Raw genomic sequence first — 56,643 nt, 5'->3', positions numbered from 1 at the left:
CCAGTTGCAGGTTGGAGACACTCACCCTTTGAGCTTGAAGGCCTCGGAACGCGACGCGTGGCGCGGGCAGCAGGTCGGCTTGGTACCGCAGCGCCTGCATCTGGCTCAGGCGCTCACGGTGCAAGAAAACCTGGCCTTGCCCTTTGTGGCCGCGGGCCTGCCGGTGGACGAGGCGCGGGTCAGCCAATGCCTGCAGCAGCTGGGCCTGTCGGCGCTGGCCCAGCGCCGACCGCATGAGCTGAGCGTGGGCCAGGCTCAGCGCGTGGCGATTGGCCGAGCTGTGATGCGCTCGCCCACGCTGCTGTTGGCTGACGAGCCCACCGCGCACCTGGACGATGCCCATGCTGACGCGGCCCTGCGTCTCTTGGATGAAGCCGCTCAGGCTGTCCAGGCCACGCTGCTCATCGCCACCCATGATCAACGCTTGCTGACACGCTGGCCTCAGGCGCATGTGCTGCGCTTGCCGGCTCTGACTGGCTTGGAGTTGGCATGAGCTTGTGGCACTTGTCATGGCGGTTTTTGTGGGCGCGGCCGCTGCTGGCCTTGCTGAATATCGCGCTCTTGGCGTTGGGGCTAGCGGCCGTTAGCCTGGTGGCCTTGACCAGTGAGCAGGTTGAGCGTGGCCTCAGTCGCGATTTGCGCGGCATCGACTTGGTGGTGGGGGCCAAAGGCAGCCCACTGCAACTCATCTTGGCGGGCGTGTTCCACTTGGATGTACCCAGCGGCAACATCCCCGCCACCACCATCAACACTTTGACCCAAAACCCGTTGGTCGAGACAGTGGTGCCGCTGTCGCTGGGGGACAGCTTGGCGGGCTATCGCATCGTCGGCACCACGCCGGCTTATGCGGGCCTTTATGAGTTGCCTCTGGCCCAGGGCCTGTGGTGGCAAAAGCCGCTGCAAGCGGTGCTGGGGGCCGAGGTGGCGCAGACCCAAGGCTTGGGGCTGGGCCAGTCTTTTGTGGGCGTGCATGGCCTGGGTCAGGGTGGGCCGGCCCACGACGGCGAGGCCTACACCGTGGTGGGCGTGTTGCAACGCTGTGCCTGCGTGCTCGACCGGCTGGTGCTGACGGATGTCGCCTCGGTCTGGGCGGTTCATGAGGCGCATGGTCATGCCGCCCCAGCGGTGGCCAGCGCGGCCTCAGCCGCAGGCTCATCCCGTCTGGCCCATGATCCTCATGAGGACCATGACCATCACCACGATGATCACGATCACGACAAAGACAAGCCGAAGACTGTTGCCGTGGCCAGTGCCAGCGCTGAGCCGGACCTGAGTCATCGCGAAGTCACCGTGCTCTTGGTGCGCTACCGCAGCCCACTGGCGGCTGTGAGCCTGCCACGCTGGGTCAATGCGCAAGACGGCCTGCAAGCAGCCGCCCCCGCCTTGGAGAGCGCGCGTCTGCTGCGCATGGTGGGCGTGGGCATTGAAGTGCTGCGTGGCTTCGGGCTTTTGTTGGTGCTGGTGGCGGGCGCGTCGGTGTTCATTGCGCTCTATCACGCCGTGCGGGAGCGCGAGCCAGATCTGGCCATGATGCGCATGTTGGGCGCGTCGCGTGGGCGCATTGCCAAGGTGGTGTTATTGGAAGCGCTCAATTTAGCCACCTTAGGCTTGATCGTGGGCCTGAGTTTGGGCCACGGTCTGACGGAAGTGCTTGGCCGCCTGCTCGCCGCTCAGCACGCCATGCCGGTCACCGGGTGGTGGTGGAGCACGCAGTCGCTGTGGCTCATCCTAGGCGCTTATGCATTGGCGATAGTGGCGGCTGTGCTCCCGGCTTTACGGGCTGCGCGCTTGGATGTCACCCGCTTGCTGCAAAATCCACACTGATATGACCACACCACACACCCTGACGATCGCACTGCTGCTGTGGGCGGCCTTGCCCAGCTTCGGCCTCGCCCAAGCTGTTTCTGCCGCGCCTGCCGCGCCTGCAGCCTCTGGCACGGCCGTGCTGAGCCCACCGCTGTCGGGCGCGTTGGGCAGTGGCCCGGGCTATCACGACCCGCGCAGCCCCTTCAAGCCTTTGCAAGAGAAAGAAGGGGTGGTGTCTTGGTCGGTGCTGTCGTCAGTCACGACCAAGCCTGAGCGCAACCGTTTGGTGCCGGTGTTTCCCAAGCCTGTACAAGCCTTGAACAACCAAACGGTCAAGGTGCAGGGCTTCATGATGCCGCTGGAGCCGGGCGATAAGCAAAAGCACTTTCTGCTCTCTTCGGTGCCCACCAGTTGCACCTTTTGTGTGCCGGCTGGGCCAGAAGGCTTGGTTGAGGTCAAGACCCTGACGCCGGTCAAGTACACCTTGGAGCCGGTCATGGTCGAAGGCAAGCTCTCGGTGCTGCCCAAAGACCCTTATGGTCTTTATTACCGCATCGTGGGTGCTCAACCCGTGAGCGCTCCCTGAGAGGCTGAAGCGGTTTTCTCATGAGTCCCGGTTCACTTCAGACTTTGCGCCGATCCGTTCGCGGGCGGGCGTCGTCGTGGCTGTGGGCCTTGGTCTTGGCCTTGGTGCTGCCGTCCCTGTGGGGCCATTGGCACCGCGTGGCGCACGCGCCGGGCCTGAACGGTGCGGCGGCGGCACTCAGCGCGACGGTTCATGACGGGCATGCCTCTGGCACGGCCGAGTGCCGTGTGCTGGACCAAGCCGCCTGCGCAGACGGTCTGGCCTTGCTGCTGGCTGCCATGCCGGTGGTGCTGGCCGCGCCTCCCCGAGAGGCCACGGTCATGGGGCCAGGCGCCACGGCGCGCACTTTGGCCCCTTATGCGGCCCGGGCACCCCCACTAGACCCAGTTGTTTGAGTCTTCTTTCAAGCCGCCCGCTCCGACCGTGACCGGGCTGCGTCTACAGGGTGAGTTTTCCTCATCCTGACTCTTCTTTTTGCATGTCAGCAGCGCCCTCGGCGCTGGCCTGCGTGCCTGGGTACCATGAACTTTCAAATGATTCCGACCGCATGGGCCGCTGGCCTGTGCTTGGGTGCAGCCACCTGCGCTGCGCAAACCAACCCTGCCAACAACACCACCGAGCGGGTGGTGGTGATCGGCAACCCCCTTGGCCAAGCCGAACTGGCGCAGCCCACGGCTGTGCTGACGGGCGAGCGTCTGCTGCTCAAAAAATCGAGCACCCTGGGTGAGACGCTGGAAGGCGTGGCCGGCGTGGCTTCGAGCGGCTTCGGCCCCAACAGCCAGCGGCCAGTCATCCGTGGTCTGGACGGGGACCGTGTGCGCCTGTTGGACAACGCTGGCGCAACCATCGACGCCTCCAACCTCAGCTATGACCACGCGGTGGCCATGGACCCGCTGGTGATTGAGCGCGTCGAGGTGCTGCGAGGGCCCGCCTCTTTGCTCTACGGTGGCAATGCCACGGGCGGTGTGGTCAACACCATTGACAACCGCATCCCCAAGCAAGCCCTCACCGATTTGGGTGGCCGACTGGAGCTGCGCGGTGGTGGTGCGGCCAGTGAGCGCAGTGCCTCGGCCGTGGTCGAGGGGCGCTTGGCGCCCGGCTGGAGCTGGCATGTGGACGCCTTTGATCGCAAGACTTCTGACCAGAAGGCGCCGCGATTCACGCCGGTCGAGGACGGCGAGGCCCTCGAGCCGACGGACCGCGTCCGCAACTCGGCCGCCAAGGCGCGCGGGGGCGCTTTGGGGCTCTCGTGGGCCGACGACAAGGGCTATGTGGGCCTGTCCTTTGACCGCTATGACAACCGCTATGGCGTGACGGTGGAGCCCGACGTAACCATCGACATGAATCGGCGGCGCACCACTTTGGCCGGCGAGCGAAGCCTGGGCGGCTTCGTGGACAAGCTCAGCTTCCAGTTATCAGACACGCGCTATCAGCACCAGGAGATTGAAGGCAGTGGTGAGGTGGGCACCACCTTCTCCAGCCGTGGGCAAGCGCTACGTGTCGAGGCGCGACATGCCCCACAAGGTGCTTGGCAGGGCGTCGTCGGCCTGCAAGCGGAGTCCATGCGCTTTGAGGCCTTGGGTGAGGAGGCCTTTGTGCCCGGCACACGGACCCGCTCGCTGGCGCTGTTCGGCATGGAAGAGTGGCGCTCGGGCCCGCTCAGCCTCACGCTGGGTGGCCGCGCAGAGCGGGTGACGGTGCGCTCGGACGGCGATGCCGCAGAGGTGGAGGAGCCACGCTTCGGCGAAGCGCAGTCACGTAGCTTCAGCCCGGGCAGCCTGTCGGTGGCCGGTGCCTGGCGCTTCATGCCGCAATGGAGCCTGACGGGCAGCCTTGGCGCGACCCAACGTGCGCCGGCTTACTATGAGCTGTATGCCGACGGTGTGCATGTGGCGACGGCGGCCTATGAGCGCGGCGACCCCAGCCTGGGGCTGGAGCGCAGCACGCACGCCGACTTGGGGGTGAGCTGGCAGAGCGGCGCGAACCTTTTCAAAGCCAATGTGTTTGCGATGCGATTTGGCCGCTTCATCGCCCTGGACGCCACCGGCGAGACCTTCAGCGAAGTGGGCGAGGACGGTGAGCTGTTCAGCGTACCCGTCTACGCCTTTCAGGGCGTACCCGCCAACTTGTGGGGCCTGGAGCTGGAAGCCAAGCACCGCCATCAATGGGCGCAATGGCGCATTGACGGCACTGCCACCTGGGATTGGACCCGGGGTGAGAACAGCCGTACCGGCGAGCCCCTGCCACGCTTGGCACCCATGCGCATGAACCTGGGCCTGGCGGCCCACCAGGGCGCCTGGTCACTGGGGGCTGGCGTCAAGCACGCCTGGGCACAGCGTCGGGTTTCGCAAGGTGACGCCGCCACCCCGTCCTACACCTTGGTCAATGTGTGGGCCACCTACACCTTGCCGTGGGCCGCAGGGGAATGGCAAGCCTTTCTGAAGGGCGACAACCTGAGCAATGCCTTGGCTTACAACGCGACGGCCGTGCGCACGGTGCGTGAGCTGTCGCCGCAGGCCGGTCGGGCGTGGACACTGGGCCTGCAGGCGCGGTTTTAACGCTCAGGTCAAGGGGCGAGGCGCTCACGCAGCCAAGCCCCTTGCTCGTCCTGCCGGTAGGCCAAGCGGTCGTGCAAACGCGAGGGGCGTCCCTGCCAGAACTCAAAGCGATCGGGTGTCAGGCGATACCCTCCCCAGTGGGGCGGGCGGGGCGGGTTGAGTGCATGACGCAAGGCCGCCTGCGCTGCATTGGCCACCAGCGTGGCGCGAGAGCTGATCACTTGGCTCTGTGGCGACGCCCAAGCGCCCAGGCGCGAGTCCAGCGGGCGTGAATGAAAGTACTCGTCCGATTCCTGCTCGGAGGTTTTCTCGACCCGGCCCTCAATACGCACCACCCGCTCCAATTCGACCCAGTGGAACTGCAGCGCGGCCCATGGGCAATGGGCTAACTCTTGGCCTTTGCGGCTTTGGTAGTTGGTGTACCAGACGATGCCGGCCTCATCGTAGCCTTTGATCAGCACAATGCGGGTGGACGGCCGCCCTTCGGCACTGACCGTGGCGAGGGTCATGGCATTGGGTTCCGGCAACTCTGCCGCCAACGCTTCTTTGAACCAGCGGTCAAACTGCTGCAGGGGCGATGGCTCTGAGGCGGATTCATCCAACTCAGCCCGTTCGTAACTCTTGCGTAATTGGGCAATGTCTTTCATGGGCTCAGTGTACGACTGCGCCCCTCCGACAAATGCCAGCTAGGGCAATGCCTTAGGTGAAGGCACGACTGTTCGCCAAGGGCGAGTGCCTCCATTCTCTGACCTAGCGAACTCGGGATTCGAGGACGAATTTTTGCGGTGCAAGAAAGTAGGGGTATGAAGACGGGCCCAGTGGTGGTGGTGTTGGCAGCGGGGCGTGGCGCGCGCTATGCCGGCGCACGTCATAAGCTGGCTGAGCCCTGGGGTGATCGCACTGTGCTGGGCCATACGCTGCACCATGCGGTCAGCACGGGATTGCCCGTCGTGGTCGTCACCACCCCCGCGTTTGCCGAAGAGGCTGCGCGCCATATCGCCCGCAAAGATGTGGTGGTGATGGGCGGGCCGGATGGGCCGCCCCGTGGTGGCATGGGGGATTCGATCGCGGCGGGTGTGGCTTCGCGGCCGTCGTCGTCTGGCTGGCTGATGGTGCCGGCAGACATGCCCATGCTGTTGCCCGCGACGATCCGGCAGGTGGCTGAGGCCCTGAAGCGCCATCCCCTGGCTTTTGCGCAAGTGCAAGGGCGGCGGGGCCATCCAGTCGGTTTTGGCGGCGAGTTGTACACCGATTTGGTGGCGCTCACGGGCGATGAAGGGGCGCGCCGAATCTTGGCGCGCTATCCGGCCCACGCTGTGGAAGTCAGCGACCCGGGCAGCCTGCAAGACATTGATACGCTGGAAGATCACGCTCGCCTGCATCAGCAATGGCAGGCCCAGATCGGCATTGCTGCCGCTTGATCCGCCGCAGTGCGCCACTCAGACTCCGTCGGCGCGGTGGGGCGTCGGCGCTGTGGCGGGCGCCACCTGCTCAGCCAGGCGCATCAGGCGCTGCACCTCGGCGTCACGGATCCCCATCTGGGCCAATTGCGCAGCAGTCTGCGCCAAGTACTCCAAGGTGCTGCCATAGCGGCCACGGGCCCGCTGGAAGATCTCCAGCAAGGCTGCATCGCTGAGCCGGCCGGTATGGGAGGGGTGGCGGTGTGGCAGGGTGAAGGCCAGCGCCGATACCCGGCCTTCTGGGGTGCGGCAACTCAACCAGCGTGGGTCATACACGCCCGTGGGCATCTCGCGCTCCCACAGGGCTTGCAAGACTTCTCGCTCAGCGCCGGTGCGCACGCGATAAACCCGTCCCACACAGGAGCCACCGGCCATCAATGCAAAGACCAGGCCGGGGCAGTCCACGCTGCCGCGATTGACGCGTGAGCGCATCCGAAAGGCGCGGTGCCAACCTGCAACACAGGCTTCTCTCATGTCCACCGCTTCGAACTCGCGCTTCCACAACAAGGAGGCGTAGCCAAAGATCCACAGCGGCTGCTGGCTGGCTCGCCAATGGCTCAGGGCTGCTGCGAGCAGCGGGGCCGGGTCGCGCCAGCCGGGCAGGGTGTTTGTCGCAGGTGACAGGGACGGTGCAGCCATGAGCCGCAAGCATACCGATTTCGCTGACAGGGGTTTGACCATGTAATCAAGTTACACGATAATGATGGGGTTGGTTACATCATCGTTTCTTCCAAATCACCTCGCTTATGACTGCACTTCACCCTGTTGTAGACAGCGTCACCCGACGCATTCGCGAGCGCAGCGCTGCTACCCGCAGCGCCTATCTCCAAGGTGTGGACGCCTTGCGCCACCGCGCCCCCGGCCCAGACCGCCTGGGCTGTGCCAATGTGGCACACGCATTTGCGGCCTTGCCCAAGGATGAACGCTTCAAGGTGGTGGCGCAGAAAGCGCCCAACTTAGGCATCGTCACGGCCTACAACGACATGCTCTCGGCCCACCACCCTTATGAGGGCTATCCGGCGCTGATTCGTGAAACTGCGCTGAAACTCGGTGCCACCGCCCAGGTCGCTGGCGCCGTGCCCGCCATGTGTGATGGGGTGACTCAAGGCTACCCCGGCATGGAGCTGTCGCTGTTCTCGCGCGACACCATTGCGATGAGCACCGCCATCGCGCTGTCCCACGATGTATTTGACGCGGTGCTGCTGCTGGGCATCTGCGACAAGATCGTCCCGGGCCTCTTGATTGGCGCCTTGCACTTCGGCCATCTGCCTTGTGTGTTCGTGCCGGCAGGCCCCATGGCTTCAGGCTTGTCCAATGGCGATAAGGCCAAGGTGCGCGAGAAGGCCGCCCAAGGCTTGGTCGGCCGGGACGAGCTGATGCAGGCCGAACAGGCGGCCTATCACAGCCCCGGCACCTGCACCTTTTATGGCACAGCCAACTCCAACCAGATGCTGCTGGAGGCCATGGGCTTGCATGTGCCGGGCAGCGCTTTCGTGCACCCGCATGACCCGCTGCGCAAGGCCTTGACCCAAGAGGCTGTCAGCACGGCCTTGAGCCTCACCCGCAGCCAGCGCGACCTGCCCATCGGTCACCTGGTGGACGAGCGCTGCATCGTCAATGCCATGATCGCTTTGCTGGCGACTGGCGGCTCGACCAACCACCTGATCCACTGGGTTGCGGTGGCCCGCTCGGCCGGCATCCTGATCGATTGGGGAGACTTCTCCGAGCTCTCAGGCGTCATCCCGCTGCTCTCTCGCGTCTATCCCAACGGCTCGGCCGACGTGAATCACTTCCAAGCGGCCGGTGGGCCGGCCTTTGTGCTGCGCGAGTTGCGCGAGAACGGCCTGCTGCATGCCGATGTGGGCACCGTCGCGGCCGGTGGCATTGCGGCTTATGGCCGAAAGCCGGCGCTGGTCGATGGCGCGCTGCGCTGGGACGACCTGCCCGCCCACAGCGGCGACGACAGCGTGGTGCGCACGGTGGCAGCTCCCTTCTCGGCCACCGGCGGCCTGAAGCTCTTAACTGGCAATGTGGGCCGCTCGGTCATCAAGGTGTCGGCGGTGCCTGAAGAGCGGCACATCGTCGAAGCGCCAGCCCTTGTGTTTGACAGTCAAGAAGCGCTGCAAGCCGCCTTCAAGGCCGGTGAGCTGGAGCGCGACTTCATCGCGGTGGTGCGCTTCCAAGGCCCGCAGGCCAACGGTATGCCCGAGCTGCACAAGCTCACCCCACCTTTGGCCGTGCTGCAAGGCAAGGGCTTCAAGGTGGCTTTGGTGACGGACGGCCGCATGTCCGGCGCCTCCGGCAAGGTGCCGGCCGCCATCCACGTCAGCCCCGAAGCGCTGGCTGGCGGCCCGCTGGCCAAGGTGCGCACGGGTGACATGGTGCGCCTGGACGCTGTCGCCGGCACGCTGGAAGCGCTGGTGCCGGCGGCTGAGTGGGACGCCCGACCCTTGGCCCAACGCGACGCGGCGTTGGCTGCCAACCACGCGCATGGCCTGGGCCGTGAGCTGTTTGCAGGGCTGCGCCGCAATGTCAGCACCGCCGAGACAGGCGCTTGCTCTTGGCTCTGACGCTCACAATCAAAAAGGCAATCACGATGAACACGCTTGATTTGGTGACCCACGGCCCGGTGATTCCGGTGATCGTGATCGACCGGCTGGAAGATGCCGTCCCTCTGGCACAGGCGCTGGTCGCCGGTGGTGTCAAAGTACTTGAGGTGACACTGCGCACGCCCGTGGCGCTGGACGCGATTCGGGCCATGGCCCAGGTGCCTGGCGCCATCGTGGGTGCGGGCACCATTCGCAGCGCCGCTGATGCGCGAGCCGCCAAGGCGGCTGGGGCGGTGTTTGGCGTCAGCCCCGGCTACACCGCCGAGGTCGGCGCAGCCTGCCGCGAGGTGGGGCTGCCGCTGCTGCCTGGCGTGGCCACGGCCAGCGAGGTCATGGCGGCGCAGGCCGATGGCCTGAACTTTCTGAAGTTCTTCCCCGCCACGGCGGCCGGAGGCATCCCGATGCTCAAGGCCTTGGCCGGGCCGTTCCCGGACGTGGTCTTCTGCCCCACCGGCGGGATCTCCTTGCAAACAGCCCCGGATTTTCTCGGCCTGCCCAATGTGAAGGTCTGTGGCGGCTCCTGGCTGACCCCAGCCGATGCGGTGAATGCCGGCGATTGGGCGCGCATCACGCGCCTGGCTCAAGAGGCGCAAGCGCTGCGAGGCTGATCAGCGCTCGGGGTGGGGCTGGGCTTGGATGGCTGCCAGCCCGGCTTCTACCTCGGGGCCGTAAGCCTCGCGCCAACGGTTCATGATGCCGTCAAAGCCATCCAGCCGCTCGCCCGGCAGTCCGTCTTCGGCGTGCCAGGGTGCGATGCGGCTCTCGACGGCAAAGTGGCTGGCCGGGGTGAAGGCCGCGGGGTCGTCGAGGCTGCCGATCGATAAATCCATACGCTGCGAGTCGAGGAACTCAAACGTTAAGGGCGTGCCGCAATGCCCGCAAAAGCCGCGCTGCGCGAACTTGGAGCTTTGATAGAAGCGCGGTGCCTCCGCGCCTGTCCAGCGCACCTCGTCTTTGCGCAGATTGAGGTAGGCCGCCCGCGTATTGCCAAAGGCCAGTTGGCACATGCGGCAGTGGCAGTAATAGCCTTCGCGGTGCTCAGGGCGGGCTTCATAGCGCACGCGGCCACATAGGCAGCCGCCTTGTACGGGGGGCAGGGCAGGGCTCATGTCGATGCACCTTGTCGCGTTTTCAGCCAGACGGCCATGCCCTGGCTGTTGAGTTGAATGTCCACCGCCAAAGCCTCCAGCAAGCGCTCATCGCTGTCGGTGTGGCCATGGGCTCTGAGGCTTTGCAGATAGATCTGGGCCAAGCCTGCTCGCAGCGCAGCTTCCGGGGCGTCCAGGCCTTGGCAAGCCTCGCCCAGGCGCACCACCTCGGCCAAGAGCTCACTCTGCTGCGCCGCCAATCGGGCGACATCGCCCAGGCGTCCATAGTGGGTCAGGTAGACGCACTGGGGCTGCGGGGCGAGCAGCTTTTGCCAAGACGCTGCCAACGCCACAGGATCAAACTGGACTGGGGTGCTCGACGGCAAGATCCAGGCTTGGCCCTGCACATCCAACTCGCGGTAGGAGATGCCGAAGGTGTCGCCGGTGAACCAGCCTTCAGTCACTGGGTCCCAAATGCAGTGGTGGTGGCGGGCGTGGCCAGGGGTGTCGATCAGCGTCAGGTGCCGCCGCCCCAGCGGCAAAAGCTCGCCATCCTCGCTGGGCTGAATGCGCGTGCGAGGTACGGGCCGCACATGGCCATAGGAGCGTTGCATTTCTGCGTTGCCGTAGATGGCGGTCGCGCCTTGCCACAGCATCTGCGGCTCGACCAAATGCCGCAGGCCTTTGGGGTGCACCACGACTTGGGCTTGGGGCAGGTGGCTCAGCAATTCCCCGACGCCACCGGCATGGTCCAGATGCACATGGGTGGGGATGATCCAGCGCACTTGGCTGCGTGCCAGGCCCAGGTGCTCTAAGGCGGCGAGCAGCCGAGGTACCGAGAGGCTGGTGCCGCTGTCGATGAAGGCTGCCTCGCCCGCATCAAGCACTAGATACGCGGCATCAAAGGCGGGCCGCTGAAAGCCCGTATCGACCGTGTAAACACCACCGCCCTCGGGATGCGGGGGCGGGGTGTTCAGGCCGTTCATCGCATTGACGCTCAGTTGCCCAGCGCTTGGTAGTAACGCGCCAACTCGACAATGCCATCCGTGCCTTGCAAGCCGCGCAAGGTTTGCTGGGCCTTGGCTTTCTGCTTGGCAGCCAGCTGTGCGCGGCCCAGGGCCAGCTTGGCGTCGTCAGGGCGCTTGATTTGGCCCTTGGCAATGCCTTGGCTGATCAGGGTTTCAGCTTGGGCGGCGTCACCTGCGCCAATGCGGCACTGGCCCAGTTGCACCAGGGCATTGCCGTCTTTGGCGGCGGTGGCCTCGGCCAGCTTGGCGGTGAAGCCCGCCTTGTCCTCAGCCTCGCGCTTGTCCACCAGGGCCTTCAGGCGCTTGTGGCGTTCGGCGTCAGCGCCGGTGCCCAAGGCGCCAGCCGCAAAGCCCTTGTCGACGACTTGCTTGGCTTCTGCGCTGCAGCCCGCTTGCAGGGCCAGTTGAGCCATTTCCATGAAGTCGTTGGTGGCTTCCAGATTGCCTGTGGCCAGCTTCAGGCGCATCACGTCGAGCGAGAAGCGGTCAGAGAAGCCGGACTTGCGCGGCAAGCGGCCTAGCGCAGCAGCCCAGTAATCCTTCTTGGGGTAGTAGGTCACCAGCTTGTCCAGGGCTTGAGCCTGACCGGCGCCGTTATTGGTGCGCGAATAGGCGTCTGCCAAGCGCAGCAAGTCGTTTTCTTCGGGGCGGCGGCCGGCTTGTTCGGCGGCGGAGACGGCGGCGGCCGCGTCTTTGGCAATTGCGCCGTAGTCGCCACTGTTAGCCTGCAGATAGGCTTGCAACTGCTTCAAGGTGGCGCTGTTATTGCCCAGCGATTGCGCCTTGCTCACCCACTGCGTGGCTTTGGCGTTGTTGCGCAACTGAGAATAGGCGTAGGCGAGTGACTCGGCGGTCTGCGCCTGCTCGGCCGCGCTGAGCTTGCCCGAGTTCATCAGGTCTTCCATGGCATCGGCCGCTGCACCGTTGTCGCCAGCGCGTTGGGCTGCGGCGGCACGCATGCGGTCGATCATGAACTGCTCGGCCGGCGTCTTGCCACCCACGCCATTGGCGGCGTTGGCCTTGCTCAGCGCTTCCTTGGCCTTGCCCGCCTTCAGCAGGTCACTGGCTTCCTTCAGGGGTTTAGCCACATCAGGGCGCACGGCTTGGGCTTGGGAAAAAGATGTCGCAAGGCTGAACATCGCAAGGGCGATGACGCGCTTTGAAAAATGCATGTGTTGACTCCTGATAGAAATGAGGCAAAAGCGCTAAACGCGAACCATGATCAGTTGGGCATTACGGCTGGCAGACGATCGAGCGAAAAAGTAATGATCAATGATCCGCGGGACCTCATGGGCCTAGACTCGGCGTCCAATGAGGGCTCTGCCGGACAAGTTTTCATTGCTTGCAAAACCACGCGATCAAGCTGCTTGTGTTGTGGCGTCTCCCCACAAGACTCCGTGATAAAAGCTTCTGACGTTCTGCCATTGCTTTCCACAAAAAAGCCGACACCGACGCTGCATTGGATTTTTGCCCTCATAGCGGCAGGTGTGTATTCAATCTCTCGCGAGAGGCAAGCCGTTTGGGGTTTTGCCGCAGGCATCGCTGATTGGGTGTTGGGACCTGCGCCAGCTTCCGGGTTGGGTTGCGCGTAAAGACATGCGCCAGGAAGAAGTGCCAGCATCGCACAGCAAAAAAAAGGCACAAGAAGCTGTGCCTTTTTCGCAAGGGGCCGAACGGCGGCTAATCCTTGAACTCTGTCCATCGCTATCAATTCATGAAGCGTTCGTTACCCACGATACCAATCTTGGTGACGCCCAGGCGCTGAGCCTCGGCCAGCACCATGGCGACGTGCTTGTACTCCACCAGCTTGTTGGGGTTCAGGTGAACCTCGGGCTGGACGGGCGTTTGCGCGACGCGATAGAGCTTGACTTGCAGATCACCACGGCCTTCAACGGGCTGGCCTTGCCAGTACACGGTGCCGTCAAAGTCCACGTCGATCTTGACGATCTCCGGTGGCGTCGGTGGCGGTGGCTGGTTGGTGTTGATCGGCATGTTCATGTTGACTGCATGCGTCTGCACCGGAATGGTGATGATCAGCATGACCAACAGCACCAGCATCACGTCGATGAGGGGCGTGGTGTTCATGTCCACCATCACATCATCGCTGCTGGAATTTCCGACGTTCATTGCCATAAGGGCCTCTCTTTCGTTCCTGCAGCTTACTGACGCGCTGGCGGTTCGGTGATGAACCCCACCTTGGCAATACCAGCACGCTGGACGGCCACCATCAACTTGCCGATCGATTCGTAGCGGACGGATTCGTCACCACGAATATGCACTTCCGGCTGAGGATCCTTGACCGCTTCCTTCTTCAAGTCGGCGACCAGCTTCTCAACATCCGGGTATTTCTTGATGCCCCAGTACACATCGCCATCCTTGCTGACCGCCAACAGAACGTTCTCTGGTTTGGTCTGCGTCGGGATGTTGATTTCCTTGGGCAGTGTCAGATTGACCGACTGCGTCACCACCGGCACGGTGATGAGGAAGATGATCAACAACACCAACATCACGTCCACCAGGGGCGTAGTGTTGATGGTGGAGTTCATCGCTCCATCGTCGTCACCGTCAGGTGAACCCACATTCATTCCCATGGGTGTTTCCTCTCGCTTTGTTGCTGCTGAGGCCTAGAGCGGCCTCAGCGGGAGCCCATGACAATTACTTCTTGCCAGCCAGCAGCACGTTGTGCAGGTCGCCAGCGAAGGAACGCACTTGCTCCATGGCCAGCTTGTTACGACGGATCAGCCAGTTGTAGCCGATCACCGCTGGCACAGCCACAGCCAAGCCGATGGCGGTCATGATCAGCGCTTCACCCACAGGGCCAGCGACCTTGTCGATGGAAGCTTGGCCGGACACGCCGATTTGGGTCAGCGCTTGCAAGATGCCCCACACCGTACCGAACAGACCCACGAACGGAGCGGTCGAGCCCACAGTGGCCAAGAAGGCCAGGCCGTTTTGCTGCGAGGAGTTGATGGTGTCCACGGCGCGCTGAACGCTCATGCCGATCCAGGTGTGGCGGTCGATTTGCTCAACCAGCGTGCCTTCGTGGTGCTCAGCGGCCTTCATGCCTTCTTCAGCCACGTAGCGGAAAGCGCTGCGCTCAGCCAAGGATTCAGCACCCTTCTTGACGGTGCCAGCGGACCAGAAGCCAGCGGCTTCGCGGGCGCTCTTGTAGAGCTTGCTCTGCTCCCACAGGCGCACGATGATGATGTACCAGCTGCCCACCGACATGATGATCATGATGGCCAGGGTAATGGTGGTCACGCTGAACAAGCCGGCGTGCTGCACCATGGCCTTCAGGCCATAGGGGTTCTCGATTTCTTCCTTTTTGACCTCAGGGGTCACCACACCAACTGGGGGCGCTGCGACGGGCTCGGCCGCTGCGGATGCTGCGGCCGGCGCTGCGGCGTCCGCTGCGGAAGCAGCTTGCGCCAAGACGTCGGTGGGAGCCACGCTCAAAGAAGCGATGGCAAGGACGGCCGCCAAGAACGGGGCACGGATGGTGTTCAACAAGGACATGGTTCCTCCGGGATACAAAGGGTCAGTGCGCAGCCACAAAGCTTTCGCGTTTCGACAGAAGATGGATGCGCAGGGATGGGGGGAGTCGGAATGACTTGGGTTTACTCGAGCTTCCAGACGTAAACCACGCGGCCTGACAGGCGCTCTGGTTTTCCGTCCACCGTGCCGGGCTTGCCGCGAACCGCTTTGACAGCGTCCACAGTGGCTCGATCCAGTTGCTTGTGCTCTCGCGACGAACCGCAAGACTTCTCAACGTTGGCTTCGGTAATGGTGCCGTTGGTCTCCATCACATAGGCGACCACGACTTCGCATTCAATCTCAGCGCGGCGAGCCGCTGGCGAGTATTCGGGCTTGTCAGCTTCGCCAAAGCGGATCGACGGCGCCGTGCGCACCGGAGGCGCGGGTGGGGCTGGGGGCGCTGTCGGCGGCCCAGGCGGCGTCGCTGCCGCAGGCTTGAATTCCTGGGCGGGCGGCGGGTTCACGCTTTGGGTCGAGATGGTCGGCTGCTGCTGCACCTGCACATTGACCTCAGGTGGGGGAACCCACGCTGGCGGCGGCGGCAAGTTCTTGGGCGGCGGCGGCGGCAACTTCTCTGGCGGAGGCGGGGGCGGTGGCTTGACCTCCTCGATGATCTTCGTCTCGATCGGGCCCTTGACCACGTCGACCACTTTCTTCGCATTGCCAGTGACAATGGCCCAAGCGAGGACGACATGGAGCCCAACCACGACGCTTAACCCAACACGGTTTTTGTTCGGGTCGCGCTGTGCTTCAGCGTAATTCACTCGTTTTCCTCCAGTCGCTCTCACGGAGCGCTGATGTCATAAAAGCGACTTTTTGGGTCGCGAAGCCTGAACTATATCCAGAATTTTCATTCAGCGAATTCGGGCTTCACCCTAATGTTTAACAGGTGAAACGACGAGGTAACCGAACGGAATGAGCTTCTAGGGGGGGATGGCCGAGTGTTGAACGAGTTCGAAAGACTCGCGTAAGGCTGGGGCCACCACAGAGTTTAGTCTCCGATCAGGGGCGGCGCGAGGAGCGACTTCAAATGGGCTCGATGACGCCAGTTCATTCGCTTTCGCAATCGATTGCAATTCTGACATGCGTCGGCTTGACGCGATAGCGACTCAGGGCTATTCAAATTCATGGAGAACCCTAAGTACCAGCATGTAACCAGTGATCAAAAGTCCTCGGCGCACGATAAGTCGCCTCCCCGGCCCCCAAGCTGCCGGCCACAGGGCTGACGCTGAAGGTGCAGGCGCCTCGATCTTGGCGCAGCCGTCTGGCCTTCATCATCCCGTTCCACATGATGACCGTTAAACCCGTCACGATGGTCCTCATCATGTGTGTCGTCAACGCGCCACCGCACTAAACCGCCTCCGTCCCCACAAGCTCCCTTCATCTTGTCCAACGACGGGCAAACCCTAGGCTGCAGGCCGTGGCGCTGGTGTGGCTGCGCTGCCGGGTGATACCGTCATTGGTACAAACCTGCCAACACCCAAGGAGTCCTCGCCGCTGGCGCGTCCGGGCGACTGGGCTGCCACGCTTCGTCCGTCGCACCAGGGCGCCCCGTGACACCTCGGCGCGCAGGGGTCGCCGCTGGCTGCGCTCACGGACTGAGCTTGCGTTTATCCTTGAGGCCTCCCCGTCAACCCAGGAGGCTTGCATGAGTGCGTTGGATCCCCAGTGGCTTGATGTGCAGTACAACAACCGCGCGCGCATCCCCGACCATGCGGCGCTGTTTGAGCGCTGGCGTGAGGCCTCGGCTGTGGCCCGCCAAGGCAGCCCTGGGGCCCGGCTGAACCTCGCGTATGGGGAGCATCCTGACGAGCGCCTGGACGTGTTCCCCTCGTCGCGGCCTGAGGCGCCGATCTTGGTGTTCATCCACGGTGGCTACTGGCGCTCCCTCAGCAAGGACGACCACTCCTTTGTTGCCCCCGCCTTGGTGCAGGCTGGCGCCACGGTGGTGGTGCCGGAGTACAGCTTGTGCCCTACAGTGAGCATCGAGCAGATCGCCCTGCAAATGGCGCGGGCGCTAGCCTGGGTTTATCGCCACGCTGCCGAGTGGGGCGGGGACGCCAAGCGCATCGTGCTGGCCGGTCATTCCGCCGGAGGGCATTTGACCGCCATGCTGTTGTGCTGCCGCTGGCGTGATGTCGGCCCTGACCTGCCGCCGCAACTGGTGCATGGGGGCCTGTCCATCTCCGGTCTGTTTGACTTGGAGCCGCTGCGCTTGACGCCCTTCTTGAAGGACGACCTGCGCATGACGCCCGCCAGCGTCAAACGGCTGAGCCCGGCTTTCTTCCCGCGCCCTAAGCGGCCCCTGATGGCGGTGGTGGGCGCGGACGAGAGCGAAGAGTTCTTGCGCCAAAACTTGCTGATTCGGCACCAATGGGGTCCCAGCGCCGTGCCCATTTGCGAGACCGTGGCTTATTGCAACCACCTCAACATCGTGAACGGCTTAGCAGATCCCGCTTCACGCTTGCATCATTTGGCCTTGAGGCTGTTGGGCTTGGTCTAGGGCCCTCACTTGAAGGGCGACAGTCCCCCACCTCAGGGACTGTCCCGCCCAGAGATCTCTTCGATAGTGAGGCCACGCGCAGCAAGCCTTGACATGGGGTCGACGCAGCGCGCGGCACCTCAGGGAGATCCACATGAAACGCCTTGTGCAGACTTTTTTCGGTGTCCTGGTGGCACCGTGGCTGGCTTCGGCCGTATGGGCGGCAGACCCACCGGCGCAGAGCTTTACCTTTGAGCCCGCCGTGACGGGGGCGACGGCTGCCGCCTACTGCATGGCCAAGCACCCGTATCAAATTCTCGACTCACAACGTGCGGGCCTCTACACCAAGGACGGTTACGAGCTGGTGGCGTCGCCCGGTGTGGTGGGCGCGGTGCGCCGTAACTTTGTGCTGGACCGCAGCACAGACCAGCAAGATGAAGGCGCGAACCAATCCTGTGCCCGAGCCTGCACGCAGTTTGGCAAGGCGTGGAACATGGTGGGCAAGTCCTTGCGCCAGAAGGTGGGCGACGGCAGCGTGATCATCCCCAGCGGCCTGGGCGACCTGGGCGCCTTGGTCATGAACGACCAAGACTTTTATCTGGGCGGCCAGACGGTGGGGGCGGTGGGCTCACGCGGCAACACCTGGCAAAGCTCAGATGTGGCGCAAGCCGACTACTGCTGCTGCCATGCCGTCAGTCAGTGAGCAGTGGCGAGGCGCTCTCGGGCTCTGAACGTCCGCCAGGAGTCCAGGCTGTAGAGCGCCAGGGCCGCCCAAATCATCACAAAGCCCAGCAGGCGCTGTGGGCTCAGCGGCTCTTGAAACACCATCCAGCCCAGCACAAACTGCAGGCTGGGCGCCAGGTACTGCAGCAGCCCCAACGTGCCCATGCTGACGCGCTGGGCGCCATAGCCAAAGAGCAGCAACGGAATGGCCGTCAGCGGCCCGGCCACCAGCAGCCAGGCCCAGGTGCTGGGGCTGTGGCCGCCGCCAGCGTGGTGCAGCGTCAGCCACATCAGCGCCGGGATGGCCACAGGCGCCAGCAGCAGGGTCTCCAGCGACAGCCCTTCGAGCGAGCCCAGTGGCGCCATCTTTTTGATCAGGCCATAAAAGCCGAAGCTCAAGGCCAAGGCCAGCGCCACCCAGGGCGGCGTGCCCATGGCCACGGCCATCCACAGCACGCCCACCGCCGCCACGCCCAAGGCCAGCCATTGCAGCTTGCGGGGCCGCTCGTGCAGCACCAGCACGCCCAGCAGCACATTCACCAGGGGGTTGATGAAGTAGCCCAGGCTGGCCTCCAGCACATGGCCGTGGTTGACGGCCCAGACATAGATCAGCCAGTTGCTTGACAGCAGCAGGGCTGCCGCCGCATACGTGCCCAAGACCTTGGGCTGGCGCAGCGCTTCGCGCAGCCAGGCCCAGCGGCGCTGCACGGCCAACACGCCGGCCACAAACACCAGGGACCACACCGAGCGGTGGGCCACGATTTCCAGCGCAGGCACATGGCTGAGCTGATGAAAATACAGCGGGAACAAGCCCCAGATGATGTAGGACGCCGCAGCAGCCCAAAGCCCGTGGTGCATGGTGATCAAAAGAGGGGCGTGTCCAGCGCAGGCAGCGGGTCCAGCCAAGGCCCGCTGGCGCACAGGTGCTGCCATTCAGGCCCCGGTGGGGCGGTCAGCTCGATGGCCTGGCCGGTCACGGGGTGGGTGAAACGCAGCCCCCAAGCGTGCAACCACAAGCGCTGGGTGCCAATGTGCCGGGCCACCGCATGGTTGTGCGGCGCTTTGCCATGGGTGGTGTCGCCAACAAGAGGATGGCTGATGGCCTTGGCATGACGGCGGATCTGGTGGCGGCGGCCTTGCAGTGGCCGGGCGCAGACCAGCGCATAGCGGCTGCTGGGGTGGCGCGCATCCACGGCAAAAGGCCACTCCACGCGGGCCAAGCGCTGCAGCTCGGTTTGAGCCTCCAGGTGGGCTTGGCCGGTACTGGGCAGCTCGGGGTCGCGTGCCAAGGGGTAATCAATGCGCTGCTGCTCGGCCGGCCAGCCCCGCACCAGGCCCAGATAAGCCTTGTGCACACCGCCGGCCTCAAACAGCGCACCCATCTGGCGTGCCGCGTCGGGGCTGCGCGCCAGCATCAGCAAGCCCGAGGTGGCTTTGTCCAGGCGATGGACCGGGGCCAGCCATTCGGTGGTCACGGTGCGCAGGCGGTCGAGCACCGAATCTTGCTCACGGCTGTCCAGCTCGCTGCGGTGCACCAGCAGCGCGGCTGGCTTGTGCAGCACACACAGGTGCTCGTCTGCCCAGAGCAGCGGCAGGCCTGCCGCTTGGGCGGCGGCGGCCCAAGTCATGTCCAAAGCGCCATCGTCAATCAACGGTGCTGGCCATCCAGATAGAGCCAACAACCCTGCGCGTTACGCTCAAAGCGGCTGATCTCGTGCAGTCGATGGGCACGGCCGCCCAGCTTGCTCAAGGCGACGAACTCCACTTCCGCATGTTCCGCGTCCAGCACCGTGTGGCGCTTCACCGTCAGGCCCAGCCAGCGCAAACCTGGCTCGGGGGGCTCCAGGGTGGCCGGGCGGTGGCTGGGGTGCCAAGTAGCCAAGAGATAGTCGCGCAAGTCCAGCACAAAAGCGCTGTAACGCGAGCGCATCAGGCTCTCGGCATCGGGTGCTTGCAGGGCCAAAGGGCCCTGGTGCCAGCGCCCACAGCAGTCGACATAAGCCAAGGGCTGGGCTTGACGGCCCGCGCCCTTGCTGCGGCCGCAGGGGCAGAGCAGGGCAGGAGCACTCACAGCGAAGCGGGCTCCCGCAGCGGGCTCGGGCTTTGGGCGGCCGTGAGCGCGTCGTCCAGCACTTCCACCCAGTGGCGCACCGGGCGCTCGCTGCCGGTTTGCAGGTGTTGAATGCAGCCGATATTGGCCGAGACAATGGTCTCGCCGGGCACGCTGGCCAAGGCCTTGAGCTTGCGGTCGCGCAGTTGCAGCGAGATCTCGGGCTGCAGCACCGAATAAGTACCGGCCGAGCCGCAGCACAGATGGCTGTCGCAGGCGGCGGTGCGCACCTCAAAGCCCAGCTTGGACAAGTGTTCTTCTACACCGCCCTTCAGGCGCTGCGCATGTTGCAGGGTGCAGGGCGGGTGATAGGCCAGGGGCACGGGCTCAGCTTGCGCGTCGCCCCGGTGTCGCTTGGCCGCCAGGGCCTTTTGCAGCGGGGCCACCAGCTCGGGGAGCAGCTCGCTCAGGTCTTTGGTCAGCGCGCTGATGCGCTGGGCCTTCTCGGCGTAGTCCGCGTCATGGGCCAGCGCGTGGCCGTATTCCTTGACCGTGGCGCCGCAGCCGCTGGCGTTCATCACAATGGCTTCCACCGCGCCATGCTCGGTCAGGCCCTCGACCAGCGGCCACCAAGCGTCAATGTTGCGGCGCATGTCGTTCAGGCCGCCGATCTGGTCGCCCAGATGGGCGCGGATGGCGCCGCAGCAACCGGCTTCATCGGCCACCACGGTTTGGATGCCTGCGGCGTCCAAGACCCGAGCCGTGGCGGAATTGATGTTGGGCATCATGCCCGGCTGCACGCAGCCCATCAGCATCAGCACTTTGCGCGCGTGTGGGCGCGTGGGCCAGCGGTGGGCCTCTTTGCTGGCCTTGGGCGGCACCTTGGCTTTGAGGGAAGAGGGCAAGAGCGGGCGCACCATCTGGCCCATCTTCATGGCGGGCTCAAACAGCGGCGAAGGCAGGCCTTCTTTCAGCAGCCAACGCACTGCGCGTTCGGTGCGCGGGCGCTCGACCTTGGCGTCCACCAAGCGGCGGCCAATCTCGACCAGCGCGCCGTATTGCACGCCGCTGGGGCAGGTGGTTTCGCAGTTGCGGCAGGTCAGGCAGCGGTCCAGGTGCAACTGCGTGGCCCGCGTCGGCGTGGCGCCTTCCAGCACCTGCTTCATCAGGTAGATGCGGCCACGCGGGCCATCCAATTCGTCGCCCAGCAATTGGTAGGTTGGGCAGGTGGCGGTGCAAAAGCCGCAGTGCACGCATTTGCGCAAAATGGCTTCAGCCGCTTGGCCGTCGGCCGTGTGGGCGTGCTCAGGGGCGAGGTGGGTTTGCATGCGCTGTCAGTCCTGCGGTGCCAGCTCGTAGCTCAGCACCCAGTAATGGTGAAAGTCTGTCCACTGCGCGTTGCGCGCCCGTGGGCCCGCCAAGGCGATGGCTTGTTCGGCGGTCGGAAAGTTCTTCAGCACCTCAAACTGGCGGCCATCGCTCAACTGACGGGTTTGGTAGGTGTTGCCCTCGTCGTCCTGGCGGCTGATGGGGGTGCTGCTGGCCTGCACAAACTGGTTGTCGAGGTGCACCACGCGGGCGCCGTGCTGCAGCTTGCTGTGCAGGGTGGCCAGCCAGTCGGGCAGGCGGCGCAGGGGGATATGGCTCCACCAGCAGCCTATGAACGCCGCGTCAAAGGTGTCGGGCACACCGTCCAGTGTGTAGGCATCGGCCAACTGGACGCTCACGCTCGCCGGCATGGTCTTGGCTTGGGCCACGGCCAGGGTTTCGGGGTTGATGTCGGTGGCCAGCCAGCTGGCGGCCTGCGCAGCGGCGGCGGGGGTCCAGTAGCCGGTACCGGTGGCGACTTCCAGCACATGGCGCCCTGCAAACTGGGCCGGCAGCCAGGCCTTGATGGCAGCCAAGTCGGCTTGGCGCTCGGGCTTGGCGTAGACGGCCTCGTACTCGCGGGCGCGCTCGGCATAGTAGGCCTGCATCGAGGCTTCAGTGGCGTGTTGCATCACAACTCCGGGTGCAAGCGTTGGCGGTTAAAGATGCCCGCCGGGTCAAAGGCGCGTTTCAGCTCGCGGTGGATGCGCAGCAGCGGCGCCGACAGCGGGGCAAAGCCCTCGGCGCCCCCATCGCCACCCCACCAACGCTGGGCATGGCCGCGGGCGTCTTGGGCTGCTTCATGCACGGCCGCGGCGCTGGCCGTGGTCAGCAGCCAGCGCTGGCCGCCGCCCCACTCAATGAGCTGGTCGATCAAATGCTCGCCGCCCAAGGAGATACGCGGCGCACTGGGCGCGACGGAGAGCCGCCACAGGCTGGCGCCTTGGCGTTGCACCGCGTCACGGGCAGTGGCAAAGAAGTCATCGGTCTGCTCGCGCAGGCCATTCCAAAACGGCGCGGCCAAGTCTTCGGCAATGGGCTCACCACCCAAGCGCCGGGCAGCGGCCGTCACGGCGGCCGAGGCACCGCGCAGGCGCAGCACCAAGGTGTCGTCCCACCACACACTGGCGTTCAGCGGCAGCGGGTCGCCCGCCCATTGGTTGAGGTGGCGCAGCGCGCTGGTCTGGTCCATGTCAAAGCGCAGGGTCAGGCTGGCGGTGGGCAGGGGCAGCACCTTGAGCGAGACTTCGCAGATGGCGCCCAACACGCCCATAGACCCCGCCAGCACGCGGGACACGTCATAGCCCGCCACGTTCTTCATCACCTGGCCACCAAAGCTCAGCACCTCACCTCGGCCGTTGAGCAGGGTGGCGCCCAGCACATAGTCGCGCACACTGCCCACGCTAGCGCGGGCCGGGCCGGCCAGCCCCGCAGCCACCATGCCGCCTACGGTGCCGCCGCCAAAGCGGGGGGGCTCAAAAGCGAGGTATTGCTGGCGCTCGGCCAGTGCCGCTTCCAGCTCGGGCAGGGGGGTGCCGGCACGCGCCGTGATCACCAGTTCGGTGGGCTCATAGGACGAGATGCCGCTCAAGGGCCGTACATCCAGCACCTCGCCCACTTGCGGGCCGCCGCGGCCGTCTTTGCTGCCGCTGCCGCGAATGCACAGCGGTCGCTGCTCTGCCGTGGCCGCTTTGACCGTTTCGATGAGTTGATTCAGCACGGCCTCAGACATGCCGACCTCCTGGAAGGGCCGGCACCTGCACGGTGCGGCTTAGGGGATGAGTTGAGCCACGGAGTAGAGCTTGCCTGAGAACTTCAGGGGCTTGTACTCCAGGGTGAAGGGGTTGAAGTAACCGGCTTGGCCTCTGCTGGGCGCTGCGGGGCCAAAGTCGGCCAGCACCGCCCCCTCGCCGCGCCGGCTGCCCGCTGGCGGCACGCCAAAGCCCAGATAGCCGCCGGGCCGCGCCACCAGCAATTGCGTGCCGTCGCTGCTGACCCCATTGGTATTGGGCAGCACGCTGCTGTTGCCGCTTGTGGCCGTGCGCAGATAGGTCACTTCGCTGACTGTTTGCACCTTGAGCCGGTAGTCGGTGATGTTGGCGGCCGAGATCACACCGGTGCCGCCATCGGTGGTGATGGTGCCTGTCAAGGTGGTTCCAGAGGGATACACCACAGGGATCAATCGGAACACCGCACTGCCCGCTGCTGCGGTGGCCACTTGGTGCGACCCGCCACTGGGGTCGCCAAACCATTGCCACTCGAACTGGGCGCCGTTCACATAGCTGGATTGCCCGCCTGACGCCGCCGTGTAGCCCGCATAAGTGGCCACCGTCACATAACGCTCTAGCGGCCACACCGAGCCGAAGCGCAGGGTGCCGCCGTCGGCCACTCCATCGGGTGAACGCCGCACCAACAGGCGCCGCCCGTCGGCCGACACGGCCACCCCCGTCAGCTCCGGCGCACCGGGCTGGCTGGGGTTGTACAGCAGAGCCTCCGTGCTGCGCACGGTGATGGACCAGGCAGTGAAGTTGGCGGCGCTCAGCGGCCCGGTGCTGCCGTCCGTCTGAATCGTTCCGGTGATCTTGGTGCCGCTGGGCAGGCTGATCGGCGTGATCTGAAAGTTGGCTGCGGAGGCGGCGGCCGCCCACAGCGTGAGGCTCAAGGCCAAGGCGCTGGGGACCAAAAGTGGGGCTCGGTGCATGGTGGCGGCTCCGAAGGCTAAAGGCCTCATCCTCACCGCTCTTCCTGAAGCCAGGCTTAGGCGCATGGTGCATCTGCAGCATGCTCAAAACCGCTCCAGCTCAGGGAAGGGCAGCAGCCCCTTTTTGACATGCATGCGGCCGTATTCGGCGCAGCGGTGCAGGGTGGGAATGGCCTTGCCGGGGTTCAGCAGGCCCACCGGGTCAAAAGCACGCTTAACGGCCAGCATTTGCTCGCGCTCTTCGGGGCTGAACTGCACGCACATGGAGTCCAGCTTTTCCACGCCCACGCCGTGCTCACCGGTGACGGTGCCGCCCATGGCCACGCTGGTCTCCAGGATGTCGTTGCCAAAGGCCTCGGCGCGCTTCATTTGGTCGGGGTCATTGGCATCAAACAAGATCAGCGGGTGCAGGTTGCCATCGCCCGCATGAAAGACATTGCAGCAGCGCAGGGCATATTTTTTCTCCATCTCGGCAATGGCGATCAGGATGTCCGCCAGGCGCTTGCGCGGGATGGTGCTGTCCATGCACATGTAGTCGGGGCTGATGCGGCCCGAAGCGGGGAAGGCGTTTTTGCGGCCACTCCAAAAGCGCATGCGCTGGGCTTCGTTTTCGCTCACGGCCAAGCGCGTGGCGCCGGAGCGTTGCAGTACCTCCTGCATGCGGCCAATCTCTTCTTCCACCTCTTCGGGCGTGCCGTCGGATTCGCACAGCAAGATGGCTTCGGCGTCCAGGTCGTAGCCCGCGTGCACAAAGTTTTCCACCGCCGCCGTCATGGGCTTGTCCATCATCTCCAAGCCGGCTGGGATGATGCCCGCCGCAATGATGTTGGCCACCGCGTCGCCCGCGCGGCGCACATCGTTGAAGCTGGCCATGATGCAGCGGGCCAACTGCGGCTTGGGTGTCAGGCGCACCGTGACCTCGGTGATCACTGCGAGCATGCCCTCGGAGCCCACAATCAAACTGAGCAGGTCCAGCCCGGGCGCGTCCAGGGCATCAGCCCCAAATTCAATAGCATCGCCTTCGACCGTGAAGCCGCGCACGCCCAGCACGTTGTGCAGGGTTAAACCATATTTGAGGCAGTGCACCCCGCCCGAGTTTTCGGCCACATTGCCGCCAATGGTGCAGGCGATTTGGCTGGAGGGGTCGGGTGCGTAATACAGCCCATGCGGCGCTGCCGCCTCGCTGATGGCCAGGTTGCGCACACCGCACTGTACGACGGCCGTGCGGCTGACTTTGTCGACCGAGACAATGCGGTTAAAGCGCGCCAAGCCCAAGGTGACGCCCATCGCATGGGGCATGGCACCGCCCGAGAGCCCCGTGCCCGCACCGCGCGCCACCACGGGCACCTGCAGGCGGTGGCAGGCCCGCAGCACCTCAGCCACTTGGCTTTCAGTTTCCGGCAGGGCGACCACCAGGGGGCGCTCGCGATAGGCCGTCAGGCCATCGCACTCATAGGGCGTGGTGTCCTCAGACTGCCACAGCAGCGCATGGGCGGGCAGCAAGGGCTTGAGCGCCGCCACCACCTCAGCCTGTCGCTGCCGCCGCTCTTCAACCGATACCGTCTGCGCTGCCACACTCACAAGACTCTCCAGCCTGGGGGATACGGCGCTGACTGTATCAAGCCAGCGCTGAAATCCGCCTGAAGCGGCCACAAAGCAGCTGTGACTAAGGCGAAGGGAATGCGCGGTGACTCATACGGCCCCCGTTCGCCCTGAGCTTGTCGAAGGGCCTTGTTGAGGCCCAGCCCGCCAGCTCGATCAGCGGGCCGTCTTCTTGGCCGCAGGCTTGCGTGGGGTGGTCTTGCGGGCGGTGGCCGTTTTCTTGGCCGCAGCCGGGGCCTTGGCGCTGGCTGACGCGGCGCGGCTGGCACTGGCCACCGTCTTGGTGGCAGCGGCCGCCATGTCCACCGCCTGTTGGGCCACCGCTGCAGGCATGGCGGCGGCCTTTTTCAGCGTGTCGGCGGCTGCGTCCATGGACTGCTTGGCCATATTGCTGGCCAAGTTGCGGGCCGCATCAGACGCCGTGTCCTTCATGGCCGTGGCCGCAATCTGGGTGAACTGCTTGGTCAGTGCGCCCCACCATTGCATCGGGTCCACCACACCAGCGGGCGTGGCTTCATCGGCGGCATCAGCCTTGCTGCTGGAGGTGGCCTTCTTGGGCGCGGCGGGGGCCGAGGCCTCATCGCTGCCCTTGGCCGCAGGCTTCAAGGTCATCGCGTCACGCAGCTCGCTCACCGAGACATTCATGGTCTTCAGCGTCGAAAGCGTCATGCGCTGCACTTCCATGGCCTGGATGGTGGTGGCCACCATGCGGGCGTTCTGCTCCAGCCAAAACTGCACCGTGCGCAGCTTCTCAATCTCTTTCTCCAGCTCCACCGGGTCCAGTGTGGGCGCCACCCACTGTCCAATGTTGGGCAGCGCTTGGCCCGCGTTTTTCACCAAGCCTTGCAAAAAGTCAAAGCCGGGCACCATCTTGCTGAAAGGGTTGGAATCTGCCATGGGAGTGTCTCCTAGTGCTTGCTTGTAAAGGCCTGCCACGGGGCGGCGTGGCACGGGCAGTGGAGCGCTGATTGTGCGCTGGGCTGGCTCTCATCAGGCTTACTGCGTTTAGAAGTTGCGGCGCACTGCAACACTCATGCTTGCTCTTTGTCCTGCTTGATCACCTCGGTCTGTTCTTGCGCCGACTTGGTGGCCCTGGGGGGCGCAAAGGGTGGGGGGAAGCCGACGAAGCACAGGAAGATCAGAAGCGGGAGCACGATGTAGAACAGTGGCTTCTTCCAGTGGATGTTCATGGCCAAAAGAAACTTGGGGCAGTTCCGTTGCTTTCAACCTTGATAGGCGTGTGAAATCGCTAAGTGACTAAGCAATCCCAGCTCCAAAAAACCTCAGTGTCCTGAGTACAGGGGAATCCTTCCAGGCCCGGCCAACGGCTCAGGCGGTCTACATTCTCTCGGGTAGAGCAAAAGAGAGAAAAATGACTGTCCCAGTGAACCGTCCAGAGGACTGACTTGTCTGGGGTAAAGACACTTGAGCGAATCAGGTCAGTGGTAGCCATGGGTGGCTTCAAGTCCTCGATCCAGTGAAGCTTTCGCTCTGTGCAGTGCTCATCGCCCAGCCAAAGCCATTCATGACCCAGCGACTGAATGAAGGCGAGAACCTGTCCTTGAGTGAGTTCGGGGAAGTTACCCTCTACAGGGGGAAAAATCTGATGACTCTTCAGCGATGTCATGAGCTTTTCCGAGAGGTCCCGGCGCGAGTACTCTCTCAGCATGGCGCCAATTGAGGTCTTCAATGCGACGTCGATCTCGGCCCAAGAAAGCAGGCCAGCGAATTCTTGCACGTCGTTCCAACTCACGGCCTCGCAAGATCGAACAATATCGCTAGGACTCAAATCCACCCCGTCTACATATCTGTCAGCTGAGATAGAAACGGGACGAATGAATGGGTTCAGCAGAACATAAGCTGCTTCAAACACGCCGTCGTAAAACGACAGAATGTTTCCATCCAGTGGGCAGACGGCATAGCGATCTGGCTCTGGAAGAACTCGTTCGGTCATGTGGCGGGAGTAATCAACTGAGTTCATCGAGCAACCCAGAGGCGAAGCCATTCAAATAATCCGGGTGCTACATGCTGTGTTGTGACCCAAACCGCACTTGATGTTCGCAGATGCACAACCATGTTGGTGTCGCCCCGGTCCTGTGCACTCACTGCAAGCTCATCACCCGCCTCACCTCAAACCCCTGCGCCTTCAGCAGTGCGGGCAGCCCCTGAGGCCCCGTCATGTGGAGTGCGCCGACCGCCACAAACACCTGTTTGCCTTGAGCATGCAGTGCGGTGGCTTTGCGGGCCATGTCCAGGTTGCGGTCGTCGATCAGGCGTTTGTGGAACTCTTTTTGCTCGGGCGTGTTGAGGCAGTCGCACCACTGGCCGTAGCTCTCCAGCTCGTCGAGCTTGCCCTGGGCCCAAGCGTCGGTCAGGCGTTTGATCAGGGTGGCGGCTTGGCCGCTTTCCAGGCCCTTGAGGGTTTCGTCCACCATCTTGATGCGGGTGGCCTCGTCTTTGGGCAGCATCACAGCCAGTTGGGCCTCGGGGGTTTCGAGGGACACCACGGGCTTGCCCAGGCCGCGGGCCAGGCCGGCCAAGAAGCCGTCGATGCCGTAGGCTGGGTCCACGCCTTGGCGGCGGGCCACCATGGTGGTCAGGGTGATGGCCTGGAACTCGGCGCGCATGGGCTTGATCAGGCTTTCCGCGCATTCGGCGGCGGCCACTTTGTCCAGGCGCGCGCGCAGCTCGGCAGGCAGCTTGGGCTCGTCAGGCGGGGCCATCACGGCGGCTTGGAGCTTTTGCATCAGGGCCGCGTCCATCATGTCCAGTTCCAGGGCCACTTGGTCAGCCTGGCGCATGGCCAGCAGCAGCTCAGGGCCGGGGAACATCCAGCCGCGCTGCGCGGCATGCACGGTGCCATAGAGCCACAGGCTGCGTCCGTCTTTACGGGCCTCCCAAAACAGGCCTTTGAGGCGCGCAGCTTGCATGCCCTGGGCGACTTCGTCTTGGGTCAGCGGTGCGGCGGCAGGTGGGCAATGGGTGGCGGCTTGCAGCGGGCTGTGGGTCAGCAGCAGCGCGGTGGTGGCCCAGGTGCCGAGTTGCGTGAGCTTGCGGGCGAAGCGGCGGGGCAGGGTCAGGAGGTTCATCAGGGGCTGCGGTTATTGGCTATCGGGCTCACACACGGTTTGATCAATCGCGCCAAACAGGCTCAGCCCGTCGGGCCCTTTGACCTCGATGCGGATCGTATCGCCGTATTGCATGAAGGCGGTCTTGGGCTCGCCTTGTTCAATCATTTCGATGGCGCGCTTTTCAGCAATGCAGCTATAGCCCTTGGCCCAGTCTTTGTTGCTAACAGTGCCGGAGCCCACGATGGAGCCCGCGCGCACATTGCGGGTTTTGGCGATGTGGGCAATCAATTGGCCGAAGTGGAAGGTCATCTCCGGCCCGGCGTCGCACAGGCCCACTTTGCGGCCGTTCCAGGTGGATTGCAGGGCCAGATGCATGCGGCCACCTTGCCAGGCCTCGCCCAGCTCGTCAGGGGTCACGGCCACCGGGCTGAAGGCGGTGGCGGGCTTGCTTTGGAAGAAGCCAAAGCCTTTGGCCAGCTCGTTGGGGATCAAATTGCGCAGGCTCCAGTCATTGGCCAGCATGATCAGGCGCACGCCGTCCAGCGCTTCATTGGGCGGGGTGCCCATGGCCACGTCGCCGGTGATCACCGCGACTTCGGCCTCAAAGTCCACGCCCCAGTCGAGGTTGGCAAACACGGCGTCGTCGCAAGGGCCCAAGAAGTCGTCGCTGCCGCCTTGGTACATCAGCGGGTCGCCAAAGTAGCTCTCGGGCATGTCGGCGCCGCGCGCCTTGCGCACCAGCTCCACATGGTTGAGGTAGGCCGAGCCGTCGGCCCACTGGTAGGCGCGGGGCAGGGGGGCCATGCACTGGCGCGGCTCAAAGGCGAAGGCGTGGCGGGCCTTGCCGTGGTTGAGTGTGGTGTAGAGGTCTTCGAGCTGGGGCGAGAGAAAGTTCCAGTCGTCCAGCACCTGCTGCAGCCGGGTGGCAATGCCGTTGGCATAGTGGGCGGTGCTCAGGTCGCGCGAGACGACGACGAGTTGGCCGTCGCGCGAGCCGTCTTTGTAAGTGGCGAGTTTCATGGGGACCCTTCAATTTAGTGGCAGTATTGTCCAATGGTCGAGCCCTGGCGTGCTGTCATCGCAAGCCGCAGTCTCCCACCGGGCTTGGCCCGGGGTGGCCGGCTGGCCGCCGTGGTGCTGGGGGTGGTGCTTTTGCATGGCGCGGTCTTGAACGGGCTGCGGCTGCCCTGGGGAGCTCTGGCGCGGCAGCCGCCGCCAGAGCCCATGCAAGTGCTGGCATTGCCAGCCGAGCGCTTGGCGCAGACGCCGGCCAGGCCATCTGCATTTCCTGCTCAACGCACGCCAGCGCCAAAGCCCGTTCCTCAAGCACCCAGGCCCCAGCTGGCCCAGGTGCAGGGCACTGCCCAGCCATTGGCGGCTGCGCCTGTGGCGCGCCCAGAGCCGGTGAGTGCCGCCCCCGAGGACTTGCCCTTGCCCGCCCCGTCGGCCGGCCCCCGCCCCGGCCGAGCGGCCCCGCGAGCGGCGGCCGAGGTGCCCCACAGCTTGACCTTGCGCTATGCTGCGCAGCGCGGCGCGGCCCAAGGCCAGGCGCAGATCGATTGGCAAACCCACGACGAGCGTTTTGTGCTGAGCGTGAAGGTGGACGTTCCAGGCACCCCCGCCATCGACTGGCTCAGCCGCGGGCAGCTCAGCAGCCAAGGCTTGGCGCCTGAACGCATGGTGGAGCAGCACAAGCAGCGGGCCGTGCGAGCGGTGAACTTTCAGCGGGACAAGGGGCTGATCAGCTTCTCAGGCAGCCCGCGCAGTGCAGCGCTAGGCCCTCAGGCCCAAGACCGCGCCAGTTGGTTGGTGCAACTCTGGGCTTGGGCTCGGGCTTTGCCTTCGCCTCCCCGCACTGGGCAAACCCTGCGCTTTGCGGTGGCCAGCCCCCGAGGCGACGTGGACGAGTGGACCTTTGAAGTGCACGCGCCTGAAGTGCGCGAGGTGGCTGGCCACCGCGTGAGCCTGACCCCCTTGGTGCGCAGCCCTCAGCGGCCTTATGACCTGCGGGTCACGGTGTGGCTGACCCAAGACGCCGCGCAGTGGCCGGCCGGCGTGTCTTGGGGCGTGGAGCCGGGTGGCATGCCTTTGGTGCTTTGGTTGGCCGAATGGCCCGACAGTGAGTGAAGTGCACGCATACTTGAGGCATGGACGATATTGACCGTCAATTGATCAGCCTGCTGCGCCAAGACGCGCGGCTCACGGTGGCCTTGCTCGCGCAAAAGCTGGGGGTCTCGCGCGGGACGGTGACCAACCGGCTGCGCAAACTCGAAGATGAGCAGGTGATTGTGGGCTACACCGTCAAGCTGCGGCCTGACGCCCAGCCCAACCAGATCCGCGCCTGGATGGGCGTGGTGGTGGAGGGCAACCAAACCCGGCTGGTGATTGCTAGCCTGTTGGGCGAGCCTGGTGTGGCCGCGCTGCACGACACCAATGGCCGCTGGGACTTGCTGGCCGAGATCCGCGCCGACACCATGGCCGAGTTGTCTCAGGTGCTGGAGCGGATTCGCCTGATCAAGGGGATCCGCAGCACCGAGACCAACATTCACTTAGCCACTTATCGCTGACGAGGCTTGCGGGCGCGTGGCGATGATGGGCGAGGCGGCCTCTTGCTGCAGGGCGCTGAAGAGGTTCTTGGGGTCGGGCGTTTGAACGATCAAGTCCACCGTGCTGCCGATGCCCAGCTCCAGCGCGGCGTCGCGCATAAAGCACAGGGCCGAGTAGTCTTCCAGCGCAAAGCCCACCGAGTCGAAAACAGTCACGGCCTCTGGCTTCAGGCGGCCGGGATGCTCGCCCACCAAGACCCGCCACAGTTCAGTAACCGCGAAGTCAGCCGGCATTTGTTGGAGGTCACCTTCAATGCGGGTTTGCGGCTCGAACTCGACAAACACCTGGGCGGCGCGCAGCACGCCAGGGTGCAGCTCGGTCTTGCCGGGGCAGTCGCCGCCCACGCCATTGATGTGCATGCCATGCTCCAACATGTCGGGCGTCAAGATCGTGGCGTTGGTTTTGTCGGCCGTCACGGTGGTGACGATGTCGGCGCCGCGCACGGCTTCGGCCACGCTGCTGCAGACAGTCAGGCTCAGGCCGCTGCCCACCAGGTTGGCCACCAGCTTGGCGGTGGCTTCGCCGTCGGTGTCAAACAAACGCAGTTCTTTGATGCCGACCAGTTCTTTGAAGGCCAAGGCCTGGAATTCACTTTGGGCGCCGTTGCCGATCAAGGCCATCACGCGGCTGCCCGGGCGGGCTAAGGTCTTGGCGGCCAGGGCAGAGGTTGCAGCGGTTCGGATCGCTGTCACCAAGGTCAGCTCACTCAGCACGCGGGGCGCGCCGGTGGCCACATCGGCCAGCACGCCAAAGGCCATCACGGTGGGCAGGCCGTTGGCGGTGTTTTTCGGGTGGCCGTTGACGTACTTGAAGGCGAATTCTTGGGCATCCGCAATCGGCATCAGCTCGATCACGCCGTCTGGGGAATGGCAGGCCACGCGTGGGCTCTTGTCGAACTCGGGCCAACGCTTGAAGTCCTGGGCAATGCGGTCGGCCACGCCACGCAAACAGGCGGCCAAGCCTTTGCGCTGGATCAGGCGCACCATGTCCGGGGCGCTGAGGTAGAGCGTAGGGGGCAGGGTGGTGAGGGTGGTCATGGTGTGTCTCCGTGTCATGCCCGCCAGTGTCTCGGCTCTGGGTGCCAAGCAAAAGTCAGCAATACGATCACTATTGGCAGAAAAATAATCAAAGTGGCAGGTAATAGTGACAATATGGCAATTTGCTGCGCTTCTCACGCCACCAGACATGGGACGGCTTGCCCAAAGGGGCGGTGCTGAGTGAAGATGGCGCGGGGGCTGCCTTTTCTCGGTGGCCGCAGGGGGAGTCCAGTGAAACAAAGACATCGCCAGACGCATTCCGATCTTGTGTTGTCTCCGGGCTTGGCCCAGGCGCCGCTGATGGACCGCCTGTGCTCGCACTTTGTGCTGACGCTCACCCTCTCGTCCCCAGGGCGCTTTAATTTGCGGCGCGACTGGAACGCCCTGCTCAGCTTGACGGCCCGCCACATGGTGTGGCCCGTGGATGTGTTGCAACGCGTGCGCGGCTTTTTGCAGCGGCGCTGCGAGGGCAACGCGCACTGGGCCGGGCATGAAGGCCTGAGCGATGAGGCATTTATCGAGCGGCACGGCGCCTGGAGCGGCCCCTATGAGGAGGGCTCGCTGTACTTCTACATCGACGAGGTCATCAAAGATGCGCCCAAAGATGTGCTGACGGCCTTGGCTGCCACTGCGGATTGGCTGGCCCGAGACTTGAAAAAGAACACCACCCTGGTCGAAAAAAACATCGCGGCCCTGGGCGGCTTGTTGCAGCTCAACCCCGCCGAGCGGGCCTTGCTGCTCTATGGCACGCTGACCCGCTACCAGCGTGACCTGCGCATGCTCTTGGTGGAGTTCAAGGTCTCCAACGCCCGCGAGGCCTATGCCGCCATCGCCCAAGTGGCGCAGGTCGATGAAGCTGAGGTGGCCGAGGCCCTGCGCGCCGGCTCGCGCTTAGAGCGCACGGGCATGGTGGAAAACCTGCTGTCCGAGCACAACATCACCGACCTCTCCGACCTGATGAAGGTCAGCGAGCAATTGCCGCCGGTGCTGATGCGGGAGTACCGTGACCCGAGCGATTTGATGGCGGTGTTCACCCGCCCGGCCACACCGACCAGCCTGGGCGTGGCGGACTTTCAATTCGTGGACGAAGAAGTGCGCGTGCTCAGCCGCCTGCTCACTGAAGCCGTGGCGCGCAAAGCGCCGGGCGTCAATGTGCTGCTCTATGGCCCGCCGGGCACCGGCAAGACGGAGCTGGCCAAGGTATGCGCCGCGCATGCGGGGCTGGAGCTGTACGAGGTGGAGTATGCCGACCGAGACGGCAACTCACTCACCGGGCGGGACCGTTACCGCTCTCTGCAGCTCAGCCAAGTGTTCTTGAAGAGCAGCCCGCAGGTGGCGCTGCTGTTTGACGAGGTGGAGGATGTGTTCCCCTCGTTGCCCTCGGACACCGCGCAGCTGATGGCGCGCTTAGAGTCGTCAGATGGGCAAACGGGAGCCAGCGTCAGTGGCAAGGCCTGGGTGAACCAAATTCTGGAGACCAACCCGGTGCCGGTGATCTGGATCACCAACCGCATCGAGCAGATCGACCCAGCCTTCCGGCGCCGTTTTCAATACCACCTCGAACTGCGCTCACCGCCGCCCGGCGCCCGCGAGGCCATGATCCGCCGTGCCTTGGCTGAGGTGGAGGTGGCCCCTGAGTTTGCCGCCAAGTTGGCTGAGCGGCCCGGGCTGACCCCGGCGCAGATCCGCACCGCCGTGCGCTTTGCTCAGCTCGCCGGTGAGCCCGCCCAAGCGCAGGGTTTGATCGAGCGGCAGCTCAGCCACGCCGACAAAGCCTTGGGCAGTGCGGCCCGGCGCGAGCGCAGTGCCCGCCCCTCGGTCACCCACTATGCACTCGATCTGTTGAACATCGAAAGCCGCTTCCCGGTGGAGCGCATGGTGGAGGCCCTCAAAGCCCGCAGTCACGGGGCGCTGTGCTTTTACGGCCTGCCCGGCAGTGGCAAGACGGCGCTGGCCGAGCACATGGCCCAGGCCTTGGGCCGCCCCTTGATGGTGCGCCAAGCCAGCGACATCATGAGCAAGTTTGTGGGCGAGACCGAGCAAAACATGGCCCGCATGTTCGAGGCCGCTGAGCAAGAAGAAGCGGTGTTGCTGCTCGACGAGGCCGATAGCTTTTTGCGCAGCCGCCGCCGTGCGGAGCGCTCGTATGAGATCAGCGAGGTCAACGAGATGCTGCAAGGCATGGAGCGCTTTGCGGGCATCTTCATCTGCACCACCAACTTGTTTGAAGACCTGGATGAGGCCGCGCTGCGGCGCTTCACCTTCAAGATCCACTTCAAGGCCTTGACGCCGGCTCAGCGCTTGCGCATGTTTGCGCAAGAGGCTTTGGGCAGTTCCGACATCGAGCCCAGTGCCGAGCAAACCCAGCGTCTGAATGGCCTGGATCAACTGGTGCCGGGCGATTTTGCGGCGGTGCGGCGGCAGGTCGAGATTTTGGGCGAGGCACTGACGGGCGACGAGTTCTTGCTGCAACTGGAGGCCGAGCATCGCGTCAAGCCGGAGGTGCGGCAACGTCGCAGCATGGGCTTTCGCTGAAAGCGGGGTCAAAAGTGGCATCAAAGCTCGAATTGGGGTGGGAAGGCGGTCAAGGTTCACGTTTCTGGCCGATAACACCTTGAGAGAATGCAAAGGCTGGCGGATAACCCGCTGAACTCATGGATGCTGCCCTGACTCCCACCCTACTTTGGTTACCGACGCTGCTGTCTGCCTTGGTGTCCACGCTGAGCGTGGGGCTCCTGATGCACAGCCTGCGCCGCATGAACTCCTCGGACCTCATCACCGCCAGTGTCTGGTGGGTGGCGGGGGCGGTGACCTGCGGCAGCGGCCTGTGGGCGGCGCAGTACTTTGCCCTGAGTGCCGTTGAGCTGCCTTGGGAGCTGGCCTATCGGCCCAATGGCCTGGGCGTGACCTGGCTGGTCGCGGTGTTAGGCTCTGCCGTGGTGTTGTCGTCCACCAAGCTCAAGCTGCGCGAAGAGGCCATGGTCGTGGTGCAAGCGGTGCTGTGGGCCATCTTGTGGTGGGGCGTGATGGCGCTGGCCCAGCGCAGCTTTGTGGGCGTCAGCTCCTTGAGCGTGGTGACGCAGCGCATTCCATTGGCGCCCATGGGCTTGGTCTTTGCGAGCGGTATGGCGGCTTTGTGGTTGGCCTTCGGCACCCGCTGGGCCGACCTGGGCAAGTTCAGCTCTCGTCAATGGGTGGGGGCGTGCATCTTTGGCCTGCTGGCCGGCATGGCGCAGGACATCGCCATCTCGCGCATGGGCTTTCAAGCCGCGGCCGTGCTGACCGAAGGCACGGCGCTGGACCGCAATGTGATCCAGCTCGTCTCGTCGGGCGGCACCCTGGCGGTGTTGCTGGGCTTGTTTGGGGTGCTAGTGGACTCGCGTGCGCATGGCCGCAACTTGTTGCTGGCGTCCTCCTTGAGTGAGGCCAACCGCCGTCTGCGCGACTTGGCCCTGGCCGACCCCCTGACACGCCTGCCCAACCGCACGCTGTTTGAAGAAAAGCTCAACGAAGCCTTGGAGCGTGTCGGCACCGACCCCAGCTCCTTGGCTGTGCTGTTCATCGACCTGGACGGCTTCAAGCCGGTCAACGACTCCTTCGGCCATGTGGCAGGCGACGCGGTGTTGCGCGATGTGGGCCGCCGCCTGCAGCAACTGGCGCGCCAGTCGGATGTGGTGGCTCGCGTCGGCGGCGATGAATTCTTGCTGCTGGCCGAGCGCCCTGGGGGCGACACCGGCGCGGCCCAGGTCGCCCAGCGTGTGCTGGACGCCGTGAGCCAGCCCTATACCCTGCCCAACGGTGTGGAGGTGAATCTCTCCTGCTCGGTCGGCATCGTGATGTACCCCGAGGGCGGCCCTGCGAAAAAGCTGCTGGCCAACTCTGACGCGGCCATGTACGCGGCCAAGCGGGCTGGCGGCTCAACCTATGCGTTCTTTGAGTCCAGCATGGAGCAGGACGCGCGCAATCAGTTGGAGATCCAGCATGACTTGCGCAGCGCCATCGAGCGCAGCGAGCTCGAGCTCTATTACCAGCCCAAGATTGACGGCAAGTCCGGCCAGATCACCGGCGCTGAGGCCCTGATCCGCTGGCACCATCCCAAGCGTGGCTTGGTGATGCCGGGCATCTTCATCCCAGTGGCTGAGCGCTTTGGCTTGATCGGTGCCTTGGGCAACTGGGTCTTGGAAGAGTCTTGCCGCCAATTGCGCGAATGGCTGGACCAAGGCTTGCGGATGCGGGTGGCTGTCAACCTGTCTGTTCACCAATTGCGCCAAGAGGACTTGGTGCAGCGCATTCGCCGCTCGGTGGAGAGCCATCGCATCGACGCCTCGCTGCTGACCTTCGAGATCACCGAAAGCGTGGCCATGGAGGACACCCAAGCCACCATGAAGGCCTTTGCGCAGTTGGCGCACTTGGGCTCCACGGTGTCGATTGACGACTTTGGCACCGGCTACTCCAGCTTGGCTTATTTGCGCAAGCTGCCGGCCCGGCAGTTGAAGATCGACCGCTCCTTTGTGATGGACCTGGACACCTCCACTGACGCCTTGGCGGTGGTGGATGCCGTGATCAAGCTGGCGCATGCGCTGGGCTTGCGCGTGGTGGCTGAAGGCGTCGAGACTGCGCGCCAACGCGACATCTTGCTGAGCCTGAACTGCGACGAGCTGCAAGGCTATTTCTTTGCCAAGCCCATGTCGGCGGCCAAGCTCACGCTCTGGGCCATGGTGGATGACAAGAACGAGCAGCAGGACTTCCGCCCCTCGCTCTATGTGAGCGGGCACCAGATGCTGCAGTGATCTCTGCCGCAGGAACAAAAAAGCCGCCCGAGGGCGGCTTCTTGCTTTGGGGTGCGTGCCTTATGCAGCGCTGCGGCGGGCCCGCACGGCCTGTGCCAAGCGGTCCAGCAGGCTGGCGGTGTCGGCCCAGCCAATGCAGGCGTCCGTCACGGACACGCCCCAGCGGGGAGCCACACCTTCTTGCAGGTCTTGGCGGCCCGCTTCCAGGTGGCTTTCAATCATCACGCCGGTGATGCGGCGCTCGCCCGCTTCCATTTGCCGAGCCACGTCCTCGCCGACCTCGACTTGCTTTTGGTGCTGCTTGGACGAATTGGCATGGGAGAAGTCGATCATCACCTGCTCGCGCAGCTTGGCGGCGGCCAAGGCTTGGCAGGCGGCCTGCACATGCTCGGCGCCGTAGTTGGGCGCCTTGCCGCCGCGCAAGATCACGTGGCAATCCGCATTGCCTCGTGTTTCAAAAATCGCCGCCTGGCCCATCTTGGTCATACCCATGAAGGCATGTGAGGCCGCTGCGGCCACCACGGCATCGGCCGCCACCTTCACGCCGCCATCGGTGCCATTCTTGAAGCCCACCGGGCAAGAGAGGCCCGAGGCCAGTTGGCGGTGGCTTTGGCTCTCGGTGGTGCGGGCGCCAATGGCGCCCCACGACACCACATCGGCGATGTACTGCGGCGAGAGCAAGTCCAAAAACTCGGTGCCTGCGGGCAGGCCCATCTCCACAATCTCCAGCAGCAACTGCCGCGCGCGACGCAGGCCTTCATTGATGCGGAAACTGCCGTCCAGACGCGGGTCGTTGATGAAACCCTTCCAGCCCACGGTGGTGCGCGGCTTTTCAAAGTAGACCCGCATCACCACCAGCAGGTCTTGCTGCAGGGCTTCGGCCCGGGCTTTGAGCAGGCGGGCATAGGCCAGGGCTTGCTCGTGGTCGTGGATGGAGCAGGGGCCCACCACCACGATCAGGCGGTCGTCTTGGCCGGCCAAGATGCGGGCAATGTCGCTGCGCGACTGCTCCACCACCGCCTGTGCTGCGGGCGTGAGGGGCAGGTCGTCCAGCAGCAGCGCGGGGGAGATCAAAGGCCTCACCGCGCCAATGCGCACATCGTCCACGCGGGTGGTGTCCAGGGTGGAGGGGCTGGCGGGGTTGGCTGCGACGCCGACTTCGCGGTCGTGTTGCCAATCGTCGGGGGCGGTCATGGGGCAGCTTTCACATCAGGCAGGAAACCGCGAATTATCGCCGCCATGACAAAGGCCTCCCGAGGGAGGCCAGGCGGGCGAGCGAGAGCGGGCCTTATTGCTTGACGGCTTCGACCTGGATGACCAGGCGAACCTGCTTGGGGAAGCCCCAGTTCAGGCCGTAGTCCACGCCCCACTGCGAGCGGTCGATGGTGGCTTCAAAGTCGCCGCCGCACACTTCGCGCTTGAGCATGGGGCTTTGATAGCAGTTGAAGTTGGTGGCCTTCAGGGTGACCGGGTTGGTTTTGCCCAGCAGGGTGAGGCTGCCGGCGACTTCAGCCACCTTGTCGCCATTGAAGACAAACTTGTCACTCACAAACTTGGCCGTGGGGTGAGCGTCGGTGTTGAAGAAGTCGGCGCTCTTCAAATGCTTGTCAAACGGCGCGGTGCCGGTGTTGATCGAGTTCATGTCGAGAGTCAGCTCGACCTTTCCGCTCTTGCCAGCGCGGTCGAACTGCACCGTGCCTTCTTTCTTGTCGAAACGGCCGCGGTTGGTGGAGGTGCCGAAATGGGCAGTCTCGAAGGTCACAAAAGTATGGGTGGGGTCAATGGCGTAGGTCGCCGATTGAGCGTGGGCGGTGCCGGCAGCGGCCAAGCTTGCAGCAACGAGAGCAGTGCGGAAGTTCATGGGAGTCGTCCTTCAGTCAAGGAGGGTGTGAAAAGAGTGAATCAAAGTGGCGCCACGCCCGTCAGGCTGAGCTTGAAGCGCACCTGCACATCGTTGGCCACCATGGAGGTGTCGGCCCATTCGCCTTCACCAATCTTGAAGTCCAGGCGCTTGATGGCGAAGGCGCCGGTGGCGGTGGTGGCGCCGCCAGCCTGGCTCAGCGCCACAGGTACCACGATGTCGCGGGTTTGGCCCTTGATGATCAGCTTGCCGCTGACCTCAAACTTGCCGCCGCCCAGGGCCTTGATGCCGCTGGAGGCAAAGCTGGCCTGCGGGAACTTGGCCACACTGAACCAAGTGGACTTGGGCAGTTCAGCGTCGGTCTCGGGTACGCCCAAGCTGGCGCTGCCAGTGTCGATCTGGAAGCTGACCTTGCTGGCTTCCAGCTTCTTGGGGTCAAAGCTGATCTGGGCGTCCCACTTGCGGAACTTGCCATCCACCGGCACGCCCATTTGGCGTGAGGTGAAGACGATCTCGCTCTGGGCCGGGTTGACCTTTTGCTGCGCAAAGGCAGCAGGGGCTGAGAGCAGGCTGGCGGCCAGCGCCAAAGAAAGGGGGCGAAGCATGGAGAGTCCTTTCAAAACTGCGGCCGCATACGGGCCAGGGTGCTGTCTTTGTCGATGAAGTGGTGCTTCAGGGCCGCGCCCACATGCATCAACACCAGCAAAGCCAGCAGCATGGCGGTGCGCTCATGCCAGGGCTTGATCAATTCGGCCAAGGCCTTGTCCACGGGCACAAAGTCGGGCAGAGGGAGCACGCCAAACAGCACCACCGGGAAGCCCGCCGCCGAGCTATAGGCCCAGCCCACCAGGGGCACGATGAAGAACAGGGCATACAGCGCGCCGTGCGTCAGATGCGCCACCTTGTGCTGCCAGGCGGGGGCGGGCAGGTCGGCTGGCGGCTTGTGCGTCAGGCGCCAGAGCAAGCGCAGGGCTGAGAGGCCCAAGATGATCACACCGGCCCACTTGTGATAGCTGTAGAGCTTGAGCTTGTCGGGCGACATGGGCAGCTCGTGCATGTACACGCCGACGCAAAACGCCACCACAATCATCACGGCCAGCAGCCAATGAAACGCCATGGCCACACCGCTGTAGCGGGCTTCTGGATGCAAAGGAACAGGGGTCATAAGGTGCGCAAGCCCAAGGGCCGCCAATCGTTGTTCAATGCTTGGCAGTGTCGCTAAGCACAGCGCGGCGGGCGTTCACGCCCTTGCAAGTCAGCCTTCAGTCGGCTTGAACAGCGGATGGGGCCTTCAAGCAGGCTTCTGGGCCTGTAGCAGGGGCTTCAGTGCCTCAGCAGCAGGGTCTTGGGGCGTGATCAAACCCCAGCGCACCGCAAAGTCCAGCGTCGCCAAGGCGGCATCCACCGTCATCTGGCCCTGGGCGGCGGCGGCCAAAGCGTCGGCCACCGGCCAGCATTGATGCCAGGCCACTTCGCCGTCTTGATTCACAGGGCTTCGGCCTTGGGCTAAGTGCAGGTCAAACACATGCAGGTGTTCGCGCTGCAAGCCTTCGGGGATGTCGCAGTGCAATTCAATCACGCTGCCCGGTGTGGCTTGCGCGATCTCGTCGGGGGCCAGACCGGCTTCTTCAAAGGCTTCGCGCTGCAGCGCCTCCCAGGGGCTTTGACCCAAGGGCACGCCACCGCCGATCAAGTTGTCCAGCATGCCGGGGTCGGTGGGTTTGTTCAGAGCCCGCTTCGCCACCCAAATGTGGGTCGGGCGGCCATGGTCGTCGGCCACATAACCATTGCAATGAGCGCCCAAGGTCAGCGTGCCCCAAAAGCGTGAGGCGGCCCGCTCAATGGTGGCGTGGCTGACCCCATGCTCATCCCACACGCCGTAGGGCTCATCGCGCCAGGCCAGGATCAAGCCTTGGGCGCGCAGCGCGGCGTTGAGGGTGGCCCAGCTCGCAGAGACGGCGTCGTGGCTGTCGCCCAGCCTCAGCCGCACGGCGTCCGCACTGATCTGGACCCATTCGGGCCATGCCGCCAAGGCGGCAAGGTGCGCCTCGGCCACACTGCCGATGGCGACCTCGGCCGACGGGCCTTGAAGCATCACGGCCCGGCGCGGGTTCAAGGCATGGCGGGCTGAGTGAAGGCAAGGCCACAGGGGCAGGTCAGGGGCGGTGGTGGACATGGTGCTGCGCAGTGTAGGGGCCATCCCTCCTGCTCAGCACCAAAAGCCCGCTGTGTCGCCGCACAATGCAGCTTTGCGCCGTCCTGAACCCGACCGTCATGTATGAACCACGCTCCGCCCGGCCGCTGACGCGACCGGAGTTTCATCGCCGTTTGTTGGGCCAAGCCGCTTGGGTGCTGGCCTTGTTGATGTGCTCCTTGCTGCTGGGCATGGCGGGCTACATGGTTTTTGAGCACTTGAGCCTGGTCGATGCCTTTTTGAACGCTGCCATGCTGCTGGGCGGCATGGGCCCAGTGAACCCGCCGCAAACCGTGGGCGGCAAGATCTTTGCCGGCTGCTATGCGCTGTATGCCGGCTTGGTGTTCATCGTTACCGCCGCCATGATGTTCACCCCGGTGTTGCACCGCCTGCTGCACCACTTCCACTGGGACGACAAAGCCCGCTGACATGAACACCGCCCTCACCACCCGATTGGCCACTGGGGCAGATCTGCCCGAGTTGGCGGGCCTGTTTGACGCCCACCGCCAGTTCCATGAGCTGCCCTCAGACGTGCCCGCTGTACGGGCTTTTTTGGAAGCACGAGTGGCAAGCGGTGAGGCACGCATCTGTGTGGCGCAGCGCGAGGGCCAAGGTGCATTGCTGGGCTTTGCCTTGATCTGTCCGACGTGGTGCTTCGGAAGAATGGCTCGCACGGCCATGCTGAATGACCTGTATGTCAGCCCCAATGCTCGGCGATGCGGTGTCGGCAGGGTGCTGATGCTGGCCGCACGAGAGGAGGCGACGCAGATGGGCGCCGTCATGATGGATCTCTTTACCGCCCACACCAACACCGAGGCCCAGGCGCTGTATGAGTCGCTGGGGTGGGAGTTGGACACGACCTTGCGCTACTACTCCTTGTACGTTTGATCCGGTCCCGGTTTGCGGCTCATCCAGACCTCGTCGCGTGACCTGAGGCTCACGGGTCGGACCTGTCTCAGTTCCCGCCACAGATTCATCCGCATTTTTTGCCCCTTGGCCTTGAGCGTGAAGCGCGGCTGCAAGTCGGCGATCCCCGCCTGACCGATGTTCATCCCCGTTTTGTACCGCCTGTTGCACCACTTCCACTGGGACCACAAAGCGCGCTGACATGAACACCGCCCTCACCACCCGACCGGCCCTTCTGGCCGACCTGCCCGAGCTCGCGCTCTTGTTCGACGCCTACCGCCAGTTCTACGAGCAAGCCTCGGATGTGCCCGCAGCGCAAGCGTTTCTGCAAGCCCGCATGACGCAGGCTGAGTCGGTGATTTACGTGGCACAGGTGGGCGGCGTTGGCCCCGTGCTGGGCTTTGTGCAGCTCTACCCCACCTGGTGCTCCGTGGAGATGGCCTGCACGGCCATGCTCTATGACCTGTTTGTGAGCCCCGATGCCCGGCGCGGCGGCGTGGGCAAGGCGCTGATGCAAGCAGCGCGCGAGGCCGCAGCCCACCTGGGTGCGGTGCGGCTGGACCTCTCCACCGCCCACACCAACACGCGGGCGCAGGCGCTTTATGAGTCGCTGGGGTGGCGGTTGGATGAGACCTTTCGCTACTACACCCTGCGTGTATGATGCGGCCCCGGTCGGCAGTTCACCCAGGCATCGCCGCGTGACCTTTGGTTCACGAGCTAAACCTGCCTCAGTTCTCCCAAGAGATTCATCCGCATCTTTCATCCCTCTGCCCAGAGCGTGAAACGCGGCTGCAAGTCGGCGATCCCAGCCTGACCGATGTGCCTAGCGTCATCGGCCCTTCGCGTTTCGCGCCCGGAGTGTGATGTCATGGCGACTTCTTCTGAATCTTCTTCCTCCTCCTCCTCCTCATCGACTCGCAGCCGCCAAACCGTGGCGCTGCAGACGGCTGATGCGTCGGCCCTGGCCAAGGCGCTGCGCAGCCAATTGGCCACGTACGCTGAAGCCCAAGGGGCGACGGCCAACCAAGTGGTGCCCAGCCACCTCGCGCTGCTGAACATGCTGGCCCGTGCAGCGGGCCACCGCAACTACCAAGCCCTGAAGGCCCAACCGAGCCCTGCGCCCGTGATGCGGGCCCCGTCTGCGCCGAAAGCGCCTGCGCCAGCCTCGGTGGAGCCCGGCACCCCGCCCCTGTCCGCCAGTGCGGCCAAAGCACTGACGCAGTTTGACGAACTGGGCCGCCTGGCGCGCTGGCCGCACAAGTTCAGCGTGCAGCGCATTGCCATGTGGGGTCTGTGGCTGCGCTTTGACAGCGGCCGCACCTACACCGAGCGCGAGGTCAATGACATCCTGAAGGCCTGGACCACCTATGGCGACCATGTGACGCCCCGGCGTGAGCTGGTGGAGATGGGCTTGCTGGCCCGCAAGTCGGATTGCTCGGCCTACTGGAAGGAGCCACAGCGGCCCAGCGATGAGATCCGGGCGGTGTTGCAGGCGCTTCGAGCACGGCGTTGAGCACTGGGTCTTGCGTGCAAGTACGGTGCGCTGGGTGACAATCCAGCGCTCTGACCTTCCAAGCATTTCACAGCCCCATGGCCACTCAACGCGTTCTCACTGGCATCACCACCACCGGCACTTTGCACCTGGGCAACTATGTGGGCGCTTTGCGGCCCGCCATTTCAGCCAGCCAAAGGCCGGACATGGAGAGCTTCTTCTTCATGGCCGACTACCACGCGCTGATCAAGTGCGACGACCCGGCCCGCATTGAAGCCTCGCGCCTGCAGATCGCCGCCACCTGGATCGCCGCTGGGCTGGACACCGAGCGTGCGGTGTTCTATCGCCAGAGCGACATCCTCGAGATCCCAGAGCTGACCTGGCTGCTGACCTGTGTGACCTCCAAGGGCCAGATGAACCGGGCCCATGCCTACAAGGGCGCGGTGGATGCCAATGTGGCAGCGGGTGAAGACCCAGATGCCGGCATCACCATGGGCCTCTACAGCTATCCCATCCTGATGGCAGCGGACATCTTGATGTTCAACGCCCACATCGTGCCGGTGGGCAAGGACCAGGCGCAACACATCGAGATGACGCGCGACGTGGCTCAGCGCTTCAACCATCTCTTCGGGCAAGGCAAAGACTTCTTCGTGCTGCCTGAAGCCCAGATCGACGCCGAGATGGAGCTGCTGCCGGGCTTGGACGGCCGCAAGATGAGCAAGAGCTATGACAACGTCATCCCGCTGTTTGAAGGCGGCGAGAAGGCGCTGCGCGACGCGATTGCCCGCATCGTCACCGACAGCAAGCTGCCGGGCGAGCCCAAGGAGCCCGAGGGCACGGCGCTGATCCAGATTTTTGATGCCTTCGCCACGCCCGAGCAGCGTGCGGCCTTCCGCGCCGAGTTGCGTGCAGGCCTGGCCTGGGGCGAGGCCAAGCAGCGCTTGTTTGAGCAGATCAATGGCCAGATCGGCCCCATGCGCGAGCGCTACGACGCGCTGATGGCGCGCCCTGAAGACATTGAAGCCATTCTTCAAAAGGGCGCCGCCAAGGCGCGGGCCATTGCGGGGCCGCTGCTGGCTCAGTTGCGTCATGCCGTCGGCTTGCGGCGCTTCCAGCCGCTGGCCCAGGCCGCAGCACCCGTGGCCAAGGCCCGGGCGCAACTGCCGGTGTTCAAGCAATACCGCGAGGCCGACGGCCAGTTCTACTTCAAGCTCAGTGCCCATGACGGCCGCGTCCTGCTGCAAAGCCTGGCCTTTGCCGGTGGCCGGGACGCCGGCGAGTGGGTCAAGAAGCTCAAGACCGAAGGGGCGGCAGCGCTGGCATCGGCGCCGGTGCAGCGGGGCGAGGGCGTGGCCGAGGCCGAGGTGCACGCTGCTTTGGCCGCCTTGCTGGCCGACGCCCAAGAGGCCGCTTAAGGTGCAGCGCTGGTGGGCTGTTGGGCTGCTCGTATGGGCGGTGGCCAGCACTGCTGCTGAGCCCACGGCCCCATTGCGCGTGCCCGACACCCTGGCCCAACGCGCCTTGGCCTGTACCGGCTGCCATGGGCCGCAGGGGCGCTCGTCGCCCCAGGGCTATGTGCCACGCATTGCCGGCAAGCCCGAGGCCTACCTCTACCAACAACTGTTGGCCTTCAGAGAGGGGCGACGCCCGCATGAGGCGATGGCCCGATTGCTGACGCCCTTGACCGACGACTATCTGCGCACCCTGGCGGGCCACTTTGCCAGCCTGGAGGTGGCTTATCTGCCCGTGGCCCAGCGCCCCGCCACCCCCGCCGCACTGCAGACGGGCCAACGCCTGGTGCAGCAGGGCGACCCAAGCCGCCAACTGCCGGCCTGCGTGGCCTGCCACGGCAGCGCCTTGATGGGGGTGGCGCCGGCCATCCCAGGGCTGCTGGGCTTGCCGCAAGACTATGTGGTGGGGCAGTTGGGGGCCTGGCGGGCCGGCACGCGCCGCGCCCGTGAGCCGGATTGCATGGCCCATATCGTCCGGCCCTTGCAGACGGAAGAGATTGCGGCCATTGCCGCATGGCTGACTGCGCAGCCGGTGCCTGTCTCTGCCAAGCCTGCGGCCAGCCTGCCTGCGCCCTTGCCGCAGCGCTGCGGCAGCACGGAGCTGAAGTGAAAGCCCGGCCGATGTTGAAGCTTGCGGCGGCGCTGGGCGTGGCAGCCGTGCTAGGCCTGGGCGCACTGCTGGCGCGTGAGCTGTGGGGCGGGCCAAGCCGCAGCTCAGCGGCTCCCGCGGTGGCTGCAGATGCAGCCACACTTGCCCGCGGGGCCTACCTGGCCCGTTTGGGCAACTGCGCGGGCTGCCACACAGCACGCGGCGGCGTGCCTCTTGCGGGTGGGCGAGCTATCGTCACGCCCTTTGGCACCGTCTACAGCAGCAACCTCACGCCCGACGCCGAGACGGGCCTGGGCGCTTGGAGTGCCGAAGACTTTTGGGGGGCCTTGCACCATGGCCGGGGGCGCGATGGCCGCCTGCTGCTGCCGGCTTTTCCGTTCACCGCCTTCACCCAGCTGACGCGGGCCGACAGTGACGCGCTCTACGCGCATCTGATGAGCCAGCCTCCGGTGCGGTACACACCGCCGCCGCACGCGCTGCGCTTTCCTTATGGCACGCAGCTTGCCCAAGCTGCGTGGCGCCTGCTGTACTTCACCCCGGCGCAGCCGGAGGTGTCCTCCGCCCCCCGCACGGACCCGGTCCAGCGTGGGTCTTATTTGGTGAACGGCTTGGGCCACTGCGCCGCTTGCCACGCGCCCCGCAGTGCCTTGGGCGGCCCGTCGGACAGCCTGATTGGTGGCCACATGCCGGGCGAAGGCTGGTGGGCGCCGCCCTTGGCATTGGCCCCTGGGCCGCAGGCCGCCGAGGAGTGGGTGCAACTGCTGCGCACGGGCCAGTCGGCACGCGGCAGCACCAGCGGCCCCATGGCTGAGGTGGTGTTGCACAGCACGCAGCACTGGCAGGTCGAAGACCTGCGAGCCGCTGCCGCTTACCTGCAAACCTTGCCGCCAGTGGCTCCGCCCGCAGCGAGCCCAGCGGCTGCGGCCCCGGCGTCAGTCCTCAGCCAAGGCCAGCGCCTCTACACCACCCACTGCGCCGACTGTCACGGCGCGCAAGGTCAGGGCGCCGCAGGGGCCTATCCCCCCTTGGCGGGCAACCCCACGGTGCTTCAGCCCACGGCCATCAACCTGATGCTGGTGGTGCGCCATGGCGGGTTTGCCCCCGCCACCCAGGCCCACCCACAGCCTTATGGCATGCCCCCGCTGGACTTGTCTGATGCCGACATGGCCGCCTTGCTGAGCTTTGTGCGCCAGTCCTGGGGCCACCAAGCCTCGGCCGTGAGCGAACTCGAAGTGTGGCGCTGGTCGTCGCGCCAATGAGGCGGGCTCAGACGGCAAAAAAAGGCCGCTCAAGCCAGGCTGAGCGGCCAAAACTGCGGTCGGGCTGCCACGCCCGACCCAGAGGGATTTACATCACGCTGTGGGTGGCTTCCTCCCAGCGCTCGAAACCGACTCGGCCCGGCAGGTGGGCGTAGGCCACCACTTCAGGCAACTCAGGGGCCGGCAGCACACTGACATGCGGGCACCGCGGGTCACCCGAGCACACTTCGTGCATGGCGTCACCCCTCAGCAAGTCCTCGGCCGCCAGCGGCTCTGAAGGCTGCACCTGCGTATCGAGTCCGAACCAGACATCCGCGAGTTCGTGGCTGCTGCCGTCCGCCTTGGTGAAGCTGGACATCAGCCCGATGATGTTGCCTTTCTGAAGCACCTCGGTCTGCTGGGCCTGCAGGTTGAGCGACACAATGCCCACGTCAGCCAAATGAACCAACTCACCGGCTTGGGTCTGGCCGTCCCCATTGCCGTCCACCCAAACTTGCAGATTGGCAAACTCGGCGTCCGCCGCTGTGATGTGGCCATCACCGTTGCTGTCAAGGTCGGCCAAGGCGGCAAACCCGTCTTTGGCCTGCTTCCCCTCGGCCGTCCGTGTGCCGTTGCCGAAAAGCTCTGTGCCGTCATTGATCTGGCCGTCGCCGTTGCGGTCCATCACCAAGAAGCCGTCTTTGCCATCGGTCCAGCCGGTGCGCTCTTTTTGGCCCTGGCCCATGAGGTCGAAGGCCACGCCATGCTCCACATTGACGGTTTGAATGCCATCACCATTCATGTCGAGCATCAAGGGGGATACATAGTCCTTCTGCGCGATCTTGAAGCCGGTTGAAAGCTCATTGATCACGTTGCCTTGGCTGTCCACTTCCTGTCGGTAGATGGCGTACTCCAGCTTGCTTCTGAAGCTGCACTCGCCGGTGCGCTCAGTCCACACGGTGACCGAGTCATTGGGCTTGATCCATACCAGGGCCGTGGGGTTGTGCGGCGGCCACCAGCTAGCGCCGGTGTCGCCATCGGTGACCTTCATGCCCTGCTGCCACTTGAGCGCCACCATGGTGCGCTCGCTGCCATCAATGTCGGGCGAGGTGTATCGTCCGGCGCCATTGACCAAGCCCAAGAACGACCAGGTGTGCAGGCCTGTTGTGCCCGTGGCCTTCGGGACGCAACTCTCCCAAGTGCCGTGGTCTGCGAGCGGCGCGATGTCCACGGTCATGATGCTGCCCGTGTGGGCTTGACCATCGGCATTGAACAGGGTGAAACCGAATTTGGTGTAGTCGGCTTGCTTGTTGCCAACGCCCGCGCCACCGTAAGCATTGGTGCCAGACTCCTGCGAATCCGGCAAGAAGCGCAGCCTGCCTGCATCGATGTCTGCCTTGCTGATGACTTGATTCAGCCCGACCGCCGTCCAGGTGCCATTGTTGTTGTACTGCAGGATGCCGTCGGCAGGCAGCGCACTGATTTGCAACTTGGGCTGTGCGCCGGGCAGCAGGTCTGCATTGAAGTTGCTCCAGGTCAGAACGAGGGGCGTGTCCTCGGTGCCCGACACAAAGCCATTGCAGTTGTCGTTATCCAGGATGGTGCCCACGCCCTGGCGGCTGTTGATCGTCCCTGAAGAAACGGTCAAGCTCACCGTCTCACTGCGTTCCACCAATCGATCATCCACCGTCAGGACTTGAACCTGGTAGCTGCTGGTGCCTGCAGGCACCAACACCTGATTGCCCACCAGGTTGATCCAGCCTTGACCAAAATTCACTTGGAGGTTGGGGGCCGTGTCAGTGCCCACCACTGCGGTGCCCGATGCCAGGGTCAAGGTCATCAAGGTGTCGATGTCCGAAGCCGATGTGGAGACGTTGAACACCAGCGCTTGACCTTCGGTGACCTGGGGTGAACTGACGGCAAGCACTTCCGACGGTGGGTTCTCAAGGACCGCGCTGTCGGTGCTGGGCGCGGACACATTGCCAGCCGGGTCGGTCAAGGTCGCGGTGACCTTGATGGTTTGCCCAGGAGCCGGTGTCGGGAAGGCATTGTCGAAACTGACCGCCTTGGCCGCGATATGAGCCTCAGTCAGCGTGACTTTCAGGGTGCGGCCTTCTTGGTCCGTCACGGTCAACTGATCTCCGGCTTTGGCGGTGCCAGGCAGGTCCACCTTCAGGTCGATGCCACCAGCGGCGGCGAGTTCGCCTTTGTTGATGCGGCCGTTGTTGTCTGTGTCCGTGACGATGGTGATCACCGGGTTGCCGGGGCCGGTGGTGTCGATGACGGCGCTGTCGCTGCTCTTCTCGGAGAGCACGCCTTCTGAGCTGCGAATCTGGGCCGTCAGCGTCAAGGTCTGGCCCTCGGCGGGCATGGCAAAGCCATCCACAAACGTGACCTTGCCAGCGGCGATGTCGGCGGCGGTCAGCAGCTTCTCTTGCTTGGCACCCGTCTGGTCGGTGACGAACAGCGTGTCACCGGCCTTGGCGCCCGCCGACAGGGTGACCACGGCATCAGCACGGCCCGTGTTTTCGGCCTTGTTGATCACGCCATCATTGTTCAGGTCTTCGGCGATCACGACCACGGGGGCAGGCAGCGGCGCGGGGCAGTCGATGAGAGCGCTGTCTGTGCTGGGCTGAGACACATTGCCAGCCGGGTCGGTGAGGGTGGCAGTGACAGTGATCGTGCTGCCATGTGCCGGCGCAGGGAAGGCATTGTCGAAGCTCACCGACTTGGCCGCGATGTGAGCGGCGGTCAGGATGACCTCGATCTTGGCGCCGGTCTGGTCGGTCACGGTGAGCTTGTCGCCTGCCTTGGCGGTGACGGGCAGGTCGACCTTGAGATCGACGCCACCGGCGGCGGTCAGCTCGGTTTGGTTGATGCGGCCGTTGTTGTCGGTGTCCGTGACGATGGTGATCACCGGGTTGCCGGGGCCGCTGGTGTCGATGACGGCGCTGTCGCTGCTCTTTTCGGAGAGCACGCCTTCTGCGCTGCGAATCTGGGCCGTCAGCGTCAAGGTCTGGCCCTCGGCGGGCATGGCAAAGCCATCCACAAACGTGACCTTGCCAGCGGCAATGTCGGCGGCGGTCAGCAGCTTCTCTTGCTTGGCGCCCGTCTGGTCGGTGACGAACAGCGTGTCACCGGCCTTGGCGCCCGCCGACAGGGTGACCACGGCATCAGCGCGGCCCGTGTTTTCGGCCTTGTTGATCACGCCATCATTGTTCAGGTCTTCGGCGATCACGACCACGGGGGCAGGCAGCGGCGCGGGGCAGTCGATGAGGGCGCTGTCTGTGCTGGGCGGAGACACATTGCCAGCCGGGTCGGTGAGGGTGGCAGTGACAGTGATCGTGCTGCCATGTGCCGGCGCAGGGAAGGCATTGTCGAAGCTCACCGATTTGGCCGCGATGTGAGCGGCGGTCAGAATGACCTCGATCTTGGCGCCGGTCTGGTCGGTCACGGTGAGCTTGTCGCCGGCCTTGGCAGTGACGGGCAGGTCGACCTTGAGATCGACGCCACCGGCGGCGGTCAGCTCGGTTTGGTTGATGCGGCCGTTGTTGTCGGTGTCCGTGACGATGGTGATCACCGGGTTGCCGGGGCCGCTGGTGTCGATGACGGCGCTGTCGCTGCTCTTTTCGGAGAGCACGCCTTCTGAGCTGCGAATCTGGGCCGTCAGCGTCAAGGTCTGACCCTCGGCGGGCATGGCAAAGCCATCCACAAACGTGACCTTGCTAGCGGCAATGTCGGCGGCAGTCAGCAGCTTCTCTTGCTTGGCACCCGTCTGGTCGGTGACGAACAGCGTGTCACCGGCCTTGGCGCCAGCCGACAGGGTGACCACGGCATCGGCACGGCCCGTGTTCTCGGCCTTGTTGATCACGCCATCATTGTTCAGGTCCTCGGCGATCACGACCGCGGGGGCCGGCAGCGGCGGAATGGTGGGGCAATCAATGGTGACGTTCCAGGGATTGCTGTTGGCGGTGCGGCCGTCTGGTGTGCTGGCCACGGCTTTGAAGTCGTGCGGGCCATGCGCCAAATCCGCTGTCGGGGTGAAGCTGAAGTTGCCCTGGGCATCGGCCTTGACTTCACCGAGCTTGGTGATGCCGTCATATAGTGTGACCGTGGCGTTGGCCTCGGTGCGGCCTTGGATGGTCGGTCGCCGATCATCGGTGACCCCGCCCAGCGCGACGGAGCCAGTTTGTGCTCCCACATCGTCGACCACGGCGGTGATGGCTACGGCCAAGGTAGCGGGAATGACATTGATGTGAACCGTGGCGGTGGTTGCCAAGCCTTGGGCGTCCACCACCTCGTAGGTGAAGCTGTCGGGCCCGCTGTACCCTGGATCCGCGACATAGGTCAGGGTGCCGTCCGCCGCCCGTGTGAGCGAGCCATGGGCGGGCTTGCCGAAGTTACGCACGGTCAGTGCGCCGCCTTCAGGGTCGGCGTCATTGGCCAAAAGCGCAGACTCGTGCGCCGAAATGGCAACACCCGCTTGCGCCGTGACCCACTCGTCCTGGGTCACCGGCGGCTTGTTGGTGGGCGGGTTACAGCTCTCGACGGTGATGTAAACCGTCCCGGTGGTGAAGCCGCCTTGACCATCACTGACCGTGTAGGTGAAACAGTCGGACCCACTGTAAGTGGGGTCGGCCACATAAGTGAGGGTGCCATCGGCCGCCCGGGTCAGGGATCCGTGTTCGGGTTGGCCGATCCCTGCCAGGCTCAGCACGCCGCCATCCAGATCCTTGTCGTTGAGCAGCAGCACCGATTCATGGGCGGACACGGATTGCCCGGCTTTGACGGTGAACCACTCGTCCGTGACGATGGGGCCTTGATTACCGGTGGGAACGCCGCTGCTGAGAGGCATGCTGCGCAGGGGAGAAATGGGCTTGCTCATTGGACATGTGCTCCTGTAGTTTCACTCGCGGAATGGCGCGGGCCTGAATACTTCATCTGTGACCGGTAGATTCTATGGAGCCATGGCTTTTTAATCACCCCAAAAATGATTTTGATGAGGGATGAAAGGCGAAGTATTCATCACTTTTTGAAGCTGTTTTATGGATATAGAAAGTGGCTATTGAAATCGTGGAGGCGGATGCCTTGAAAAATATTACTTCAATGAAATATAGATGTCTCTATTGATATAAAAAGGGGCGCCTTCTGAGCTTATCTCCTCGGTGTTTCCGCCCGCGTAAATCTAGTGGGCGTGAAAAAATTGACGTAGATAGTTCGCGAATTGAAGTTGTTCTTGGTGGTGATCTGATGCGTTATATTTTGGTTATATCTTTGTGATCTTTTCGTTATAGCTTGGGGATCGAGATTATTTTCATGCGTTGGCAAATAGAGGTGTTTTCTTGCGAGTTTTTGGAAAGACTCTCAATAACTTGAAATTGGTGGTGAAATTTGGCTTTGGGAGCGCCCTTTTACATCCTGTCGGCATGAAAAAAAGCCACCCAAGAGACTTGGGTGGCTTGCGCAATAGCCGAGACCGAGAGGCCTCGGGGAGAGAAGCTCTAAAGCATGGTCTGTGCGTGCTCCTCCCAGCGTTCGAAGTGGGCCCGGGTCGGCGCACCACCCACCCAGTGGGGCTCAGCAGCCATCACCGCATCAGGCTGATGGGCGAGGGCGGGCTCGCTCAGGCCAACGAGGTGCATCTTGTCATCAGAGACCAGCAGATCCTTGGCCTCTAGGCTGCCTTCGCTCGAATGGTTCTGACGGGTTTGGAACCAGACGTCCGACAGCTCATGGGTACTGCCGTCGGCTTTGGTGTAGTGAGAGGTCAAGCCGATGATGTTGCCGTTCTGAAGCACTTCCGTTTGTTGCGCGTTGAGGTTCAAGGAGACCACGCCCACAGCGCCCAAGCCGACCAACTCACCTGCTTGGGTCTGCCCGTCTTGGTTGCTGTCCACCCAGACTTCGAGGTTGGCGAACTGTGCATCTGCAGCCGTGATCAAGCCGTCGCCATTGCTGTCCAAGTCAGCCAACGCGCTAAAGCCGTCGCGGGCGGTTTGGCCATTGCTCAAGCGCGTGGCGTCACCGAACAGCTCCGTGCCGTTGTCGACCTGGCCATTGCCATTGCGGTCCCAGACCAGCAGGCCGTCTTGGCCATCGGTCCAGCCGGTTTGCTCCTTCTTGCCATCGGCGTTCAGGTCAAAGGCCACACCATGCTCGATGCCGACGGTTTGCACCCCGTCGCCGTTCAAGTCGAGCACCAGCGGTGACTGGTAGAAGTGTGACGCCGTCTTGTAGGCCGTGCTGGCCACATCCAGCACCTGGCCGGCACTGTTGACCTCCTCACGGAACACGGCGTACTCGATGCTGGAGCTGTAGGCACAGCCGTAACCAGCCCAGACACTGTCCAGGCGGATTTCGTCGTTGGCATCGATCCACACCAAGCCGTTGGCGTCCTTGACGGCTTCGGTCACTGCACCGGTGTCACCATCGACCACCTTCATGCCCTTATCCACCCACTTGACGGCGATACGCGTGCGTTCGCTGCCGTCCGTGTCTGGTGAGGCCCCCGTGAGGGTGAAGTTGTAGGTGTGTTGGCTGCCGCCCCGAGGGGTCGCTTGGACGCTCAGCGTGCCCAGATCAGCGATCGGGCTGATATCGACGCTGACTTTGCCGCCCGTATACAGCGCGCCCTTTTCGTCCAGTGCCGTGAAGCGGAACTGGGTGTAGTCCGTCTGGCGATTGCCCACACCGTTGCCACCGTAGGCATCGACGCCGGACTCCTGAGCATCGGGCGTGAATCGCAGCTTACCGCCGTCGACATCAGCCTTGCTGAACTGCTGGTTCACCGTCACAGCACGCCAGGTGCCGTTGTCGTTGAACTCCAGCTTGCCATCGGCCGGCAGTTCGGTGACCTGCAAGGAGGCTGCGCCGGGCAGGTTGTTCAAGTTGAAATGGTTCCATGTCAAGGCGACAGGGGTGTCCTCAGTGCCTTGAACTGTGTTGCCCAGCAGGTCGTTGTCCATGATGGTGCCGATGCCTTGGGCGCTGCTGCCGGTGGTTGAGGTCACCTTCAGCTTCACGGTCTCCAGGGCTTCGATGATGGTGTCATCGACCGTCGGGACTTTGACTTGGTAGCTGGTGGTGCCTGCGGGAACGGTGACCTGACCGCCCACCACATTCACCCAGCCCGCGCCGAAGTTCACTTGCAGCGGGGTCGTGGTGTCCACACCGGCCGTTCCCTTGTCGTCCAGGACTTCCAAGGTCATCACAGTGGCCAAGGGTGAGTTGGATGTGCCCACGGTGAACACCAGGTCTTGGCCTTCGGTCACGGTGTCAGGCGAGCTGACGGAGGTGACGTTGGCCAGGGCCGGGTCAACATTGATGGTCAGCTTGACGGGCTTCTCGGCATAAGCTCCTTGGCCATCCTTGGGCAGGTAGTAGAAGACATCCTGCTGCGGGGTGGTGAGGCCCGCGGACTTGTCGGCCACATAGGTGTAGGTGCCGTCCGCGTTCAGCGTCAGATGGCCATAAGTGCCCTCGATGCGGCTGCCCACGTTTTCACCGGGCGTGACGCCGGGGTTGTTGTCCACACCCGCCACGCGCAGTTGGTTTTCGGGGCCGTCTGGGTCGTCGTCGTTGCTCAACACCTGGCCCGTGACCTGCGGGAAGGTGGTGGTTTCAGCCGGCGTGCCGGGGTCAACTGGCAAGAGGACTTGCACGCCGGGCTTGACCAAGACCTGAGCTGGCAGGCTGCTGTGGTTGAAGACGTTGTAGGTCACGCCGTTGACCTGCACCGTGCCGCCCGAGGCCCAGTTGCCCGTGTCGCCGCCGTGGTCCACCAAGTGGCTCAAGGTCAGGCTGTTCGTGGCGTCGCCCAGCACCATCACTTGCGTGCGGCCGTTGACGGTGAAGGCATTGGTTTGGCCTTGCGCCAACACGTCGTTAACGCTCATGATCAGCGCGTTCTTACCGCCGCTGCCGAGGTCGAACTTCTCGTAGTTGTTGACCTCTTGGTCCACGCCTGGGGTGCTGGAGAAGTTGGTCAGGTCCAGGCGCATGCCCTTACCCGTGAAGCGCAGGGTGTCGATGCCGTCGCCGCCTTCAATGTGGCCCTTGGCCAAGGCGGCATCCAGCTCGGCCTGGGTGGCGAAGCTCAGCACATCGTTGCCGCTGTTGTCGATGACACTGGGGCTGCCTGGGATGATAGAGCCGTCGTCCGTGCCGTAGGCGGTGCCGTTACGGAGAGCCTTTTGCCCGAACAGAACATCAACGGAACCGCCTGTGCTCACTGTCACTTTGGCCACGTTACCGTTGATTTCAATCACACCTTGACCGCCGGCGCCTCCGGTGACGCTATTGCCTGAAATCGTGGCGCCACCAGCAACAACGCTGTAGTTGGCTGGGGGGATCAAGTTGCCATTTCTGTCCCACGCTTGGATCGTGCTGGTTGACCCAATGACAAAGACGTTAAGGTTTTCAACCGGCTTGTCCAAGACCAAGGTCATGGTGTCACCGTAATAGATGCTCACACCATAGGCTTCACGCCCGTCTGCACTTCCACCAGGGAACAAGCCTTGAAGTTCCGGACGAATAGCGCCCGCTTGGTTGGTGAGGTACGAGTAGTCATAGTAGGCGCCAGGTTGGGTCAGTGTCATGCCGACCGGCCCGTTCTGGGTCTGCAAGGTGCCTGTGATGGTCGGCGTTCCAAAGTAGCCGAGCTGCTTGTTCCAATCGACCCAAGTCTCTGGTGCCCCGTTGGGCGGTGAGATCTCGACGCTTGCCTTGTTAGACCATTCACCGCCATCGCGGTCACGGGCATAGAAGTTGTAGGAGCCGTCCTTGAGCGTGGTGGAGGTGAGGTCGAGGCTCCAAGAGCCATCGGCCTGGACCACGGCGGAGCCCACGGGGTTGTTGATGCCATTGGCGAAGACCTCAATGGTGTGGCCCGCGCTGGCTGCACCACCGGATGCGCGGCCATTGATCACCAGAGTCTGGTCACCGGTCTCGCCACCCAGCGCGATGCTGCTGTTGCCGGGCTGCGTGCCGAAGCTCTCGATGGTGGGCGCACCCGAGGCGGCATCGCGGTAGTCCACCGCCTGCGCCACCGAGGTGCTGACCACCGCGCCATCGGTGCCCAGCACGCGGGCCGTGTAGCTCCAGTCGCCGCTGTGCGTGGTGTTGTCCACGGCCGTCCAGCGCAGACCATCGCTGCTGACCACCGCGTCAATCCACTGGCCCGGATGATCCGAGCTGCTGATCTGCACCTTCATGCCGGCCACCAGCAGCGAGCTGAGCTGCCCGAAGACCGCACGGCCTGCATCACCGTCGGTGGTGACCCAGGTCTGGCCTGCCGGCACCACCGTGCCGCTGTCCTGGTTCATGGCCAAGATGCTGGCCATGGGCGTGGCATAGCCGCGCACCGAGTTCACATCATCGGTGCCGGTGGGCAAGTAATTGCCATCGAACAGCGCGGCGTCCTTGGACAGCGGCGACTCATTGCCCGCAGTGTCCGTGACCTTGGCGGTGACCTCAATGGTGGCGCCCGAGGCGGGCAGCGGGAAGGCATCGTTGAAGGTGATCTGCTTGGCCGCCACATCCGCTGCGCTGACGATCTTGCTGACGCCATTGCCCTGGTTGTCGACCACCTCGATCTTGTCACCCGCTTGCACGCTGGCAGGCAAGTCCAGGCGGATGTCCACGCGGGTGGCACTGCCCACCTCATTGCGCGTGATGACGCCGTTATTGTCCTTGTCGTCCACGATGGTGATGGTCACCGTGGGGGCCGTCAG

The 56,643-nt window shown here is 64.1% G+C and carries 52 protein-coding genes (1 of these 52 only partly in view); 21 read left to right on the top strand and 31 right to left on the bottom strand.

Going from position 1 to position 56,643, the window contains the following annotated elements:
* From KAK11_RS19995 to KAK11_RS19975, 5 genes are all read left to right on the top strand, one after another.
* On the top strand, positions 1–493 hold the 3' portion of the coding sequence (locus KAK11_RS19995) for an ABC transporter ATP-binding protein (protein WP_210811242.1). The gene continues 170 nt to the left of window position 1, outside the view; the window shows 493 of its 663 coding nt (coding positions 171–663); its start codon lies beyond the left edge, outside the window; its stop codon occupies positions 491–493.
* On the top strand, positions 490–1,824 hold the full coding sequence (locus KAK11_RS19990) for an ABC transporter permease (RefSeq protein ID WP_210811241.1): 1,335 nt from the start codon (positions 490–492) through the stop codon (positions 1,822–1,824). The genes KAK11_RS19995 and KAK11_RS19990 overlap by 4 nt, the downstream gene beginning before the upstream one ends.
* 1 nt (position 1,825) lies before the next feature.
* On the top strand, positions 1,826–2,392 hold the full coding sequence (locus tag KAK11_RS19985; protein WP_210811240.1) for a DUF3299 domain-containing protein: 567 nt from the start codon (positions 1,826–1,828) through the stop codon (positions 2,390–2,392).
* Positions 2,393–2,412: 20 nt separating this feature from the next.
* On the top strand, positions 2,413–2,787 hold the full coding sequence (locus tag KAK11_RS19980) for a hypothetical protein (protein ID WP_210811239.1): 375 nt from the start codon (positions 2,413–2,415) through the stop codon (positions 2,785–2,787).
* A 138-nt stretch (positions 2,788–2,925) separates the two neighbouring features.
* The gene (locus tag KAK11_RS19975; protein ID WP_210811237.1) at positions 2,926–4,950 is read left to right on the top strand and encodes a TonB-dependent receptor; all 2,025 of its coding nucleotides are present in this window, start codon (positions 2,926–2,928) and stop codon (positions 4,948–4,950) included.
* A gap of 8 nt (positions 4,951–4,958) precedes the next feature.
* On the opposite strand, the gene pdxH is transcribed toward KAK11_RS19975, so the two are convergent.
* Entirely contained in the window at positions 4,959–5,597 is a 639-nt protein-coding gene (pdxH, locus tag KAK11_RS19970) for a pyridoxamine 5'-phosphate oxidase (protein ID WP_210811236.1), read from the bottom strand.
* A gap of 156 nt (positions 5,598–5,753) precedes the next feature.
* Between pdxH and KAK11_RS19965 the strand changes: the two genes are divergently transcribed.
* Positions 5,754–6,371 carry a nucleotidyltransferase family protein gene (locus tag KAK11_RS19965; protein WP_210811235.1) on the top strand — a complete coding sequence of 206 codons (618 nt, stop codon included), beginning with the start codon at positions 5,754–5,756 and terminating at the stop codon, positions 6,369–6,371.
* Between the two features lie 18 nt (positions 6,372–6,389).
* On the opposite strand, the gene KAK11_RS19960 is transcribed toward KAK11_RS19965, so the two are convergent.
* Positions 6,390–7,049 carry a gamma-glutamylcyclotransferase gene (locus KAK11_RS19960; protein ID WP_210811233.1) on the bottom strand — a complete coding sequence of 220 codons (660 nt, stop codon included), beginning with the start codon at positions 7,047–7,049 and terminating at the stop codon, positions 6,390–6,392.
* Between the two features lie 107 nt (positions 7,050–7,156).
* Between KAK11_RS19960 and edd the strand changes: the two genes are divergently transcribed.
* Positions 7,157–8,980: a phosphogluconate dehydratase gene (edd, locus tag KAK11_RS19955; RefSeq protein WP_210811229.1), complete on the top strand. Its 1,824-nt coding sequence runs from the start codon at positions 7,157–7,159 to the stop codon at positions 8,978–8,980.
* Between the two features lie 26 nt (positions 8,981–9,006).
* The gene (gene eda, locus KAK11_RS19950) at positions 9,007–9,627 is read left to right on the top strand and encodes a bifunctional 4-hydroxy-2-oxoglutarate aldolase/2-dehydro-3-deoxy-phosphogluconate aldolase (RefSeq protein ID WP_210811228.1); all 621 of its coding nucleotides are present in this window, start codon (positions 9,007–9,009) and stop codon (positions 9,625–9,627) included.
* Here eda and KAK11_RS19945 read toward each other — a convergent pair whose 3' ends face one another.
* The 8 genes from KAK11_RS19945 to KAK11_RS22075 all read right to left on the bottom strand — a co-directional run bounded on the left by KAK11_RS19945 (position 9,628) and on the right by KAK11_RS22075 (position 15,433).
* Positions 9,628–10,128 carry a GFA family protein gene (locus KAK11_RS19945; protein WP_210811226.1) on the bottom strand — a complete coding sequence of 167 codons (501 nt, stop codon included), beginning with the start codon at positions 10,126–10,128 and terminating at the stop codon, positions 9,628–9,630.
* The gene (locus KAK11_RS19940) at positions 10,125–11,093 is read right to left on the bottom strand and encodes an MBL fold metallo-hydrolase (protein ID WP_210811224.1); all 969 of its coding nucleotides are present in this window, start codon (positions 11,091–11,093) and stop codon (positions 10,125–10,127) included. The genes KAK11_RS19945 and KAK11_RS19940 overlap by 4 nt, the downstream gene beginning before the upstream one ends.
* 11 nt (positions 11,094–11,104) lie before the next feature.
* A complete protein-coding gene (locus KAK11_RS19935) occupies positions 11,105–12,307 on the bottom strand; it encodes a hypothetical protein (protein WP_210811223.1) in 1,203 nt (400 codons plus the stop codon).
* Positions 12,308–12,357: 50 nt separating this feature from the next.
* Positions 12,358–12,675, bottom strand: coding sequence for a TonB family protein (locus KAK11_RS22325; protein ID WP_375140706.1), 318 nt, complete (start codon positions 12,673–12,675; stop codon positions 12,358–12,360).
* A gap of 167 nt (positions 12,676–12,842) precedes the next feature.
* Positions 12,843–13,268, bottom strand: coding sequence for an ExbD/TolR family protein (locus tag KAK11_RS19925; protein WP_210811220.1), 426 nt, complete (start codon positions 13,266–13,268; stop codon positions 12,843–12,845).
* Positions 13,269–13,294: 26 nt separating this feature from the next.
* On the bottom strand, positions 13,295–13,726 hold the full coding sequence (locus tag KAK11_RS19920; protein WP_210811218.1) for an ExbD/TolR family protein: 432 nt from the start codon (positions 13,724–13,726) through the stop codon (positions 13,295–13,297).
* 64 nt (positions 13,727–13,790) lie between these two features.
* Complete coding sequence (locus KAK11_RS19915) at positions 13,791–14,651, bottom strand: MotA/TolQ/ExbB proton channel family protein (RefSeq protein WP_210811217.1); 861 nt, start codon at positions 14,649–14,651, stop codon at positions 13,791–13,793.
* Positions 14,652–14,752: 101 nt separating this feature from the next.
* Positions 14,753–15,433: an energy transducer TonB gene (locus KAK11_RS22075; RefSeq protein ID WP_210811216.1), complete on the bottom strand. Its 681-nt coding sequence runs from the start codon at positions 15,431–15,433 to the stop codon at positions 14,753–14,755.
* Between the two features lie 884 nt (positions 15,434–16,317).
* Here KAK11_RS22075 and KAK11_RS19905 point away from each other — a divergent pair.
* Both KAK11_RS19905 and KAK11_RS19900 read left to right on the top strand, forming a co-directional pair.
* Entirely contained in the window at positions 16,318–17,172 is an 855-nt protein-coding gene (locus KAK11_RS19905) for an alpha/beta hydrolase (RefSeq protein ID WP_210811214.1), read from the top strand.
* A 133-nt stretch (positions 17,173–17,305) separates the two neighbouring features.
* Complete coding sequence (locus tag KAK11_RS19900; RefSeq protein ID WP_210811213.1) at positions 17,306–17,854, top strand: hypothetical protein; 549 nt, start codon at positions 17,306–17,308, stop codon at positions 17,852–17,854.
* Here the strand turns inward: KAK11_RS19900 and rarD are convergent.
* From rarD to KAK11_RS19835, 13 genes are all read right to left on the bottom strand, one after another.
* Complete coding sequence (gene rarD / locus KAK11_RS19895; RefSeq protein ID WP_210811212.1) at positions 17,848–18,732, bottom strand: EamA family transporter RarD; 885 nt, start codon at positions 18,730–18,732, stop codon at positions 17,848–17,850. The two genes, KAK11_RS19900 and rarD, sit on opposite strands and share 7 nt — an antisense overlap.
* A gap of 5 nt (positions 18,733–18,737) precedes the next feature.
* The gene (locus KAK11_RS19890) at positions 18,738–19,502 is read right to left on the bottom strand and encodes a pseudouridine synthase (protein WP_210811210.1); all 765 of its coding nucleotides are present in this window, start codon (positions 19,500–19,502) and stop codon (positions 18,738–18,740) included.
* Between the two features lie 20 nt (positions 19,503–19,522).
* Positions 19,523–19,945 (bottom strand): YchJ family protein, encoded by a 423-nt coding sequence (locus KAK11_RS19885; RefSeq protein WP_375140705.1) that lies wholly within the window; start codon positions 19,943–19,945, stop codon positions 19,523–19,525.
* Positions 19,942–21,252, bottom strand: coding sequence for a glycolate oxidase subunit GlcF (gene glcF / locus KAK11_RS19880; protein WP_210811209.1), 1,311 nt, complete (start codon positions 21,250–21,252; stop codon positions 19,942–19,944). Before glcF ends, KAK11_RS19885 begins: the two co-directional genes overlap by 4 nt.
* A 6-nt stretch (positions 21,253–21,258) precedes the next feature.
* Positions 21,259–21,924: a class I SAM-dependent methyltransferase gene (locus KAK11_RS19875; protein ID WP_246499178.1), complete on the bottom strand. Its 666-nt coding sequence runs from the start codon at positions 21,922–21,924 to the stop codon at positions 21,259–21,261.
* Positions 21,924–23,024, bottom strand: a complete 1,101-nt coding sequence (gene glcE / locus KAK11_RS19870; RefSeq protein WP_210811207.1) for a glycolate oxidase subunit GlcE — start codon at positions 23,022–23,024, stop codon at positions 21,924–21,926. Before glcE ends, KAK11_RS19875 begins: the two co-directional genes overlap by 1 nt.
* 39 nt (positions 23,025–23,063) lie before the next feature.
* A complete protein-coding gene (locus KAK11_RS19865; protein WP_210811206.1) occupies positions 23,064–23,993 on the bottom strand; it encodes a hypothetical protein in 930 nt (309 codons plus the stop codon).
* 84 nt (positions 23,994–24,077) lie between these two features.
* A complete protein-coding gene (locus KAK11_RS19860; protein WP_210811205.1) occupies positions 24,078–25,574 on the bottom strand; it encodes an FAD-linked oxidase C-terminal domain-containing protein in 1,497 nt (498 codons plus the stop codon).
* Positions 25,575–25,751: 177 nt separating this feature from the next.
* Positions 25,752–26,492, bottom strand: coding sequence for a PhaM family polyhydroxyalkanoate granule multifunctional regulatory protein (locus KAK11_RS19855; RefSeq protein ID WP_210811204.1), 741 nt, complete (start codon positions 26,490–26,492; stop codon positions 25,752–25,754).
* A 134-nt stretch (positions 26,493–26,626) separates the two neighbouring features.
* Entirely contained in the window at positions 26,627–26,785 is a 159-nt protein-coding gene (locus KAK11_RS19850; protein WP_210811481.1) for a hypothetical protein, read from the bottom strand.
* A gap of 59 nt (positions 26,786–26,844) precedes the next feature.
* A complete protein-coding gene (locus tag KAK11_RS19845) occupies positions 26,845–27,600 on the bottom strand; it encodes a DUF2711 family protein (RefSeq protein WP_210811203.1) in 756 nt (251 codons plus the stop codon).
* 97 nt (positions 27,601–27,697) lie between these two features.
* Positions 27,698–28,684 carry a TraB/GumN family protein gene (locus KAK11_RS19840; protein ID WP_210811202.1) on the bottom strand — a complete coding sequence of 329 codons (987 nt, stop codon included), beginning with the start codon at positions 28,682–28,684 and terminating at the stop codon, positions 27,698–27,700.
* Between the two features lie 12 nt (positions 28,685–28,696).
* Entirely contained in the window at positions 28,697–29,686 is a 990-nt protein-coding gene (locus KAK11_RS19835; protein WP_210811201.1) for a fumarylacetoacetate hydrolase family protein, read from the bottom strand.
* A 33-nt stretch (positions 29,687–29,719) separates the two neighbouring features.
* On the opposite strand from KAK11_RS19835, the gene KAK11_RS19830 reads away from it, so the two are divergent.
* A complete protein-coding gene (locus tag KAK11_RS19830; protein ID WP_210811200.1) occupies positions 29,720–30,793 on the top strand; it encodes a DUF3108 domain-containing protein in 1,074 nt (357 codons plus the stop codon).
* A 20-nt stretch (positions 30,794–30,813) separates the two neighbouring features.
* Positions 30,814–31,233: an Lrp/AsnC family transcriptional regulator gene (locus KAK11_RS19825; protein WP_210811198.1), complete on the top strand. Its 420-nt coding sequence runs from the start codon at positions 30,814–30,816 to the stop codon at positions 31,231–31,233.
* Here KAK11_RS19825 and ocd read toward each other — a convergent pair.
* Positions 31,216–32,310, bottom strand: a complete 1,095-nt coding sequence (ocd, locus tag KAK11_RS19820) for an ornithine cyclodeaminase (RefSeq protein ID WP_210811197.1) — start codon at positions 32,308–32,310, stop codon at positions 31,216–31,218. The genes KAK11_RS19825 and ocd overlap by 18 nt on opposite strands.
* Before the next feature lie 231 nt (positions 32,311–32,541).
* Between ocd and KAK11_RS19815 the strand changes: the two genes are divergently transcribed.
* Together KAK11_RS19815 and KAK11_RS19810 are read left to right on the top strand one after the other, a co-directional pair.
* Positions 32,542–34,845, top strand: coding sequence for an ATP-binding protein (locus tag KAK11_RS19815; protein WP_375140704.1), 2,304 nt, complete (start codon positions 32,542–32,544; stop codon positions 34,843–34,845).
* Between the two features lie 119 nt (positions 34,846–34,964).
* Positions 34,965–37,100 (top strand): putative bifunctional diguanylate cyclase/phosphodiesterase, encoded by a 2,136-nt coding sequence (locus KAK11_RS19810; protein ID WP_210811194.1) that lies wholly within the window; start codon positions 34,965–34,967, stop codon positions 37,098–37,100.
* Positions 37,101–37,160: 60 nt separating this feature from the next.
* Here the strand turns inward: KAK11_RS19810 and KAK11_RS19805 are convergent, their stop codons facing one another.
* From KAK11_RS19805 to KAK11_RS19785, 5 genes are all read right to left on the bottom strand, one after another.
* Positions 37,161–38,294: a 3-deoxy-7-phosphoheptulonate synthase gene (locus tag KAK11_RS19805; RefSeq protein ID WP_210811193.1), complete on the bottom strand. Its 1,134-nt coding sequence runs from the start codon at positions 38,292–38,294 to the stop codon at positions 37,161–37,163.
* Positions 38,295–38,388: 94 nt separating this feature from the next.
* Positions 38,389–38,961, bottom strand: a complete 573-nt coding sequence (locus KAK11_RS19800; protein ID WP_210811191.1) for a YceI family protein — start codon at positions 38,959–38,961, stop codon at positions 38,389–38,391.
* 41 nt (positions 38,962–39,002) lie between these two features.
* A complete protein-coding gene (locus KAK11_RS19795) occupies positions 39,003–39,566 on the bottom strand; it encodes a YceI family protein (protein WP_210811190.1) in 564 nt (187 codons plus the stop codon).
* An 11-nt stretch (positions 39,567–39,577) separates the two neighbouring features.
* Entirely contained in the window at positions 39,578–40,126 is a 549-nt protein-coding gene (locus KAK11_RS19790; RefSeq protein WP_210811189.1) for a cytochrome b, read from the bottom strand.
* Between the two features lie 126 nt (positions 40,127–40,252).
* Entirely contained in the window at positions 40,253–41,161 is a 909-nt protein-coding gene (locus KAK11_RS19785; RefSeq protein WP_246499176.1) for an NUDIX hydrolase, read from the bottom strand.
* 74 nt (positions 41,162–41,235) lie between these two features.
* On the opposite strand from KAK11_RS19785, the gene KAK11_RS19780 reads away from it, so the two are divergent.
* The 7 genes from KAK11_RS19780 (at position 41,236) to KAK11_RS19750 (ending at position 46,933) form a co-directional block, all read left to right on the top strand.
* Positions 41,236–41,583 (top strand): hypothetical protein, encoded by a 348-nt coding sequence (locus KAK11_RS19780; protein WP_210811188.1) that lies wholly within the window; start codon positions 41,236–41,238, stop codon positions 41,581–41,583.
* A 1-nt stretch (position 41,584) separates the two neighbouring features.
* Positions 41,585–42,043, top strand: a complete 459-nt coding sequence (locus KAK11_RS19775; RefSeq protein WP_210811186.1) for a GNAT family N-acetyltransferase — start codon at positions 41,585–41,587, stop codon at positions 42,041–42,043.
* A gap of 220 nt (positions 42,044–42,263) precedes the next feature.
* The gene (locus KAK11_RS19770; protein ID WP_210811185.1) at positions 42,264–42,722 is read left to right on the top strand and encodes a GNAT family N-acetyltransferase; all 459 of its coding nucleotides are present in this window, start codon (positions 42,264–42,266) and stop codon (positions 42,720–42,722) included.
* Positions 42,723–42,929: 207 nt separating this feature from the next.
* Positions 42,930–43,574, top strand: coding sequence for a DUF2087 domain-containing protein (locus tag KAK11_RS19765; protein ID WP_210811184.1), 645 nt, complete (start codon positions 42,930–42,932; stop codon positions 43,572–43,574).
* 77 nt (positions 43,575–43,651) lie between these two features.
* Positions 43,652–44,968, top strand: coding sequence for a tryptophan--tRNA ligase (locus KAK11_RS19760; protein WP_210811183.1), 1,317 nt, complete (start codon positions 43,652–43,654; stop codon positions 44,966–44,968).
* 1 nt (position 44,969) lies between these two features.
* Entirely contained in the window at positions 44,970–45,674 is a 705-nt protein-coding gene (locus KAK11_RS19755) for a c-type cytochrome (protein ID WP_210811182.1), read from the top strand.
* An 11-nt stretch (positions 45,675–45,685) separates the two neighbouring features.
* On the top strand, positions 45,686–46,933 hold the full coding sequence (locus KAK11_RS19750; protein ID WP_210811181.1) for a cytochrome c: 1,248 nt from the start codon (positions 45,686–45,688) through the stop codon (positions 46,931–46,933).
* An 88-nt stretch (positions 46,934–47,021) separates the two neighbouring features.
* Here the strand turns inward: KAK11_RS19750 and KAK11_RS19745 are convergent, their stop codons facing one another.
* On the bottom strand, positions 47,022–51,797 hold the full coding sequence (locus tag KAK11_RS19745; protein ID WP_210811180.1) for a cadherin-like domain-containing protein: 4,776 nt from the start codon (positions 51,795–51,797) through the stop codon (positions 47,022–47,024).
* 616 nt (positions 51,798–52,413) lie between these two features.
* The coding region (locus KAK11_RS19740; RefSeq protein ID WP_210811179.1) for an SPM autocatalytic domain-containing protein at positions 52,414–56,643 on the bottom strand (4,230 nt) is incomplete at its 5' end.

It is taken from the genome of Ideonella paludis (assembly GCF_018069865.1).
In the GTDB taxonomy this organism is placed as follows: Bacteria; Pseudomonadota; Gammaproteobacteria; order Burkholderiales; family Burkholderiaceae_C; genus Ideonella; species Ideonella paludis.
Note: the sequence above shows the minus strand (reverse complement) of the source record. Positions and strands in the feature narration are given on the sequence as shown.

Coding starts and splice junctions, on each gene's coding strand:
- KAK11_RS19990 (WP_210811241.1), top strand. CDS start 490: ATGAGCTTGTGGCACTTGTCATGGCGGTTTTTGTGGGCGCGGCCGCTG.
- KAK11_RS19985 (WP_210811240.1), top strand. CDS start 1,826: ATGACCACACCACACACCCTGACGATCGCACTGCTGCTGTGGGCGGCC.
- KAK11_RS19980 (WP_210811239.1), top strand. CDS start 2,413: ATGAGTCCCGGTTCACTTCAGACTTTGCGCCGATCCGTTCGCGGGCGG.
- KAK11_RS19975 (WP_210811237.1), top strand. CDS start 2,926: ATGATTCCGACCGCATGGGCCGCTGGCCTGTGCTTGGGTGCAGCCACC.
- pdxH (WP_210811236.1), bottom strand. CDS start 5,597: ATGAAAGACATTGCCCAATTACGCAAGAGTTACGAACGGGCTGAGTTG.
- KAK11_RS19965 (WP_210811235.1), top strand. CDS start 5,754: ATGAAGACGGGCCCAGTGGTGGTGGTGTTGGCAGCGGGGCGTGGCGCG.
- KAK11_RS19960 (WP_210811233.1), bottom strand. CDS start 7,049: ATGGCTGCACCGTCCCTGTCACCTGCGACAAACACCCTGCCCGGCTGG.
- edd (WP_210811229.1), top strand. CDS start 7,157: ATGACTGCACTTCACCCTGTTGTAGACAGCGTCACCCGACGCATTCGC.
- eda (WP_210811228.1), top strand. CDS start 9,007: ATGAACACGCTTGATTTGGTGACCCACGGCCCGGTGATTCCGGTGATC.
- KAK11_RS19945 (WP_210811226.1), bottom strand. CDS start 10,128: ATGAGCCCTGCCCTGCCCCCCGTACAAGGCGGCTGCCTATGTGGCCGC.
- KAK11_RS19940 (WP_210811224.1), bottom strand. CDS start 11,093: ATGAACGGCCTGAACACCCCGCCCCCGCATCCCGAGGGCGGTGGTGTT.
- KAK11_RS19935 (WP_210811223.1), bottom strand. CDS start 12,307: ATGCATTTTTCAAAGCGCGTCATCGCCCTTGCGATGTTCAGCCTTGCG.
- KAK11_RS22325 (WP_375140706.1), bottom strand. CDS start 12,675: ATGCCTGCGGCAAAACCCCAAACGGCTTGCCTCTCGCGAGAGATTGAA.
- KAK11_RS19925 (WP_210811220.1), bottom strand. CDS start 13,268: ATGGCAATGAACGTCGGAAATTCCAGCAGCGATGATGTGATGGTGGAC.
- KAK11_RS19920 (WP_210811218.1), bottom strand. CDS start 13,726: ATGGGAATGAATGTGGGTTCACCTGACGGTGACGACGATGGAGCGATG.
- KAK11_RS19915 (WP_210811217.1), bottom strand. CDS start 14,651: ATGTCCTTGTTGAACACCATCCGTGCCCCGTTCTTGGCGGCCGTCCTT.
- KAK11_RS19905 (WP_210811214.1), top strand. CDS start 16,318: ATGAGTGCGTTGGATCCCCAGTGGCTTGATGTGCAGTACAACAACCGC.
- KAK11_RS19900 (WP_210811213.1), top strand. CDS start 17,306: ATGAAACGCCTTGTGCAGACTTTTTTCGGTGTCCTGGTGGCACCGTGG.
- rarD (WP_210811212.1), bottom strand. CDS start 18,732: ATGCACCACGGGCTTTGGGCTGCTGCGGCGTCCTACATCATCTGGGGC.
- KAK11_RS19890 (WP_210811210.1), bottom strand. CDS start 19,502: ATGACTTGGGCCGCCGCCGCCCAAGCGGCAGGCCTGCCGCTGCTCTGG.
- glcF (WP_210811209.1), bottom strand. CDS start 21,252: ATGCAAACCCACCTCGCCCCTGAGCACGCCCACACGGCCGACGGCCAA.
- KAK11_RS19875 (WP_246499178.1), bottom strand. CDS start 21,924: ATGCAACACGCCACTGAAGCCTCGATGCAGGCCTACTATGCCGAGCGC.
- glcE (WP_210811207.1), bottom strand. CDS start 23,024: ATGTCTGAGGCCGTGCTGAATCAACTCATCGAAACGGTCAAAGCGGCC.
- KAK11_RS19865 (WP_210811206.1), bottom strand. CDS start 23,993: ATGCACCGAGCCCCACTTTTGGTCCCCAGCGCCTTGGCCTTGAGCCTC.
- KAK11_RS19855 (WP_210811204.1), bottom strand. CDS start 26,492: ATGGCAGATTCCAACCCTTTCAGCAAGATGGTGCCCGGCTTTGACTTT.
- KAK11_RS19850 (WP_210811481.1), bottom strand. CDS start 26,785: ATGAACATCCACTGGAAGAAGCCACTGTTCTACATCGTGCTCCCGCTT.
- KAK11_RS19845 (WP_210811203.1), bottom strand. CDS start 27,600: ATGGCTTCGCCTCTGGGTTGCTCGATGAACTCAGTTGATTACTCCCGC.
- KAK11_RS19840 (WP_210811202.1), bottom strand. CDS start 28,684: ATGAACCTCCTGACCCTGCCCCGCCGCTTCGCCCGCAAGCTCACGCAA.
- KAK11_RS19835 (WP_210811201.1), bottom strand. CDS start 29,686: ATGAAACTCGCCACTTACAAAGACGGCTCGCGCGACGGCCAACTCGTC.
- KAK11_RS19830 (WP_210811200.1), top strand. CDS start 29,720: ATGGTCGAGCCCTGGCGTGCTGTCATCGCAAGCCGCAGTCTCCCACCG.
- KAK11_RS19825 (WP_210811198.1), top strand. CDS start 30,814: ATGGACGATATTGACCGTCAATTGATCAGCCTGCTGCGCCAAGACGCG.
- ocd (WP_210811197.1), bottom strand. CDS start 32,310: ATGACCACCCTCACCACCCTGCCCCCTACGCTCTACCTCAGCGCCCCG.
- KAK11_RS19810 (WP_210811194.1), top strand. CDS start 34,965: ATGGATGCTGCCCTGACTCCCACCCTACTTTGGTTACCGACGCTGCTG.
- KAK11_RS19805 (WP_210811193.1), bottom strand. CDS start 38,294: ATGACCGCCCCCGACGATTGGCAACACGACCGCGAAGTCGGCGTCGCA.
- KAK11_RS19800 (WP_210811191.1), bottom strand. CDS start 38,961: ATGAACTTCCGCACTGCTCTCGTTGCTGCAAGCTTGGCCGCTGCCGGC.
- KAK11_RS19795 (WP_210811190.1), bottom strand. CDS start 39,566: ATGCTTCGCCCCCTTTCTTTGGCGCTGGCCGCCAGCCTGCTCTCAGCC.
- KAK11_RS19790 (WP_210811189.1), bottom strand. CDS start 40,126: ATGACCCCTGTTCCTTTGCATCCAGAAGCCCGCTACAGCGGTGTGGCC.
- KAK11_RS19785 (WP_246499176.1), bottom strand. CDS start 41,161: ATGGCCCCTACACTGCGCAGCACCATGTCCACCACCGCCCCTGACCTG.
- KAK11_RS19780 (WP_210811188.1), top strand. CDS start 41,236: ATGTATGAACCACGCTCCGCCCGGCCGCTGACGCGACCGGAGTTTCAT.
- KAK11_RS19775 (WP_210811186.1), top strand. CDS start 41,585: ATGAACACCGCCCTCACCACCCGATTGGCCACTGGGGCAGATCTGCCC.
- KAK11_RS19770 (WP_210811185.1), top strand. CDS start 42,264: ATGAACACCGCCCTCACCACCCGACCGGCCCTTCTGGCCGACCTGCCC.
- KAK11_RS19765 (WP_210811184.1), top strand. CDS start 42,930: ATGGCGACTTCTTCTGAATCTTCTTCCTCCTCCTCCTCCTCATCGACT.
- KAK11_RS19760 (WP_210811183.1), top strand. CDS start 43,652: ATGGCCACTCAACGCGTTCTCACTGGCATCACCACCACCGGCACTTTG.
- KAK11_RS19750 (WP_210811181.1), top strand. CDS start 45,686: ATGTTGAAGCTTGCGGCGGCGCTGGGCGTGGCAGCCGTGCTAGGCCTG.
- KAK11_RS19745 (WP_210811180.1), bottom strand. CDS start 51,797: ATGAGCAAGCCCATTTCTCCCCTGCGCAGCATGCCTCTCAGCAGCGGC.